The 56,617-nt window shown below is 65.2% G+C and carries 52 protein-coding genes (2 of these 52 only partly in view); 28 read left to right on the top strand and 24 right to left on the bottom strand.

The genetic code is table 11. The annotated features are described in order from the left end of the window. Positions 1-2,418 carry the 5' portion of a hybrid sensor histidine kinase/response regulator gene (locus BIWAKO_RS03585; RefSeq protein WP_069877371.1) on the bottom strand. 1,146 nt of this gene lie to the left of the window's left edge, so the window shows 2,418 of its 3,564 coding nt (coding positions 1-2,418); it begins with the start codon at positions 2,416-2,418; its stop codon lies off the left edge, out of view. Between the two features lie 328 nt (positions 2,419-2,746). Here BIWAKO_RS03585 and mscL point away from each other — a divergent pair, with 328 nt between their 5' ends. From mscL to BIWAKO_RS03570, 3 genes are all read left to right on the top strand, one after another. Next, positions 2,747-3,166 (top strand): large conductance mechanosensitive channel protein MscL, encoded by a 420-nt coding sequence (mscL, locus tag BIWAKO_RS03580; protein WP_069877370.1) that lies wholly within the window; start codon positions 2,747-2,749, stop codon positions 3,164-3,166. Between the two features lie 121 nt (positions 3,167-3,287). Next, a complete protein-coding gene (locus BIWAKO_RS03575; RefSeq protein ID WP_069877369.1) occupies positions 3,288-4,478 on the top strand; it encodes a pyridoxal phosphate-dependent aminotransferase in 1,191 nt (396 codons plus the stop codon). 119 nt (positions 4,479-4,597) lie between these two features. Then, complete coding sequence (locus tag BIWAKO_RS03570; RefSeq protein ID WP_084651139.1) at positions 4,598-5,662, top strand: AbrB family transcriptional regulator; 1,065 nt, start codon at positions 4,598-4,600, stop codon at positions 5,660-5,662. Positions 5,663-5,669: 7 nt separating this feature from the next. On the opposite strand, the gene BIWAKO_RS03565 is transcribed toward BIWAKO_RS03570, so the two are convergent. Both BIWAKO_RS03565 and BIWAKO_RS03560 read right to left on the bottom strand, forming a co-directional pair. Further along, positions 5,670-6,605, bottom strand: coding sequence for an SMP-30/gluconolactonase/LRE family protein (locus BIWAKO_RS03565; protein WP_069877368.1), 936 nt, complete (start codon positions 6,603-6,605; stop codon positions 5,670-5,672). A gap of 100 nt (positions 6,606-6,705) precedes the next feature. Then, positions 6,706-7,611: a LysR family transcriptional regulator gene (locus tag BIWAKO_RS03560; RefSeq protein ID WP_069877367.1), complete on the bottom strand. Its 906-nt coding sequence runs from the start codon at positions 7,609-7,611 to the stop codon at positions 6,706-6,708. A 136-nt stretch (positions 7,612-7,747) separates the two neighbouring features. Here BIWAKO_RS03560 and BIWAKO_RS03555 point away from each other — a divergent pair, with 136 nt between their 5' ends. From BIWAKO_RS03555 to BIWAKO_RS03520, 8 genes are all read left to right on the top strand, one after another. Continuing rightward, on the top strand, positions 7,748-9,184 hold the full coding sequence (locus BIWAKO_RS03555; RefSeq protein ID WP_069877366.1) for an FAD-linked oxidase C-terminal domain-containing protein: 1,437 nt from the start codon (positions 7,748-7,750) through the stop codon (positions 9,182-9,184). Next, on the top strand, positions 9,181-10,368 hold the full coding sequence (glcE, locus tag BIWAKO_RS03550) for a glycolate oxidase subunit GlcE (RefSeq protein WP_069877365.1): 1,188 nt from the start codon (positions 9,181-9,183) through the stop codon (positions 10,366-10,368). Before BIWAKO_RS03555 ends, glcE begins: the two co-directional genes overlap by 4 nt. Before the next feature lie 92 nt (positions 10,369-10,460). Next, positions 10,461-11,015: a DUF2585 domain-containing protein gene (locus BIWAKO_RS03545; protein WP_069882136.1), complete on the top strand. Its 555-nt coding sequence runs from the start codon at positions 10,461-10,463 to the stop codon at positions 11,013-11,015. 3 nt (positions 11,016-11,018) lie between these two features. After that, the gene (glcF, locus tag BIWAKO_RS03540) at positions 11,019-12,407 is read left to right on the top strand and encodes a glycolate oxidase subunit GlcF (protein WP_069877364.1); all 1,389 of its coding nucleotides are present in this window, start codon (positions 11,019-11,021) and stop codon (positions 12,405-12,407) included. A gap of 119 nt (positions 12,408-12,526) precedes the next feature. Further along, positions 12,527-14,050, top strand: coding sequence for a histidine--tRNA ligase (gene hisS / locus BIWAKO_RS03535; protein WP_069877363.1), 1,524 nt, complete (start codon positions 12,527-12,529; stop codon positions 14,048-14,050). Between the two features lie 240 nt (positions 14,051-14,290). Then, positions 14,291-15,403 (top strand): ATP phosphoribosyltransferase regulatory subunit, encoded by a 1,113-nt coding sequence (locus BIWAKO_RS03530; protein WP_244523347.1) that lies wholly within the window; start codon positions 14,291-14,293, stop codon positions 15,401-15,403. Further along, entirely contained in the window at positions 15,400-16,374 is a 975-nt protein-coding gene (gene hisG, locus BIWAKO_RS03525) for an ATP phosphoribosyltransferase (protein WP_069877361.1), read from the top strand. Before BIWAKO_RS03530 ends, hisG begins: the two co-directional genes overlap by 4 nt. 195 nt (positions 16,375-16,569) lie before the next feature. Then, positions 16,570-17,055 (top strand): META domain-containing protein, encoded by a 486-nt coding sequence (locus BIWAKO_RS03520; protein WP_069882135.1) that lies wholly within the window; start codon positions 16,570-16,572, stop codon positions 17,053-17,055. A 104-nt stretch (positions 17,056-17,159) separates the two neighbouring features. Here the strand turns inward: BIWAKO_RS03520 and BIWAKO_RS03515 are convergent, their stop codons facing one another. From BIWAKO_RS03515 to groES, 5 genes are all read right to left on the bottom strand, one after another. Then, a complete protein-coding gene (locus BIWAKO_RS03515; RefSeq protein WP_069882134.1) occupies positions 17,160-19,259 on the bottom strand; it encodes an ABC transporter ATP-binding protein/permease in 2,100 nt (699 codons plus the stop codon). Positions 19,260-19,389: 130 nt separating this feature from the next. Then, positions 19,390-19,776: a DoxX family protein gene (locus BIWAKO_RS03510; protein ID WP_069882133.1), complete on the bottom strand. Its 387-nt coding sequence runs from the start codon at positions 19,774-19,776 to the stop codon at positions 19,390-19,392. A gap of 183 nt (positions 19,777-19,959) precedes the next feature. Beyond that, positions 19,960-20,874, bottom strand: a complete 915-nt coding sequence (phnD, locus tag BIWAKO_RS03505; RefSeq protein ID WP_069877360.1) for a phosphate/phosphite/phosphonate ABC transporter substrate-binding protein — start codon at positions 20,872-20,874, stop codon at positions 19,960-19,962. 189 nt (positions 20,875-21,063) lie between these two features. Further along, positions 21,064-22,701: a chaperonin GroEL gene (gene groL / locus BIWAKO_RS03500; RefSeq protein WP_069877359.1), complete on the bottom strand. Its 1,638-nt coding sequence runs from the start codon at positions 22,699-22,701 to the stop codon at positions 21,064-21,066. A gap of 46 nt (positions 22,702-22,747) precedes the next feature. Next, positions 22,748-23,035 carry a co-chaperone GroES gene (gene groES / locus BIWAKO_RS03495; protein WP_055727595.1) on the bottom strand — a complete coding sequence of 96 codons (288 nt, stop codon included), beginning with the start codon at positions 23,033-23,035 and terminating at the stop codon, positions 22,748-22,750. Positions 23,036-23,341: 306 nt separating this feature from the next. Here groES and BIWAKO_RS03490 point away from each other — a divergent pair, with 306 nt between their 5' ends. From BIWAKO_RS03490 to BIWAKO_RS03480, 3 genes are all read left to right on the top strand, one after another. After that, entirely contained in the window at positions 23,342-23,728 is a 387-nt protein-coding gene (locus tag BIWAKO_RS03490; RefSeq protein WP_176733255.1) for a MarR family winged helix-turn-helix transcriptional regulator, read from the top strand. A gap of 81 nt (positions 23,729-23,809) precedes the next feature. Further along, the gene (locus BIWAKO_RS03485) at positions 23,810-24,295 is read left to right on the top strand and encodes a PaaI family thioesterase (RefSeq protein WP_069877357.1); all 486 of its coding nucleotides are present in this window, start codon (positions 23,810-23,812) and stop codon (positions 24,293-24,295) included. 62 nt (positions 24,296-24,357) lie between these two features. Continuing rightward, positions 24,358-24,771 (top strand): DUF1801 domain-containing protein, encoded by a 414-nt coding sequence (locus tag BIWAKO_RS03480; RefSeq protein ID WP_069877356.1) that lies wholly within the window; start codon positions 24,358-24,360, stop codon positions 24,769-24,771. A gap of 99 nt (positions 24,772-24,870) precedes the next feature. Here BIWAKO_RS03480 and BIWAKO_RS03475 read toward each other — a convergent pair whose 3' ends face one another. Next, entirely contained in the window at positions 24,871-25,683 is an 813-nt protein-coding gene (locus tag BIWAKO_RS03475; RefSeq protein WP_069877355.1) for a helix-turn-helix transcriptional regulator, read from the bottom strand. Between the two features lie 82 nt (positions 25,684-25,765). Here BIWAKO_RS03475 and BIWAKO_RS03470 point away from each other — a divergent pair, with 82 nt between their 5' ends. Both BIWAKO_RS03470 and BIWAKO_RS03465 read left to right on the top strand, forming a co-directional pair. After that, positions 25,766-26,266 (top strand): hypothetical protein, encoded by a 501-nt coding sequence (locus BIWAKO_RS03470; RefSeq protein ID WP_069877354.1) that lies wholly within the window; start codon positions 25,766-25,768, stop codon positions 26,264-26,266. A 23-nt stretch (positions 26,267-26,289) separates the two neighbouring features. Continuing rightward, positions 26,290-26,670 carry a VOC family protein gene (locus BIWAKO_RS03465; protein WP_069877353.1) on the top strand — a complete coding sequence of 127 codons (381 nt, stop codon included), beginning with the start codon at positions 26,290-26,292 and terminating at the stop codon, positions 26,668-26,670. 33 nt (positions 26,671-26,703) lie between these two features. Here BIWAKO_RS03465 and BIWAKO_RS36560 read toward each other — a convergent pair whose 3' ends face one another. The 3 genes from BIWAKO_RS36560 to BIWAKO_RS03450 all read right to left on the bottom strand — a co-directional run bounded on the left by BIWAKO_RS36560 (position 26,704) and on the right by BIWAKO_RS03450 (position 28,932). After that, on the bottom strand, positions 26,704-27,396 hold the full coding sequence (locus BIWAKO_RS36560; protein WP_069877352.1) for a DUF930 domain-containing protein: 693 nt from the start codon (positions 27,394-27,396) through the stop codon (positions 26,704-26,706). 193 nt (positions 27,397-27,589) lie between these two features. Further along, positions 27,590-28,432, bottom strand: a complete 843-nt coding sequence (locus BIWAKO_RS03455; RefSeq protein WP_069877351.1) for a DMT family transporter — start codon at positions 28,430-28,432, stop codon at positions 27,590-27,592. After that, positions 28,429-28,932 carry a GNAT family N-acetyltransferase gene (locus tag BIWAKO_RS03450; RefSeq protein WP_069877350.1) on the bottom strand — a complete coding sequence of 168 codons (504 nt, stop codon included), beginning with the start codon at positions 28,930-28,932 and terminating at the stop codon, positions 28,429-28,431. Before BIWAKO_RS03450 ends, BIWAKO_RS03455 begins: the two co-directional genes overlap by 4 nt. Positions 28,933-29,175: 243 nt before the next feature. Here BIWAKO_RS03450 and BIWAKO_RS03445 point away from each other — a divergent pair, with 243 nt between their 5' ends. Beyond that, on the top strand, positions 29,176-30,609 hold the full coding sequence (locus BIWAKO_RS03445; RefSeq protein WP_069877349.1) for a lipopolysaccharide biosynthesis protein: 1,434 nt from the start codon (positions 29,176-29,178) through the stop codon (positions 30,607-30,609). Between the two features lie 215 nt (positions 30,610-30,824). After that, positions 30,825-31,634 carry a L,D-transpeptidase gene (locus BIWAKO_RS03440; protein ID WP_074471499.1) on the top strand — a complete coding sequence of 270 codons (810 nt, stop codon included), beginning with the start codon at positions 30,825-30,827 and terminating at the stop codon, positions 31,632-31,634. Positions 31,635-31,658: 24 nt separating this feature from the next. On the opposite strand, the gene mbfA is transcribed toward BIWAKO_RS03440, so the two are convergent. The 5 genes from mbfA to BIWAKO_RS03415 form a co-directional block, all read right to left on the bottom strand. Further along, entirely contained in the window at positions 31,659-32,615 is a 957-nt protein-coding gene (mbfA, locus tag BIWAKO_RS03435) for an iron exporter MbfA (RefSeq protein WP_069882131.1), read from the bottom strand. 121 nt (positions 32,616-32,736) lie between these two features. Further along, positions 32,737-33,546, bottom strand: a complete 810-nt coding sequence (locus tag BIWAKO_RS03430; protein WP_069882130.1) for a DUF2076 domain-containing protein — start codon at positions 33,544-33,546, stop codon at positions 32,737-32,739. 88 nt (positions 33,547-33,634) lie between these two features. After that, positions 33,635-34,939 carry a UDP-glucose dehydrogenase family protein gene (locus BIWAKO_RS03425; protein ID WP_069877348.1) on the bottom strand — a complete coding sequence of 435 codons (1,305 nt, stop codon included), beginning with the start codon at positions 34,937-34,939 and terminating at the stop codon, positions 33,635-33,637. Between the two features lie 189 nt (positions 34,940-35,128). Beyond that, a complete protein-coding gene (locus BIWAKO_RS03420) occupies positions 35,129-35,902 on the bottom strand; it encodes a L,D-transpeptidase (RefSeq protein ID WP_069877347.1) in 774 nt (257 codons plus the stop codon). A gap of 305 nt (positions 35,903-36,207) precedes the next feature. Continuing rightward, complete coding sequence (locus BIWAKO_RS03415) at positions 36,208-37,614, bottom strand: MATE family efflux transporter (RefSeq protein ID WP_069877346.1); 1,407 nt, start codon at positions 37,612-37,614, stop codon at positions 36,208-36,210. A gap of 197 nt (positions 37,615-37,811) precedes the next feature. On the opposite strand from BIWAKO_RS03415, the gene BIWAKO_RS03410 reads away from it, so the two are divergent. The 3 genes from BIWAKO_RS03410 to BIWAKO_RS03400 all read left to right on the top strand — a co-directional run bounded on the left by BIWAKO_RS03410 (position 37,812) and on the right by BIWAKO_RS03400 (position 42,115). Continuing rightward, on the top strand, positions 37,812-39,275 hold the full coding sequence (locus BIWAKO_RS03410) for an amidase (RefSeq protein ID WP_069882129.1): 1,464 nt from the start codon (positions 37,812-37,814) through the stop codon (positions 39,273-39,275). Positions 39,276-39,402: 127 nt separating this feature from the next. Beyond that, positions 39,403-40,632: a Zn-dependent hydrolase gene (locus BIWAKO_RS03405; protein WP_069877345.1), complete on the top strand. Its 1,230-nt coding sequence runs from the start codon at positions 39,403-39,405 to the stop codon at positions 40,630-40,632. Between the two features lie 70 nt (positions 40,633-40,702). Next, positions 40,703-42,115: an amidase gene (locus BIWAKO_RS03400; protein ID WP_069882128.1), complete on the top strand. Its 1,413-nt coding sequence runs from the start codon at positions 40,703-40,705 to the stop codon at positions 42,113-42,115. Positions 42,116-42,133: 18 nt separating this feature from the next. Here the strand turns inward: BIWAKO_RS03400 and BIWAKO_RS03395 are convergent, their stop codons facing one another. Beyond that, positions 42,134-42,943, bottom strand: coding sequence for an amidohydrolase family protein (locus BIWAKO_RS03395; protein ID WP_176733254.1), 810 nt, complete (start codon positions 42,941-42,943; stop codon positions 42,134-42,136). Positions 42,944-43,491: 548 nt separating this feature from the next. Here BIWAKO_RS03395 and BIWAKO_RS03390 point away from each other — a divergent pair. The 7 genes from BIWAKO_RS03390 (at position 43,492) to BIWAKO_RS03360 (ending at position 51,024) form a co-directional block, all read left to right on the top strand. Continuing rightward, positions 43,492-45,090: an ABC transporter substrate-binding protein gene (locus BIWAKO_RS03390; RefSeq protein ID WP_069877343.1), complete on the top strand. Its 1,599-nt coding sequence runs from the start codon at positions 43,492-43,494 to the stop codon at positions 45,088-45,090. A 28-nt stretch (positions 45,091-45,118) separates the two neighbouring features. Next, positions 45,119-46,060: an ABC transporter permease gene (locus BIWAKO_RS03385; protein ID WP_069877342.1), complete on the top strand. Its 942-nt coding sequence runs from the start codon at positions 45,119-45,121 to the stop codon at positions 46,058-46,060. Then, positions 46,057-46,965: an ABC transporter permease gene (locus tag BIWAKO_RS03380; RefSeq protein WP_371331779.1), complete on the top strand. Its 909-nt coding sequence runs from the start codon at positions 46,057-46,059 to the stop codon at positions 46,963-46,965. The genes BIWAKO_RS03385 and BIWAKO_RS03380 overlap by 4 nt, the downstream gene beginning before the upstream one ends. 170 nt (positions 46,966-47,135) lie before the next feature. Then, complete coding sequence (locus tag BIWAKO_RS03375) at positions 47,136-48,071, top strand: N-carbamoyl-D-amino-acid hydrolase (protein WP_069877341.1); 936 nt, start codon at positions 47,136-47,138, stop codon at positions 48,069-48,071. A gap of 22 nt (positions 48,072-48,093) precedes the next feature. After that, positions 48,094-49,263: an amidohydrolase/deacetylase family metallohydrolase gene (locus BIWAKO_RS03370; RefSeq protein WP_069877340.1), complete on the top strand. Its 1,170-nt coding sequence runs from the start codon at positions 48,094-48,096 to the stop codon at positions 49,261-49,263. Between the two features lie 229 nt (positions 49,264-49,492). After that, the gene (locus tag BIWAKO_RS03365) at positions 49,493-49,951 is read left to right on the top strand and encodes a RidA family protein (protein ID WP_069877339.1); all 459 of its coding nucleotides are present in this window, start codon (positions 49,493-49,495) and stop codon (positions 49,949-49,951) included. Next, complete coding sequence (locus tag BIWAKO_RS03360; protein ID WP_069877338.1) at positions 49,948-51,024, top strand: D-TA family PLP-dependent enzyme; 1,077 nt, start codon at positions 49,948-49,950, stop codon at positions 51,022-51,024. Before BIWAKO_RS03365 ends, BIWAKO_RS03360 begins: the two co-directional genes overlap by 4 nt. 152 nt (positions 51,025-51,176) lie before the next feature. Here the strand turns inward: BIWAKO_RS03360 and BIWAKO_RS03355 are convergent, their stop codons facing one another. The 6 genes from BIWAKO_RS03355 to BIWAKO_RS03330 form a co-directional block, all read right to left on the bottom strand. Further along, positions 51,177-51,866 (bottom strand): OmpW/AlkL family protein, encoded by a 690-nt coding sequence (locus BIWAKO_RS03355; RefSeq protein WP_069877337.1) that lies wholly within the window; start codon positions 51,864-51,866, stop codon positions 51,177-51,179. Between the two features lie 226 nt (positions 51,867-52,092). Continuing rightward, positions 52,093-52,821, bottom strand: coding sequence for a DUF1028 domain-containing protein (locus BIWAKO_RS03350; RefSeq protein WP_069877336.1), 729 nt, complete (start codon positions 52,819-52,821; stop codon positions 52,093-52,095). Positions 52,822-52,834: 13 nt separating this feature from the next. After that, complete coding sequence (locus BIWAKO_RS03345) at positions 52,835-54,640, bottom strand: gamma-glutamyltransferase family protein (RefSeq protein WP_201788682.1); 1,806 nt, start codon at positions 54,638-54,640, stop codon at positions 52,835-52,837. 14 nt (positions 54,641-54,654) lie between these two features. Further along, positions 54,655-55,545: an ABC transporter permease gene (locus BIWAKO_RS03340; RefSeq protein ID WP_069877334.1), complete on the bottom strand. Its 891-nt coding sequence runs from the start codon at positions 55,543-55,545 to the stop codon at positions 54,655-54,657. Continuing rightward, the gene (locus tag BIWAKO_RS03335) at positions 55,542-56,489 is read right to left on the bottom strand and encodes an ABC transporter permease (RefSeq protein ID WP_069877333.1); all 948 of its coding nucleotides are present in this window, start codon (positions 56,487-56,489) and stop codon (positions 55,542-55,544) included. Before BIWAKO_RS03335 ends, BIWAKO_RS03340 begins: the two co-directional genes overlap by 4 nt. Positions 56,490-56,577: 88 nt before the next feature. Further along, positions 56,578-56,617, bottom strand: the final stretch of a protein-coding gene (locus BIWAKO_RS03330; protein ID WP_069877332.1) for an ABC transporter substrate-binding protein. The gene runs 1,466 nt beyond the window's last position; only the last 40 of its 1,506 coding nucleotides appear in the window; its start codon lies beyond the right edge, outside the window — the gene reads right to left on this strand; it ends in the stop codon at positions 56,578-56,580.

The raw sequence follows: 56,617 nt of genomic DNA, 5'->3' as shown, positions 1-56,617 counted from the left end.
GACGTGGAGAATTTCCTCGGTGCGTTCGGCGACGCGTCGCTCGAGACTCTCATTGGTCCGCTCGAGTTCTTCATGCGCGGCGACGGTCTCGGTGATGTCGGTATAGGTCGTCACCAGGCCGCCGTCGGGGAGCGGATTCGAGCGGATCTCAATGACCTTGGTCGAGGGAAAAAGCTTGAGCCGGACGGGCTCGCGGTCATTGACAAAGCTCTCGAGCCGCGCGGCCATCAACTCATCCTGCTCGCCATCGCCATAGGCGCCGCGGGCAGCGTTGAAGCGGACGATCTCGTCGAGCCCGGTGCCGAACCGCACCAGCGACTGCGGCAGATCATAGAGCTCGATGAAGGCCTGGTTCCAGGCGAGCAGCCGCAGGTCCCGGTCCAGCACGGTGATGCCCTGGCCGGCATGGTCGAGACCGTGCTGCAGAATATCGCGATTATATTGCAGGGCTGCCGAAGCATCATCGAGCAGTTTGAAGGCGGCTTCCGTCGACAGGTTCCGGCGGCGCAGCAGCAGGGAAAGCACAAGCCGCGAGGATGCCGCGCCGATGGCCGACGAGAGCAGATGCTCGCCGAAGCGCAGCATGTGGATGTCGGCCTCGCGATTGCTGCTGCTGGCAACCTCGCCACGCCCGATGGAGAAGCCCTCGAATGCGCGCTGCGTCCGCTCCTGGCCGAGATAGCGGCCGATGGTCGACTGCAGCTCGGCCTCCGTGACGCTGGACCGCCAGAGCGAGAAGGACTGGGCCATCGTTGCGCGGTCGGACGTGACGAAGGAGTTGGCCTGCAGGCGCTCCATGGCATTGGCCGGTCGCAGCAGGGAGAAGCCGACATAACAGAGAAGGTTGAGGCCGAGGCTCCACAACACGCCGTGTGGCAGGGCCGGCAGATCGAGGCCGAGCAGGGCTTCCGGCCGCAATGAGGTGATGCCCAGCGGCCCCTTGGCCACGATCTCGCTCCAGACGCTGGTGGGGTATGCGAGGCTGGGGACCAGCAGCGTGTAGGCCCAGGTCAGCGTGCCTGCCGTCAAGCCCGCGACGGCGCCGAGCGCGGTGCCGCGCCGCCAGAGCAATCCGCCGAAGAATGCCGGCGCGATCTGTGCGGTTGCCGCAAAGGACAGGAGCCCGATCGAGACCAGCGCCGCTTCACCCGCCGCTCGGTAATAGGCATAGCCCATCAGGATCACGGCGAGGATGGCGAAGCGCCGGATGATCACGACCTGCGAACCGAGGTCGCCGCCGGTCGGGCCGGAACGCAGCGATCTCGGGATGGCTCGGTCCGGGTCGGCCAGCAGGCCACGACCGCGGACCAGCAGCGGCATGACGAGATGGTTGGAGATCATGATGGCGAGCGCGACCGACGCGACGATCACCATCGCGGTCGCGGCGGAGAGCCCGCCGATGAAGACGAACAGCGCGAGCAAGCCTGCACCCCGCTCCAGCGGCAGCAGCAGCACGGTCATGTCGCGATCGATGCCGCTTCCCGGCATCAGCAACTCGCCCGCCGCCGCCAGCGGCAGCACGAAGAGATTGATCAGGACGAGATAGAGCGGAAACATCCAGGCGGCGCGGCGGACGTCGCCCGGATCCCGGTTCTCGACGATCGTCATGTGGAATTGCCGTGCCAACAGCAGCGCGGCGAAGGAGGAGAGCAACGTCAGCGTCAGGAAGGTCGGCCAGCTCGAGGTCCGCTCCCAGATCGGAGGCGCCCCGTCCGGCATCTTCGCTGCCTGGGCGAGGAGGTCCCCGAAACCATCGAACAGGCCGTAGGCGACGAAGATTCCGAGTGCGAGAAACGCCACCAGCTTGACCAGCGATTCCGCCGCAATCGCCAGGACCAGCCCGTCCTGATGCTCGGTCGCGTCGATATGGCGCGTGCCGAAGGCACAGGCGAAGCCGGCGAGCACCATGGCGACGAGGAAGGCGAGGTCGCTGAGGACCGGGACATCCGGCGTCAGCGCCTTCCCGCCGGTTGCGGTCAGGAATACCGAGAGTGAATTCGCGACGGCCTTGAGCTGCAAGGCTATGTAGGGCAGTGCGCCGATCACGGCGACGAGACAGACGAGAGCGGCAACCCGCTCGCTCTTGCCGTAGCGCGCGCCGACGAAATCCGCGATCGAGGTGATGTTCTGCGACTTGGCGATCTCGACGATACGCGTGACGAACCGATAGCCGAAGCCGATGACCAGGATCGGCCCGACATAGATGCCGAGGAAATCGAAGCCGGCGCGATTGGCGAAGCCGACGGAGCCGTAGAAGGTCCAGGAGGTGCAGTAGACGCCGAGCGCCAGCGCATAGATCGTCGTGCGCGCTGGCCCGCCCATCAGCTTGCGGCCGAACGTATCGGCAGCGTGAGCGATGGCAAACAGCACGCAGAGATAGCCGAGCGCGACCAGAACGACGGACCAGGCCGGGATCATCTTGCCTCCATGCCAGAGCGGCAGCAGCGCAGCCTAGTGCATGTGCACGCCGAGCGCGATGCGGCTTTAGGCCGAGGCTCTGTCTAAGCTGTTGATCTCGCGAGGTCTTGGACTGGCGGATATCCATTGGGCGCGGGCGAATATTGCCCGGCTGTTGCGCTGCGGCATCGTGCTGTCGCCCGTTCAACCCGGGCCAAGACTGTGCACTGACCAAGGGGCGGCGCCCTGACGGGCTTCTAACCGTTGCAACTCTCAATTAGCCTGCGACATCCGCGCACGCCGTCCGATCGGCGTGAAGCCGATCATCCCGTGGCGAAGGGGCAGGGCAATGCTGAAGGAATTCAAAGAATTTGCGATGAAGGGCAACGTCATCGACCTCGCCATCGGCGTGGTCATCGGCGCGGCCTTCGGCAGGATCGTCGACTCTCTCGTCAGCGACATCATCATGCCGATCTTCGGCGCGCTGGGCGGTCTCGATTTCTCCAATTACTTCTTCGGCCTCAATAGTGCGGTCACCAGCCCGATCCTGTCCGAGGCCAGGAAGCAGGGCGCTGTGTTCGCCTATGGCAGCTTCGTCACTGCCGCCATCAATTTCCTGATCATCGCCGTTGCCTTGTTCCTGGTCGTGAAGGGCATCAACCGGGTGAAGCGGGACCAGAAGGCAGCCCCGGCCGAGCCGGCGCCCCCGTCGCAGGACGTCGTGCTTCTCGCCGAAATCCGCGATTTGCTGAAGCAGAAGAACGCCTGACTTCGCTCACCGCTCGCGGGCAATTCATCACCGCGAGCGATCGACCCGATCTCGCGATTTCATGCTTCCCGCCCGCCGCTTCGGCTAAAGGTGAGGCATTGAACTTGCGAGGTCGAAGCCGATGACGACGAGCACGCTGCCGGGCGCCAGCCTGATTGCCGAGTTGAGGCCAGAGGCCCGTAACGCGCCCGAAAGCGGCATCGTCGAGGTGGTCAATCACGGCCGGCTGAAGCCCGGCCTGATCCCGCTCTGGGTCGGCGAGGGCGATCTCTCGACGCCCGATTTCATCGTCCGGGCCGCCAACAAGTCATTGGCCGATGGCGAGACCTTCTACACCTGGCAGCGCGGCATTCCGGAACTGCGCGAGGCGCTCGCGCGCTACCACACGGCGCTTTACGGCCAGCCGCTTTCGGCCGACCGCTTCTTCGTCACCGGATCGGGCATGCAGTCCGTTCAGATCGCCGTCCGGATGATCGCCGGACCTGGCGACGAACTCGTGATTCCGACGCCGGCCTGGCCCAATTTCGCCGCGGCCATCGGCGTGGCGGGAGCCAGGGCCGTCTGCGTGCCGATGGATCTGGAGCACGGCCGCTTCACGCTCGATCTCGACAAGCTCGCCGCGGCGATCACGCCGAAGACGCGCGCGCTCGTCATCAATTCCCCGGCGAACCCGACCGGCTGGACCGCGACCAAGGACGAGTTGGCCGCGTTGCTTTCCCTGGCTCGCAAGCACGGTATCTGGATCATCGCCGACGAGATCTATGGCCGCTTCGTCTATGGCGGGGCGCCGCGCGCAGCCTCCTTCCACGACGTGATGGAAGCTGAGGATCGCGTCCTCTTCGTCCAGACCTTCTCGAAGAACTGGGCCATGACGGGTTGGCGCATCGGCTGGATCGAGGTGCCGGCCGCCTTCGGCCAGGTGGTCGAGAACCTGATCCAGTATTCGACCTCGGGATCGCCGGTCTTCGTCCAGCGCGCCGCGATCGCCGCCCTCACCGAGGGCGAGCCTTTCGTCGCCGAGCAGATCGCGCGTGCGACCGAAGGCCGGAAGATCATCTTCGAAGGCCTGAAGGCGACGAACCGGGTTTCGCTGACCGCGCCGGACGGCGCCTTCTACCAGTTCTTCAACGTCGACGGCCGTGAAGATTCACGCGCGCTGGCGATCGAACTGGTCGACGAGGCCAATGTCGGCCTGGCGCCGGGCACCGCTTTCGGTCCCGGAGGCGAGACGGGCTTGCGGCTTTGCTTCGCGCGCAAATCGTCCGATCTCGTCGAGGCGGTGGCGCGGCTGCAAAGAGCGCTGACGTCATAGGCCCCGCTGAGCGCAGGCCAGCCTTGCGCGGCGGTAGCATCTCCTCGTTTGACCCGATTGCGCGCCGCGTTCATTGATCGGCCTTGCGTCGTGTCTCTTCGGCGCTTGCTCCGAGTGACATGACCGGTCCGGCTTACATCCCCTACAGGTTCAAGACATTGTCGCGTGAAGCGGCCGTGATCGCTTGCGCCGCACTCGGCGGGGGCCTTTTCGCGCTGTTCGACGTGCCGGCCGCCTGGCTCTCAGGTTCGATGCTGATCGTCTCGATCGTCGGCGTCGCCAAGCGCCTGCCCAATCTGCGCAAGCCCTGGTTCGATGCGACCATGCTGATGTCGGGGGTGCTGATCGGCTCCTCCGCGACGCCCGAGGCGCTTGCGGCGACGGCGCGCTATCCCGGTTCGCTCGCGGTCCTGTTCGTCGCGCTCGCTGCCATCATGCTCACCACTGGCGCCTATCTGCGTTATGTCGCGCGCTGGTCCTGGATCGATTCCCTGCTGGCCGCCGCGCCGGGGGCGCTGTCGGCGGTCATCGCCGTTGCCCATGCCAAGGGGGCCAATCTTGGCCGCATCGCGGTGATCCAGCTCTTCCGCATCCTCGTCCTGGTCGCGATCCTGCCCAGTCTGATGCGGGCCTTGAGCGATGGCAGCGCCGGTCAAATGCCGGCAGTGATCGTCGCCAGCGCACCGGATATGGCGCTGGTTCTCGGTGTGGCCCTGGTCACCGGGCTCATCTTCGAGCGCATCGGCGTCACCGCCCCCTTCATCCTTGGCGCAACAATGGCCAGTGCCGTGCTGCATGGCGCTGGCGTCGTCCATGGCACGCTCCCGCCTGCGATCGCGACGGTGGTGATGGTCATGTTGGGCGCGGCCATGGGCGGGCGCGTCTCCAACCTCAAGCGCGGCGAGATCGCCGGGCTATTCCCGCTCGCCATTGGCGCCTTCTTCGTCTCGATGGTGGTGGCCTTCGCCTTCGCCTGGCCCGCCGCATGGCTTGCGGGCGTGCCCTATGCCAGCGCAATGGCCGCCTTCGCGCCGGGAGGGCTGGAGGCGATGGCGATGCTTGCCTTCGCCATGGGGCTCGACCCGCTCTATGTCGGCGCGCACCATCTTGCGCGCTTCATGCTGCTCGGCCTTGCCATGCCGTTGCTGGTGGTCCGGATGAAGTCGGAGCCGCCGCAGAGTTGAGCGCGGTTCAGCGCTTCGGCCAGGTCGCCCCATTGGTGTGGGTCATCACTGAGTAGAGTGATGTCGTGCCGCAGATGAAAAGGCGGTTCAGCTTCGCGCCGCCCCAGCAGACATTGGCGACGATCTCGGGAATCAGCACCTTGCCGATCAAGGTGCCGTCGGGGTGATAGATATGCACGCCGTCCGCCGCGCTGGTCCAGATGCGGCCGGTGGCATCGAGCCGGAAGCCGTCGAACAGGCCGGCCGAGCAGGTTGCGAAAATCTCAGAGCGGCCCAGCGACGCGCCGTCCCCCGTCACGGCGCATTTGCGGATATGGCGCGGCCCATCCGGGTCATGGCTCGCCCCCGTATCGGCGATATAGAGCTCGCTCTCGTCCAGCGAGAAGGCGAGGCCGTTCGGCTTGAGGAAGTCGTCGGCGACGATCGAGAGCGCGCCGCTGACCGGATCGATGCGGTAGACGTTGCAGTGGCCGATCTCGCCATCCGCCTTGTCGCCCTCATAGTCGCTGCCGATGCCGTAATCCGGGTCGGTGAACCAGATCGAGCCGTCGGACTTCACCACGACGTCATTGGGGGAATTCAGCCGCTTGCCCTGCCAGTTGTCGGCAAGCACGGTGATCGAGCCGTCATGTTCCGTCCGGGTCACCTGACGCCCGCCATGCTCGCAGGTGACGAGCCGGCCCTGCGGATCAACCGTATTGCCGTTCGAGTTCCGTGCCGGCTGGCGGAAGATGCCGACCTGGCCGCTCGCCTCGTCATAGCGCAGCATGCGGTTGTTCGGGATGTCGGACCAGACCAGGCTGCGATGGGCCGGAAACCAGGCCGGCCCCTCGGACCAGCGGGCCCCCGTCCACAGCCGTTCGACCCGCGCCGAGCCCGGTACGACCCGGTGGAAGCGCTGGTCCAGAACCTCGACGCCTGTGCCTTCGATCAAGCCGAACATGAACGGGATTCTCCAGTGATGTGTCAAAGATCGAGCAAGCCACGTGTCCGGGCAATCCGGCGCCGCGCAGAGGCCCCATGACGGGCGGGCGGGCGCCACATCATAGATCGAGCCCCGCGTCCCAGTACGGCGTCGCGCCATAGAGTTCCGCGAGATAATCGACGAAGACGCGCACCTTCTGCTCCATGTGCCGACGGCTGGGATAGACCGCGTAGACAGCGACACGCTTGCCGACCGAGTAATCCGGCAGCACCCTGACGAGCTGTCCGGTCTTCAGTTCCGGCCCGACATCCCAGGTCGAGCGCAATGCGATGCCGACGCCGGCGAGCAGCGCCTCGCGCACGACCTCGCTGGAATTGGTCCGGAGCGGCCCGTTGACCCGCACGGTGACCGGCCCGGACGGTCCATCCAGCCGCCATTGGTCGGCATTATGGGCAATCAGCGTATGGTGGGAGAGTTCTTCGATGCTGGCCGGTATTCCGTGAGCGGCGACATAGTCCGGCGCGGCGCAAAGCACGCGGTGATTGGGCGCGAGCCGCTTGGCGACAAGGCTGGAATCCTGGAGGTCGGCGATCCTCACCGCGAGGTCGAAACCCTCTGCGATGATGTCGACGAAGGAATCGCTCAGGATCAGGTCGACGGTCACCATCGGATTGGCGTCGAGAAAGGGCTTCAGATGCGGCGCGATATGCAGTCTGCCGAAGGAGGTCGGGGCGGAGACGCGCAAGGTGCCGCGCGCCTGTCCGGTGCCGCTGGCGACCCAGGCCTCGGCATCCTCGATCGAGGACAGGATCGAGACCACGCGCTCATAGAAGCCCTGTCCCGCCTCGGTCAGTGACAATTGTCGGGTGGTGCGCTGCAGCAGCCGTACGCCAAGGCGCTCCTCGAGCCGGCGGATGCGCTTCGAGATCACCGCCGGCGAGAGTTTCAATTCGCGCCCCGCGGCGGACATGCTCTTGGCCGTCACCACATGCGCGAAGACATCCAGATCGCCGAACCGGTCCATGCTCGCCCACCTTTTCCATTTTGGAAATAATCATGGCTTTTGGTCGCGCTGCAAGCGGGTTCGAATTGGTCTAACCTGTTTGTATGAAACCGGGTGTGGGTGATATCGCGAGAGCTGACATCCGGAGGAGGAGACCATGAGCGCCATTGCCTTTCCCGCGCCGCGCGCGGACATCCTGGCGCGCCGCGATGCGATCATCGCCGGGCTTGCCGGACTGGTGGCGCCCGAGGCTCTGATCACCTCCGATGACGAGCGCAGGCCCTATGAGACCGATGCGCTCACCGCCTATCGCCGCATGCCGCTGGCGGTCGTGCTGCCTTCGACGACGCAGGAGGTCGCGGCGGTGCTGCGCTATTGCGGCGAGCAGGGCGTTCCCGTCGTCCCGCGGGGTGCTGGAACCTCGCTCGCCGGTGGCGCGATCCCGCAGGAGGATGCCGTCGTCATCGGTGTCTCCAAGATGAATCGCATCCTCGAGATCGACTATGACAACCGCGCCGCCAGGGTGCAGGCCGGCGTCACCAATCTCGCCGTCACCGGGGCTGTGATGTCCGAGGGCTTTTTCTATGCGCCCGACCCGTCCTCCCAGCTTGCCTGCTCGATCGGCGGCAATATCGGCATGAACTCCGGCGGCGCGCATTGCCTGAAATACGGCGTCACCACCAATAATGTGCTGGGCGTGACCCTGGTGATGCTCGATGGTTCAATCGTCGAGATCGGGGGCGCCCATCTCGATGCCCCGGGGCTCGACCTGCTCGGCTTGATCGTCGGTTCTGAAGGCCAGCTCGGCATCGTCACCGAAGCGACCGTGCGGATCCTGCGCTCGGCCGAGGGCGCACGCCCGGTGCTGTTCGGCTTCCCGAGCAGCGAGCAGGCAGGTGCCGCGGTGGCCGCCATCATCGGCGCCGGCATCATCCCCGTCGCGATGGAGTTCATGGACAAGCCGGCGATCGAGATCTGCGAAGCCTTCGCCAAAGCCGGCTACCCGATGGATGTCGAGGCGCTGTTGATCATCGAGGTCGAGGGCTCGGACGCGGAAATGGACGCTCAGCTTGCGCGCATCGTCGCGATCGCGCGCGAGCATGGCGTCAAGACGGTCAAGGAAAGCAAGTCGGCAATGGAGACCGCCGCGATCTGGAAGGGCCGCAAATCGGCCTTCGGCGCGACGGGCCGGATCGCCGATTACATCTGCATGGATGGTACGATCCCGACCGGGCAACTGCCGTTTGTGCTGCAGCGCATGGCAGAGATCGTCAAAGGCTATGGACTGCGCGTCGCCAATGTCTTCCATGCGGGAGACGGCAATCTCCACCCTCTGATCCTCTATAACTGCAACGACCCCGTCGAGGCGCGCAAAGCCGAGGATGCCGGAAACGACATCCTCAAGCTCTGCGTCGAGGTGGGCGGTTGCCTCACCGGCGAACACGGCGTCGGCATCGAGAAGCGCGATCTGATGCGCGTGCAGTTCAACGAAGCCGATCTCAACCAGCAGATGCGGGTGCGGGCGGTCTTCGACGGCGAGTGGCTGCTGAACCCGGCCAAGGTCTTTCCGCTAGATGGCAGGGTCGCCGCGTGACCATTCACACCCCCACCACGGAAGCCCAGGCCTGCGCCGTCGTTGCCTCCGTCGCTGCCACCGGCACGCCTGTCACCCTTCGCGGCGGTGGTACGCGGACCGGCCTGGGGCGCCCGACCCAGGTCGTGAGCACCATTTCCAGCGCGGGGCTGACCGGCATCACGCTGTACGAGCCCTCCGAGATGGTGATTGGCGCCAGGGCGGGAACCCCGCTCGCGGAAATCCTGCGGACACTGGCCGACCGCGGCCAGATGCTGCCCTTCGAGCCGATGGATCATCGCGCATTGCTGGGCACGGAGGGCGAGCCGACGATCGGTGCGGTCGCTGCCGGAAATATCTCCGGTCCGCGCCGGATCAACGCTGGAGCAGCCCGCGACTCGCTGATCGGGATCAGGCTGATCAACGGCCGGGGCGAGGCGATCAAGTCCGGCGGCCGGGTCATGAAGAACGTCACCGGGCTCGACCTGGTCAAGCTGGTGAGCGGTGCCCACGGCACGCTTGGCTTCCTGACCGAAGTCACCTTCCGCGTATTGCCGGCGCCGGAATGCGTGGTCACGCTGGCCTGGCCCGGACTTGCCGATGAGGCGGCGGTCGCTCTGCTTTCGGCCGCGCTGGGCTCGCCCTTCGAACCAATGGCGGCGGCGCATCTGCCGGCCGGCATCGGGGCCGACCAGGCCCGCACACTGCTCAGGCTGGAGAATTTCGCGAGCTCGATCGCCTATCGCACCGATGCGCTGGGCGAATTGCTGAGCCAGTACGGCAGGCCGGAACTGATCGAGGGGGCTGCCTCGCAGGAGCTGTGGCATTCTGTACGGGATGCGAGGTTCTTCGCCGGAAGCCATGAAGCCGTCTGGCGGCTTTCGCTTGCTCCGACGAAGGCCCCGCGCGCTACGGCTGCGATCATCCAAGCCTTGCCGCAAGCGCGCTGGTTCTATGACTGGGGCGGCGGTCTGGTCTGGCTGGCGGTGCCGGTTGACGAGGACGCTGGAGCCGCCGCGATCCGTGCTGCAATCAGGTCGCTCGGCGGTCACGCGACCCTGGTGCGCGCACCCCACGCGGTTCGCGCTGTTGTACCGGTCTTCGAACCACTGGCCGAGCCGCTGATGCGGGTCACGGCCGGAATCAAGAACAGCTTCGACCCGGCCGGAATCTTCGAGCCCGGCCGGATGTATGCGGGGATTTGATGGTGTTCGACCACATAACCGCCTCGCGCGAGAGTCGCGCTCAGGAAGAGAAACGGGAAGCATGGGCGCCGGGGCGGTTCAGGCCGGGCACGATCGCCCTCGTCGCGGCTCTGATGATTGCCGCGGCTGCCCTGATCCTGTTTGTCATGGGGCGCGAGCCGATCTGCAAATGCGGCTACGTCAAGCCATGGTACGGCGAGGTCATGTCGTCGGAGAACTCTCAGCACATTGCCGACTGGTACACCTTCTCCCACATCATCCGCGGTTTCCTCTTCTACGGGCTGTTCTGGTCGATCCGCCGGCTGACCGGACTGCCAATCTCGTTCGGGCAGGCACTTCTCCTCGCGATCCTGATCGAGAATGCCTGGGAAATCGCCGAGAATAGCCCGGCCATGCTCGATCGCTACCGGGAAATGACAATCTCGCTCGGCTATACCGGCGACAGCATCATCAATTCAGTCTCCGATATCGCGGCGATGATCGTGGGCTTTCTTCTTGCCCGTGTCCTGCCCGTCTGGCTCACCATTTCTCTCGCGCTCGGGATGGAGCTGGTGGTCGGCTACCTGATCCGCGACAACCTGACCCTGAATATCATCATGCTGATCTACCCCACCGACTGGATCAAAATCTGGCAGGGAGGGGCTTGACCGATGCAGACCAACTTCACGCCCGAACACCTCGCCTCCGATCCGCGCCTGCCGGCATCGGAGAAGATCCTGCGCACCTGCGTGCATTGCGGATTCTGCACGGCGACCTGCCCGACCTATCTCTTGCTGGGTGACGAACTCGATTCCCCGCGCGGGCGTATCTATCTGATCAAGGACATGCTGGAGAACGGCAAGCCGGCCACCGAGCAGGTGGTGAAGCATGTCGACCGCTGCCTTTCCTGCCTCTCCTGCATGACGACTTGCCCTTCAGGCGTGCATTACATGCACCTTGTCGATCATGCCCGGGCCCATATCGAGGAGACCTATCAGCGTTCCTGGCATGACGAGGCGTTGCGCCGGGTGCTCGCTGCGATCCTGCCCTATCCCGGTCGGTTCCGCACCGCGATGCTGGCGGCGATGCTGGGCAAACCCTTCGGGAGCCTTCTCGGCCTGCTGCCGCAGGTCGGCGGGCGGCTGAAGGCGATGCTGGCGCTGGCGCCTGCACGCCTGCCGGCGCGCTCGACCATGGAGGGGCCGCAGGTTTTCCCCGTCACGGCCGTGCGCCGCAAGCGCGTGGCGCTGCTTTCGGGCTGCGCCCAGCCGGTGCTCGACCCCGCCATCAACGAAGCGACGATCCGCCTGTTGACGCGCCATGGCGTCGAGGTCGTGCTGCCGAAGGGCGAGGGCTGCTGCGGCGCGCTCGTCCATCACATGGGCCGCGAACAGGACAGTCATGTCTTTGCCCGGCGCAACATCGACGCCTGGATGGCCGAGGTCGACGGCGAGGGGCTGGATGCCATCCTGATCACCGCCTCAGGCTGCGGCACCACGGTCAAGGATTACGGCTTCATGTTCCGCAACGAGCTGGCCTATGCGGAGAAGGCGGCGACGATCTCGAGCCTCGCGAAGGATGTCACCGAGTTCCTCGAGACGCTCGAGCTGCGCCATGTCCGTGAGGTCGCGCTGCCCGTGACGTATCACTCTGCCTGCTCGATGCAGCACGGGCAGCAGCTCAAGGACGGGCCGAAGCGCCTTCTGAGTGGAGCCGGCTTCAAGGTGAAGGAGGTGCCGGAGGGCCATATCTGCTGCGGCTCGGCCGGTGTCTACAATATCCTCCAGCCCGAGATCGCGGGACAGCTGCGCGAACGCAAGATCGGCCATATCGAGAAGACGAAGCCGCAGATCGTCGCCACCGGCAATATCGGCTGCATGACCCAGCTCGCGAAGGGCTTTGCCGACCGGGGCGCGACGACCCCGGTCGTGCATACTGCCGAGCTGCTCGACTGGGCCACCGGCGGGCCGCTGCCGGAGAAGCTGGCAAGGGCGGGGATCAAGGATGCCCCCCTCGGTGAGCCGCGTCAGCAGAAAGACATGCTGTTCGCGGCCGAATAGGCGCTTCCCGCTCGGGGAGGGGCAAGCGTGCTTGCCCCCGTTGCCCGGTCAAGTTACCGAACGCGGGACCTTATCCTGCGGGCCGTTCCGCATCTCGTTCAAGAAGTGAAGCCTGAACCATGTCGAAACCCGACAAGCTGAAAGCCCGCCAGCCGCGTGGTTTCATCGACCGCGGTCCTGCCGATGTGGCGGCGACCGAGCGCATGCTGTCCGTCATTCGCGAGAGCTTTTCGCTCTATGGCTTCGACCCGGTCGAGACCCCCTTCGTCGAGTACACAGACGCGCTCGGAAAATTTCTGCCGGACCAGGACCGGCCGAACGAGGGCGTCTTCTCCTTTCAGGACGACGACGAGCAGTGGCTCTCGCTGCGCTATGACCTGACGGCGCCGCTGGCGCGCTATGTCGCCGAGAATTTCGATGCGCTGCCAAAACCCTATCGCAGCTATCGCGCGGGCTACGTCTTCCGCAACGAAAAGCCCGGGCCCGGGCGCTTCCGTCAGTTCATGCAGTTCGACGCCGATATCGTCGGTTCGGGCTCGGTCGCGGCCGATGCCGAGATCTGCATGCTCGCTGCCGACACGATGGAGCGTCTCGGCATCAAGCGCGGCGACTATGTCGTCAAGGTCAACAACCGAAAGGTGCTCGATGGCGTCATGGAGGCGATCGGGCTTGGCGGCGAGGAGAATGCCGGGCGCCGGCTGACCGTGCTGCGTGCAATAGACAAGCTCGACAAGTTCGGCCCCGACGGCGTGCGGTTGCTGCTGGGTGACGGGCGCAAGGACGAGAGCGGCGATTTCACGAAGGGTGCGGGGCTGGGCGCCGAACAGGCCACGCGCGTCCTGTCCATTCTTGATGCCAGGGCCGCAGACAATGCCGCGACCGCGCAGCGTCTCGCAGATGGCTTCGCGTCGACGCCCGTTGGCCATGAAGGGGCCGAGGAATTGCGCATGATGGCTGATCTGATCGCAGCGGCTGGCTATGCCGACCGCGTCGTCATCGATCCTTCCGTCGTGCGCGGCCTCGAATATTACACCGGCCCGGTCTACGAGGTGGAGCTGACCTTCCCGGTCACCAATGACGACGGTCAGGTCGTGCGCTTCGGTTCGGTCGCCGGCGGCGGGCGTTATGACGGGCTGGTCGGCCGCTTCCGGCCGGAACCGGTGCCGGCGACGGGTTTCTCGATCGGTGTCTCGCGGCTCTATTCGGCACTGAAGGCGGTGAAGTCGCCATTGGTCGACACGAAGAACGAACTGCCGCTCGTCGTCGTCACCGCCATGGACAACAAGACACCCGAGCATATGCCGGCCTATCAGGCATTCGTGTCTCAGCTCCGCCAGGTCCGGGATGGGGATGGCAAGCCCTTGCTGCGTGCCGATCTCTATCTCGGCGGGTCCGGCTTCAACGCCCAGATGAAATATGCCGACAAGCGCGGCGCGGTCTGTGCGGTGATCCAGGGCTCCTCCGAGCGCGAGGCAGGCACGATCGTGATCAAGGACCTGATCCTCGGCGCGGAACTCGCTGCCGCCAGCCGCGACGTCAAGGATTCGGCAGAGCACAAGGCCAGGCAGGCCGAGGCTCAGTTCGCCGTGCCGGTGAGCGAGCTGGTCGAGGGGGTGAAGCGGGTGCTGAAGCGACACGGCTGAGCCCGACGACGCTCAGCTCCGGGCAGGGCGGAGGGCCGGCCGGGCACAGGTAAGAGGCTGGCACTCCGAGCCTTCCTTGCCCGACATACCGCTTTGCCTCCTCCAGATCTGCGGAAGGGCAAAGCGTTCGCGTTCCACCCGGGACGGACGCCCGCGCAAATCCCGCTAACCCAATTCCCTAAAAACCATCGAAAATCCATGGCGCGGCTGCTAGGACAGCCGCGCAACAGGAAGCTGCCCTTGTCCGCCACACGCGCCAGCATCGACACCGTGATCGCGCTCCTCGCCGCTGAGGGCTATCAGCGCGCCGAGCCGGCGATTCTGCAGCCGGCCGATGTCTTTCTCGATCTCTCGGGCGAAGATATCCGCCGGCGCATCTTCATGACGCAGGATGCCGACGGCCGCGATTGGTGCCTTCGCCCGGAATATACGATTCCGGTGGCGCTGGATCACATCGCGGCGGGCGTGAGTGCGCCAATGGCCTATGCCTATGCCGGACCGGTCTTCCGCATGCGCTCGCGTGAGCCAGGTGAATTCGCACAGGCCGGGCTCGAGTCCTTTGGCCGCGAGGATTTTGCCGCAGCCGATGCCGAGATCATGGCACTGACGATCGAGGCGGCGGCGGCGCTTGGCTTGACGCAGCCGCGTGTTCTGATGGGCGACGTCGCACTGCTCGGCGCATTGCTCGATGGTCTGGCCGTGCCGCAGGGTGCACGCCGCCGGCTGATGCGCGCGGTCGTGCAGGGCAAGGCGGCCGAGGCGGTCGAGGCGCTCGATCCGCCGGCCGCCGCTGGCGAAACGGCTCATGCAGGACTGCTCAAGGCACTGGAGGGGCAGGATCCCAAGGCGGCCAAGGCCTTTGTCGAGGATGTGTTGTCGATCGCCGGGATCTCGACGGTCGGCGGCCGCTCCGCCGGCGATATCGCCGAACGCTTCCTGGCCCGTGCCGCCGAGCGCGAGAACCCGGTCAATGAGGATGTGAAGGCCGTGCTCGGCCAGGCCCTTGCCATCACGGGTGATCCCGATGCCGCGTCGGCCGCATTGCGGGCACTTTCCGACCAGGCTTCGCTCGATCTCGGCCAGCAACTCGACGCCTTCGACGAGCGCACCGGCTTCCTTGCGGCGCGTGGTGTCGATGTCGGCCAGATCTCCTTCTCGACGGGCTTCGCCCGCAATCTCGACTATTACACCGGCTTCATCTTCGAGCTGCATGATCTGAGCCGCAGCGACGGCAGGCCCGTTGCCGGCGGTGGCCGCTACGACAACGTGCTCGGTCGCCTCGGTGCGCCTCAGCCGGCCCCGGCAGTCGGCGCCTCGCTCTGGCTCGACCGGCTGACGGGACAATCATCATGAGCGACGCTCCGCTGGTTCTCGCGGTCCCCTCGAAGGGGCGGCTCCAGGAAAACGCCACTGCCTTTTTCGGCCGTGCCGGGCTGAAATTCGTGCAGTCGCGTGGCTCGCGCGACTATCGCGGCACGATCGCGGGATTGGACGGCGCGGAAGTCGCGTTCCTCTCGGCCTCGGAGATCGTCTCGCAACTGGCTTCCGGCGCGTCCCATCTCGGGATCACGGGCGAGGACCTCGTGCGCGAACAGGTGGCCGATGCCGATGCCGCTGTCGAGATGCTGACGCCGCTCGGCTTCGGCCACGCCAATGTCGTGGTCGCCGTGCCGCAGGCCTGGATCGATGTCCGCTGCATGGCCGATCTCGACGATGTCGCGAGCCATATGCGCGCACGCCATGGCCGTAAACTGCGCGTCGCCACCAAATATGTGAACCTGACACGCCGCTTCTTCGCCGAGCACGGGCTTGGCGATTACCGCATCGTCGAGAGCCTGGGCGCGACGGAGGGGGCGCCGGCCGCCGGCTCCGCGGAAATCATCGTCGACATCACCACGACCGGCGCGACGCTGGCCGCCAACGCCCTGAAGATTCTGGACGATGGCGTCATGCTGGCCTCCGAGGCCAACCTCGTCGCCTCGGTGCGGGCCCCGTGGAGTCCGCGCGCGCGCGCCGCCGCCAATGCCATTCTCTCGCGCATCGCGGCCGAGGAGGAGGGGCGTTCGGTCCGGGAGATCCGCGCGCGGCTCATCGACGCGAAGCCAGTTGCCATCGAGGAGATGGCGGCGCGACATGGCGCGCGGCTGCCCTTCGGTGCGAATGCCGAGAGCGGTATCCTGGCCATCCACTGCCCGGAGAAGGCGGTCTTCGCACTGGTCGACGACCTGGCCGGCTCCGGCGCTGATGAGATCACCGTCAACGCCCCGGCCTATGTCTTCCGCAAGGCCAACCCCCTGCTGGAGCGCCTGCTGGCGCGCATCTGAGCGAGATTTGGCGTTACCTTGGGCTGAAGCCGGCCCCATTTCCGACGCGATGCCGCGTGACGTTGCTGGCGCTGCCACTCGGCAAAGCAACGTTGTCGCAATGATCGCAGTTGATCCCAACGCGATACGGTTCTAGGCGTTTCCATGAGAGCGGGGCGTGGGCTATCGTCCCGACCCCGCATAGGTAGAGAAATGATGAATCGACGCCTTGGCTACGCCGCTGTCTTCGCCCTGAGCCTCGCGCCACTGCTGATCGTCTCGCCGGCTTCCGCTCAGCGGAAGGCGCTGACGCCGCGTGATGCGCAGCAGAACCAGCAGGGGCAGGCACCTGCGTCGGCGCAGCAGGAAAAGACCTTCCCCCTGGGCGCTTCCTGGACGGCGGTTTCGATGAACGGCAAGTCCATCGCCGAGCGCAAGGCGACGCTGCAGATCGACTCGAACCTGCGTGGCACGGGTTACAGCGGCTGCAATACGTTTTCCGCTGCGGCATACCCGCTGCGCCAGCAGGGGATCGCGGTTGGCCCCATGGCCATCACCAAGCGCTCCTGCGACAAGGGTGCTGCCGAATTCGAGCGGGCCTATCTGGTCGCTCTGCGCGGAGCCCGCAACTGGGACCTCGTCGAGGGCAGGCTGGTGATCAAGAGCTCATCGGGCGAGCTGCGCTTCGATCGCGGCATCTGACGACGGTCAGCCACCGGCTCCGGTTCTCCTGACGATCTGCCTTTCCCGACACGAGGCGTGGCGCGGGAAAGTCAGACAAGCGCCCGGCTACGGGCGCTCGTTACTCACGACTGAACAGCTGGCTCACGGACCATCGCGCGGGGGCTGTGCGTTCCATCCGCGTTCGGCTGCATGACGACGATTTCGTCGTGCATCTCCCGCAATGTCGAGCGATGCCCGATCGAGACAATCTTCGTCTGCGGCAGCGTCCGGTCGATGAGGTCGTAGATTTCCCCTTCCAGCTTCTCGTCGAGCGAGGCGGTGGCCTCGTCAAGGAAGAGCCAGTCGGGCTTTGCCAGCAAGGCGCGCGCAACGGCAAGGCGCTGCTGCTCGCCGCCTGACAAGCGCTGTGCCCAGAGATCGACATCGTCGAGCCGGTCGATCAGGTGGGCCAGCTTGACCTGGGTCATCGCGGTCGCAATGTCGGCATCGGAATAGGTGTCGTCGACCGCTGGATAGGACATGGCGGCGCGCAAGGTCCCCTGCGGCAGATAGGGGCGCTGCGGCAGCAGCATGATCCGCGCGCTGGCGGGAACCCCGACCTTGCCTTCACCGAAGGGCCAGATGCCGGCTATGGCGCGGAACAGCGTCGATTTTCCCGATCCTGACGGTCCGATCACCAGCGTCGAACGCGCGGCCCCGAGTTCGAGCCCATCGACCCGCACGATCGGCGTGCCATTCGGTAGCGTCAGTGTCGTGCCGTCGATATGGACCGCGTTTCCGGGCAGTGCCGCCTGGTGAATGCCCTTCTCGCCGGCCGTGGCTGCCTGCGCCTGCGCGATCGCGCCTTCGAAGGTGGTCAGGCGGTTGATCGAGGCCAGATAGGAGGCGATGGCCTGATAGCTGTTGATGAAGAACGACATCGCCGTCTGGACGCGATCGAAGGCCGAGGCGACCTGCGTCATGATGCCGAGCGTGATGATGCCCGTGAAGTAGTGCGGCGCGAGCAGCACATAGGGCACGACCACATTCGCCTGATTATAGGACAGGGTGAAGCTGGTCAGCTTCACCCTGCTCCAGACCAGTCGATAGAAGTTCGTGACGATGTCGCCGAAGCGCTGGCTCAGGTGCCGCTGCTCGGAAGCTTCGCCGCGCATCAGCGCGATCTGCTCGGAATATTCACGCAGTCGAGCCAGCGAGAAGCGGAAATTAGCCTCCCGGCGTTCCTGCTCGAATTCGAGCCCGATCAGCGGCTTGCCGATGAGATGCGTAATCCAGGTCGCCGCGATCGAGTAGATCAGCGCCATCCACAGCAGGAAGCCCGGGATGATGATCTCGGTGCCCGGGATGGTGATCGGGACCGGGATCGACCAGAGGATGATCGAGAACGAGACGAGTGTCGAAATCTGCGACAGCAGCGGCAGGGCGAAGTTGTAGGTCTGGTTGACGAAGGCGCGGGTATCTTCCGCGATACGCTGGTCAGGGTTGTCGGCAGTGCCCGCCAGCGAGATCCGGTAATGCGTGGCATTGCCGAGCCAGCTCTTGCTGTATTTTTCGGCCATCCAGCGCCGCCAGCGGATCAGCAGCGTGTAGTTGGCGAACATCTCGATCAGGTTCGAGACCACCGATATGGCGGCCCAGACGCTGAAGACGAAGATCAACTGATACCAGAATGACGGCGCGTCCTTATTCTGTATCGCGTCGTAGAAATCGCGATTGAAGAAGCTCAGGCGCAGCGAGATGCCAACCTGCGCCTGGTTCAGGACCACCAGGAAGATCAGCAGGATGACGCCGAGACGCCCGAGCTGGATCTGAAAGGTGCCGAAGGGCCAAAGCTGCGCCGTCGTGGTCGCGGTCGAGGAAAAATAGGGCGACGCCAGGCGTGAGATGCGCTGGATCACGGGGATGAACGAGATCGCATAGATCAGGATGCCGAAGACGGCGACCGTCGTGGCGAGGCTGGCAGGAGGAGCGAGCGCCGCCAAGTTGGCCGGCCAATAGCCTAGCTGTGCCAGCACCGAGCCGGCCCCGAAGACGACGTACTCCACGCCGAAAATCCCGGAGAAGATCTTCAGGAAGAAGCTGACTTCGGTCGAGCGAAAGGTCGCGAGGGCAAGCAGCACACCCACGGCGCCCATGCCGAGCATGCCGCCGCTGCCGCTCTGCTGCCACGCCACAAGCGCGATGGCGGCGAGCGCAGCGACAAAGAAACTCAAAAGACGCATCAGGTCTTCCTTACCGGGGAATTCGCGCCAGCGCCGGCGCATGTGAACTATATCTTCTAGCCGACCGCACCAGACAAAAAAGCCCGGCTCAAGGCCGGGCGTGTCGATTTCAGCGATTTGTGATGCAGCGTCAGCCGCGATCGAGCGACAGCCGGCCCGGCCCCGCGGCGAACAGCACGAGGAAGCCGCCGACGACGGAGAGGTTCTTCATGAAGAGGAGCTGCTGCATGGGCTGTGCCCAGTTCATGTGAAACAGCAGCGTCGCAGCCAGAGTGAAACCGGCAAGGGCAAACGCAGCAAGACGCGTCTTCCAGCCGAGAACGACCATCAGGCCGCCCAGAAGCTCGACCGCGATCACGAGAGGCAGCAGAATGGCGGGTACGCCAGCCGAGGCCATGTATTGTTGTGTACCAGCATAGCCGCTGATCTTGGAGTAGCCAGCGAGCACGAACATCAGGGCAAGCAGGATGCGGCCGACGAGCTTGGTGCCGTCGGCAAGGGCGGGCGAGTTCAGCATGGAGCAGACCTTCGCGAGTGAGTGCCACAGAGCGCGGCGGAATGCCGCAGCTTGCGGGAATAGGGCCTGCAACCAAAGTCGGTGCAAGAGCCGGTGCGGCCTGCGGAACCAATTCCCGACTTCGATCGGCGACTTCATTGTTGAAAACGCCTGTCGTGCTGCATTGCGGCGGCAGATCGCCGCTCAGCCTGCGGGCTTCTGCTTGCGTCGGGCTTCAAGCTCCTCCGTCACCGCGATGACGTCGAGATAGTCCTCGTGCTTCGCCGGGGCGTAGGCGGAAACCTGACCGTCGGTATAGACCTTCCAGACCTCGGGTGCCTCCGCCTTCATCGCCATCATCGCAGCGACGAAGGCATCCTTCAGTCCCTGGGGCAGGTTGGCCCGTGTCGAGAACGGGCTGGAGGGGATCAGAGGCGAGGTCCAGATCACACGTGTCGCGCCGGCCGGAATCATGTTGCGCGCGGTGAGACGCTGGACGACGCCGGAGGTCTCGTTGACCTGATAGGTCGCAACCCCGTCGAACTGTCCGCGCACCAGCGCCAGCACGGAGTTGTCGTGGCCGCCGGAGAAGACGGTGCCGCCGAAATGATTCTGCGGATCAAAGCCTTGTTTGCGCAGGAAATAGGACGGGAAGGCGAAGCCCGATGTCGAGTTCGGATCGGCGAAAGCGAAGTTCTTGCCCTTCAGGTCCGCAACCGACTTGTAGGGGCTGTCGGCACGAACGACGATGACCGAGTAATAGCCTTCCTGGCCGTTGTTATCGATGTCGCGGAACAGAGGCTGCAGCTTGTCGCCGAGGACGCGGCGGCCGAGCGAGTAGACCGCGGGCCCGAAGCGGGCGAATTCGAGCTGGTCGGCCCGCAGTGCCTCGACGAGGCCGGCATAGTCGCTGACCCGATAGAGCTTCACGGGAACGCCGAGCTTGCCAGTGAGATAGTCGATCACCGGCTGGTTGCGGGCGATCGCGCCCGCTTCATGTTCTGCCGACGAGACGCCGAAGCGGATTTCCTTGATGCTCTGGCGCCAGTCGCTCTGGGCCAGGGCGGGAAGGCCGGTGAGGGCGCCAAGGCCGGCAATCATGGTGCGACGTGTGAGCATATCTGGCCCCTGAAACAGTGAGCGTCATTTGCTCAGCGGGACGCGACGGCGCGATTACGGCGGGATGGCGGTTGCGTGACGCGTCGGGCCACTGTCGCGCGGCAAGGCAGAGCCAGGGGCTGGCAGATAAGAAAAAGGCCCGGCTTGCGCCGGGCCTCCGTCGTATTCGCGAGAAGCGATGGACTTCGATCAGAAGTCCATGCCGCCCATGCCGCCGCCGCCCGGCATGGCCGGCATGGCGTCCTTCTTCGGCAGCTCGGCGATCATCGCCTCGGTGGTGATCAGCAGGCCGGCGACCGAAGCCGCGTCCTGGATCGCCGTGCGCACGACCTTGGTCGGGTCGATGATGCCGGCCTTGACCAGATCGCCGTACTCGCCGGTCTGGGCATTGTAGCCGTAGGCGTAGTCCTTCGACTCGAGCAGCTTGCCGACCACGACAGCGCCGTCATCGCCAGCGTTGTCGACGATCTGGCGGGCCGGAGCGGTGATCGCCTTGCGGACGATCTCGACGCCGGTCTTCTGGTCGTCGTTCTGGGTCTTGATCGACTTGACGGTCTGGAGCGCGCGCAGGAGCGCCACGCCACCACCCGGCAGGATACCTTCTTCGACCGCAGCGCGGGTCGCGTTCAGGGCATCGTCGACACGGTCCTTCTTCTCCTTGACTTCGACTTCGGTCGCGCCGCCGACGCGGATCACCGCGACGCCGCCAGCGAGCTTGGCCAGACGCTCCTGGAGCTTCTCGCGATCGTAGTCAGACGAGGTCTCCTCGATCTGCGCCTTGATCTGCGCAACGCGGCCCTCGATGTCCTTCTTCTTGCCGGCGCCGTCGATGATCGTGGTGTTCTCCTTCTCGATACGCACCTTCTTGGCGCGGCCGAGCATGTTGAGCGTCACGGTCTCGAGCTTGATGCCGAGGTCTTCCGAGATCAGCTGACCGGCGGTCAGGATCGAGATGTCCTCGAGCATGGCCTTGCGGCGATCGCCGAAGCCCGGAGCCTTGACGGCCGCGACCTTCAGGCCGCCACGGAGCTTGTTGACGACGAGGGTGGCGAGAGCCTCACCTTCCACGTCCTCGGCGATGATCAGCAGCGGCTTGCCGGTCTGAACGACGGCCTCGAGGATCGGCAGCATCGCCTGGAGCGACGACAGCTTCTTCTCGAAAACGAGGATGTAGGGGTCCTCGAGCTCGGCAACCATCTTCTCGGCATTGGTGATGAAGTAGGGCGAGAGATAGCCACGATCGAACTGCATGCCTTCGACGACATCGAGCTCGGTCTCGGCGGTCTTGGCCTCCTCGACGGTGATGACACCCTCGTTGCCGACCTTCTGCATCGCGGTGGCGATCATCTTGCCGACCGACTCGTCGCCGTTGGCCGAGATGGTGCCGACCTGCGCGACTTCCGCGTTCGAGGTGACCTTCTTCGAGTTCTTCTTCAGGTCCGTGACGATGGCTTCGACCGCGAGGTCGATGCCGCGCTTCAGGTCCATCGGGTTCATGCCGGCGGCAACCGACTTCAGGCCTTCGCGCATGATCGCGGCGGCGAGCACGGTGGCCGTCGTGGTGCCGTCACCGGCGGCGTCGTTCTGCTTCGAGGCGACTTCGCGCACCAGCTGGGCGCCCATGTTCTCGAACTTGTCGGCGAGCTCGATCTCCTTGGCGACGGTGACGCCGTCCTTGGTGATGCGGGGAGCGCCGAACGACTTGTCGATCACGACGTTGCGGCCCTTGGGACCAAGCGTGACCTTGACGGCGTTGTTGAGGATTTCGACGCCGCGCAGCATCCGGTCGCGCGCGTCGGTGGAGAACTTGACGTCTTTAGCAGCCATGCGAGCTACTCCTTAATGAAAACGGGGAATGGAGGTCGCGCGGCGTTCAGCCGACGACGCCCATGATGTCGGATTCCTTCATGATCAGGAGATCCTGGCCATCGATCTTGACCTCGGTGCCCGACCACTTGCCGAAGAGGACGCGATCGCCCTTCTTCACGTCCAGGGCAACGAGCTTGCCGGCTTCGTCGCGGGCGCCAGGGCCGACGGCGACGACTTCACCCTCTTGGGGCTTTTCCTTGGCGGTTTCGGGGATGATGATGCCACCCTTGGTCTTCTCTTCGCCATCAAGGCGACGGACCACGACGCGGTCATGCAGCGGACGGAACTTCATGGTTCTGTCTTCCTCTAAGAAGGTAGAAACGGAACGCGCGGCCTGCGTGGGAACACGGCCGGCATCTGTTAGCAGTCTCGGGTGCCGAGTGCTAACGGATGCGGCGGAGATAGGCTCGCCCCCGGGATGAGTCAAGGAAGCTTCTCGGCGGAAAGTGAATCGAAATTGCGGCGTCGCAAGACAGGGCGTGGCAAGAGGGATGCTGCGCAACCCCAAGCGACGCGCTATCCTGTTGGAATGACCGAGCCCGTGCCCGATCCCCGGCTTGACGACATCGCCCGCTCCTGCGTCGCCTTGCACGTTCGAATGACTGCACGCGCCGTCACGCGCGCCTATGACGAGGCGATGCGGCCGAGCGGGCTGAAGATCACCCAGTTCGTCCTGCTCTCGGCGCTCAGCACCGGCGCCTTCCGATCCGTGACCGAACTGGCCGAGCGTTTTGCGCTGGAACGCACCTCGCTCACCCGCAACCTGCAATTGCTCGCCGCGGAGGCGCTGATCGAACCGCTGGAGTGCAAGGGCAGGGCCCTGGTCTATGCCGTGACCGACAAGGGCCGCGCGGCGATCGAGGCCGCGATCCCTTACTGGCAGGCGGCGCAGGAGCGGATCGAGGGCGGGCTCGGCCGGGAAAGATGGAACGAGACCCGCGATGGCCTGCGGGCTTTGCGGCGGGTTGCCCGCGGCGCGACCTGAACGCTGTCTCGGGTGGAAGCAGACCTTGACGATCCGCGGCGTCTCAGTAACGTGTATCTGCACGTTAATTGAGGGCTGTCCATGTCGCGAAAGATCGGCGTCGTCTCGCGCGAGGTCTTGCTGGCCGAGGACGGTGTGTCCTTCCTGCGTGGCATGATGGAGGGGCGACATCCCGGCGCGCCCTTCGCCGATGCCATGGATTTCGATCTCGCGGAGGTGGAGGAGGGGCGGGTGGTATTCGTCGGCAAGCCGTCGGCGCGCTACTTCAATCCACTTGGCACGATCCATGGCGGCTGGACCGCGACGATCCTCGATTCAGCCATGGCCTGCGCCGCTCACGCGACGCTGAAGGCAGGCGAGGGCTACACGACGCTCGAGATGAAGATCAACTATGTCCGTCCGGTGATGCCGGGAAGCGGTATCGTACGGTGCGAAGGCAAGTTGATCCATCGCGGGGGTACGGTCGCGACGACCGAAGGCAGGCTCACAGACGAGCGCGGCAAGCTGCTCGCGCATGGCACCGAAACCTGCATGATCTTTCCGGTCGGCGTTGCGGCAGGCCGCTGAAGTGGCGTCGTCAAGCGGTTCGTGACTAGGATACGCGCCGATGCCCCGGGGCTGAGTTGTCCATGCAATTCGCGGCGTTTCAGGATCTCGCGGTCGACGCAGCTTTTCAGTCATTCGCTGAGCCGCTGAGGGCGCCGCTGCTCCGGCTGCGACAGCTTATCCTCGACACAGGCGCCCGGGCGACCGGGCTCGGCGGACTCGTCGAAACCCTGAAATGGGGCGAGCCTGCCTATCTCCCTGTGAAACAGCGTGTGGGGACGACCGTAAGGGTCGCTGCGCTGAAGGGATTGAGCAGTCACTACGCGATGTATGTCCATTGCCAGACGACACTGGTCGAGACCTTCGCGCGCCACTACCCCGACACCTTTCGCTTCGAAGGCAGCCGCGCCCTCGTCTTCCACCAGGATGAAGACATCCCTGTCGGGCCGCTTGAACACTGCATCGGGCTCGCGCTGACCTATTACCGCTGGCGCTAGGGCATCGGACCGAAAAGTGGAATCCGGTTTTCGAAAAAATCCGATGATCAAACAAAGAGATAGATCGCCGGTCCTGCGTCCGAACGGACGCACGGCGATCTAGGGCCGGGCACGGTACGCGCTGGGACACGATCCCATCACCTGGAGGAAGCGGCGGTTGAAGGTCGAGAGATCGCCGAAGCCTGCATCGAAGGCGATGTTCGCGATTGTCAGGTTGGACCGGCTAAGCATCGTCGCGGCGCGGTGCATCCGTGTCCGCAACAGGAACTGATGCGGCGTCATGCCGATGAGCGTCCGGAAGGTTCGCAGAAAATGATAGCGGCTCATCGCCGCCTCGCGGGCGAGACCGGCGAGCGTCAACGGCTGCTCGCTTTGAGCTTCTATCAGCCGCAATGCTCTGGTGACCCGGCGCGCGTCCTGGGCGCTGGGGGCGACTGCCGCCGGGGGCTCGCCATTCTGCAGGGCTGCGACAGCCCCAGCAAGCCGAACCGCGATCTCCTCGAGCTGGTTTGCATCGCAGCGCGCAGCCTCCGCTACTGCCGCGAGCCGGGACGATGCCAGCGACGGTGGCAGGCAGGCCCGCGCAAATTCGAACCGCTTGGCTGCCGGCACGCCGGCTACGATGTCTTCCAGGTGTTCGGGCTCGAACTGGAAGGCGAGGCAGCGATCGCCAATCGCGTGTTCATGACCGCATTCGAAGCACGTGCCTCGGTTGCCGAGCAGGATTGCGCCCGGCGCGAGCAGGGCGGTTCCGAGCGAAGAGCGATACTGAAAGCTGCCCGCCGTGACGACGGCGATGCAGCAATGCTCATGCCGTTCCTCGAAGGCAGGATCGGACGGGCCCGCCGTGCAGACGATGTCACGCACACGCCAGCCCGGGCCGGATGCCAGAAGTTGCGACGTCGCTGTCATCTCGATTCAGCAATTTTTCCCAAGCGCCAGGCAGTGAGAGCGACTTAACTCGCGGCATTCTGCACAGCACTGGAGCCTGAACATGGCAGTGGCCATCACCACTTTGAAGGAGGTCCTCCATGCCGACGGGCCCGCGCCCGATCGGGTCGAGCAGATGGGTCTCTACAGCTGGCTCATCGGGGCATGGGCGATGGATGCCGTGATGCATGCCGATGATGGCACTCGGCATGAAGGCAAGGGTGAGATCTGTTTCGGCTGGGTTCTGGGAGGACGTGCGATCCAGGATGTCTGGGTCCTGCCCGGCTTCTTCCACGGCACGACGCTGAGGGTCTACGACCCCGCGCTCGACTCCTGGCATATCCTCTGGAGCGACCCGCTCAAGCAGTATTACACGCGTCAGCTCGGTCGGGCAGAGGGGCCAGATATCGTCCAGCACGGCAAACTGGAGGACGGCACCGCGATCCGCTGGCGCTTTACCGAGATCACACCGAACGCGTTCCGCTGGCTCGGAGACCTTTCATCCGATGATGGAAAGACCTGGCGCCTCCAGGCCGATTTCCGCGCCCGGCGCCTCACTGCCTGAAACCACCCCATAGGAGGACCTCCATGTTCGACCATGTTTCGATTGGCGTTCGCGAGATCGCCCGCACCAAGCGCTTCTACGATGCATCGCTTGGAGCGCTCGGCTATCGCTGCCTGAGCCAGGACGACAGCTCGCTAGGCTATGGCGGAGATGCGGTCGCCTTCTGGATCGGAGCAGCCAAGGCCCCGGTCCCGCCGGATCCGGGTTCGAACCTCCACTTCTGCTTCGCGGCCCCCAGCCGGGCGAGCGTCGACGCCTTTCATGCCGCTGCGATCAGCGCGGGCGGCACGGACAATGGCGCGCCGGGGCTGCGGGCGGATTACGGGCCGAACTACTACACGGCCTTTGCGGTCGACCCGGACGGATACCGGATCGAGGCTTATTGCGGCCGCCCGGAAGGCTGAAGGACCACGGCAAACGCAACGGCGGCGCCTGCTTCAGTGCATCGTGGGGAGATTGTGCGCAGCCCATTCGCTGCGGGGAACCGCATCGCCAACCAGGAACTCGAAACCGGCGACCTTGGTGCGATCGGGCGTGGTCTCGCATCTGAATTTGAGCCTGTACCATCGCTGCTTGCTGCGGAAGGCGGCGCCGTCGGCCTGCAGCATTCCTGCCGAGAATCTGATGTCCGCCATGGCGTAGGCGACAACCCTGTCTGGCTGGAACTCGGCTTTCCATGCCTGGATCTGGCTCATTGCTTCGAGGTTGCATAATTGCTCGATGCGCTCTGAGGGCTCCAACTGGGTCAGGGCTTCCCGCGCCTGCCGGCTGCGCGGTTCGGCCAGAACCTTGCCGGAAAGCGTTCGTCTTGCCCGGATCATGACGGGCGCCGCGGCGACAGGAGCGGGATTGGGGCGGGGCTGCGGAGGAGATTGCGGCGCTGCGGCAGTGATCTCTGCCGGTGCAGGCTTCGGAGCCTCGGGAACGGGCTCCTTCTGCCTTGGTTCGGCCACGGCTTCGACCTGTTGCGGCGTGACCAACTCGACCTCGATGCTGTCTTCCGGCACCGGTTTCAACGGCTCGATACTGGGTAGCCAGATCAAAGCCCCCAAAAGACCGACATGCAGACCGAGCGAGCCGATGGCGCCACGGGCTTGCGATCCGTGACGCGGATGTCGGGAGGATCTCATGGATCACAGCGCTGCCGCGATGAAGAACGCACTCACCGGTGGGCCCCTCCGCGTGCTGTTCGGACGGCAGCAGAAGTCGCAATCAATCGGGCGCTTTTGCGGCAGCCGCTCGATCGTCCGACCGGATGTCGTATCGGATCCGGCCCGACACTGGCCTTCCCGAAAGCCGAAATCCGGCCTTCGGGCCGAGACTTCAGCGTCTGCTGACCGCCACGGCGCCGGCGACGATCAAGACGGCGCCCGCATAGGTGGTCCAGAGCGGAACTTCGCCGAAGAAGGCAAACCCGAGCAGGCTCGCCCAGACAAGCGCCGTGTATTCGATTGGCGCGAGCCGCGACGCTGCTGCGCGGGCAAAGGCGGAGGTCAGCATGAGATGGCCGGCGACGCCGAGCAGGCCGGCGCTGAGATAGGCCAGCAGGTCTCTGCCGGTCATGGGTACGAAGGCGAGCCAGGCGGGAATGGCGAGGCAAAGCGCCGGCCCGCAATTCTGGAAGGCGACGATGACGGCCGGATGTTCCTTCACGGCGATCCGTCGCAGCAGGATCAGATTGAAGGCATAGGACACTGCCGAGAACAGGGCTGCGGCGACGCCGAGCTCCGCTCCGGTGACGCCGCCGTGCAGCCTGGGCCAGACCATGACGAGCATGCCGAGCAGGCCGAAGCCGAGGGCCTGGAGAATGCGCCCGTCGAGCCGTTCCTTGAGCAGAAATCCGCCGAGCAGGGCGACGAAGACCGGTGCAAGGAAGGACAGGGTGAGCGCCTCTGCCAGAGGGAGCACCGAGATGGAATAGAAAAAGCTGCCGGCGGTGAGCACCACGAGCGGCACGCGCACGATGTTGCCGATCAGGCTGCTGCGGGTCGGGAACGCCGGGCGCACCACCGCAAGCACGACGAGTGCGCAAAGGCCGCCTGCGGCAAAGCGCATGAACAGGGCGACGATGAAGGGATGGTGCTGCATCTGCGCCTTGATCACCGCGTCCATTGCGGTGAGCAGGGCGATGCCGAAGACGGCTCGGAGCGCTGTGCCGGCGGTCATGCCGGTTGGCCGGTGAGACGCTTGCGGAAATGATACTCCCAGCTGAAGGAGATATCGCCGAGATAGCGCTGCCCCGGCCAGCGGACGAAGCCGAGCTTCTCGTAGAAGCGATGGCCGCGCGCAAAGCGCGCGTCGGACCACAGGATCATCTCTGCATGGTCGCCGGCTTCCGCGAAGCGCAGCGCCTCTGCAAAGAGGACCTGCGCAAGGCCGGCCCCGCGCCAGGCGGGAGAAACGTAGACCTTCGCAAGCTCGGCGGCATTCTGTTCGGGAACTGGAAAGATGCCGAGCGACCCGGCGATCCCGCCAGCAGGCGCATCTGCGATCCAGAGTCGGCCACCCTTGGCCGCGAAATAGCTCGCCGGCCTCCGCAACTCTGGAAACTCCGACCAGTCGAAATGGCAGTCGGGATATTCGGCGAAGCTCGCGGCGATCAGGGCGGCGAGCGGTTCTGAATCATCGTCGCGCGCGGCGCGAAGCGGCGGAAGGCTTGCGATCATGCCGCAGCGATGCAGGCCAATCCGGATTGGCGCAAGGGGGAGGCGCCATCGCTGTGCGCATGCCCTTCAGCTCAGCAATGCAAATGCCGCATCGGCGGCCCACCCGAAACGTGAATGAACCGAGATTCGGCGCGCTTCCGCTTGGAAATGCACGAGCGGGCGGTTAGGGCAGATGTGGATCGATGATGTGGTCGCCGCGTGAGTCGCGCGACACTTTCGTGCTGGCGCCATGACCGGGATCATATGACTGTTCTCGTGCCCTTCATCATCAATGCCGGGCTGAATTTCGTTCTCGGTCTGCTCATTGCCTATTTTCTGGGGCCTGCGGCCTTCGGGCTCTACGCCATTGGCGCGGCCATCGTGGTGCTGGTCAACACTGCGCTGCTGGATTGGCTCAGGGTCTCGGCGATTCGCTTCTACTCCTTGGCGGCGCGCGAGAAGCAGCCGGAAGTTCGCGCGACGCTGGATATCCTGGCGGCCGGCATCAGCATTGCCCTGTCCGGCCTGCTGATCGCGGCGATCGTGGCGGGCATAGATTTCCGGCTGCCGGCGATGCTGCTTGCGGCTGCCGTGCTCGGCGGCATCGGCGCCGGCCTGTTCGACTATCACGGCGCAGTCGCACGCGCCCGCTTTCTGGATGCCGCCTACGCCAAGCTGATCATCGTCAAGAATGTTCTGGCGCTGATCCTGATGGTCGGCGGGGCCTGGATCACACGCGATCCCGCCATTGTTCTGCTCGGCGGCCTGATCAGCGTGGTGGTGGCGCTGCTTCTTGTCCGGCGGGCACTGGCCGATGCGCCGCTCTCGTTCTCGGCCGCCGACAAGGCCGTCGCCTGGAGCTTCTTCATCTATTCCCTGCCGCTGATCGGCAGCAACGCGATCTATTCGCTGATCCCGCTCATCAACCGCTCCCTGCTGGCTGGCGCCCATGGCTTTGCCGAGGCCGGCTATTTCTCGCTGGCCTCGGATATGGGACTGAAGCTCTTCGGCACGCTCGCCTCGATGCTGGAGATCGTGCTTCTGCGGGAAGTCATTCGCCTGGACGAGACGCGCGGGCGGCGGGCAGCGCTAAGGCGCATCGCAGACAACGTCGTCGTGGTCTTGATGGTGGCGCTCCCCGTCGCCGCCGGGTTCTGGATCGTCCTGCCCGCTTTTGAACGACTTGTGGTTCCGCTGAGCTTTCACGGCCATTTCTCAGCCTACATGTCGATCCTGATCCCAGGCTTTCTGGCTTTGATGATCTCGCAGGCGGCTTTCATCCCGGTCTTTCTCCTCGACAAGCGCACCCGCATCGCACCCATGGCAACGGGGCTCGGCCTGGCCTGCAATCTGCTGCTGGCGCTTGGGCCATGGGGCAGCGCAGGACCGCTGCGTTACGCCTATGCACAGGCGAGTGCCTTCATCGTCGCGCTCGGCCTGACAGCGGCAGCGGCACTCCGTTCGCTGCCGGTCTGGCCACCACTGCGAGACTGTGCCTGCGTGCTGGTCGCTGTCCTGTCGATGGTTGCTGCAACCTGGCCGCTATCGGGCCGTTTCGCAGCCCCGATCGAACTCGCGCTCCAGGTCGGCGTAGGCGCGCTTGTCTACGCGGCAGTCATCCTGGCCTGCGACGTGATGCGGAGCCGCACCAGGCTTTCATTGTGGTGGCTCATGCGCCGAAGCCGTGCGCCCCGGTGACATGGCAAGGTTTGCCCGATAGCTCGGGACCGGCCGAGAGGCTCTGCGAGGTCAGCCGAAACGCTTCGTTCACTCTCTCTCTAGGCGGGTTGCTAAGGTTAATTCGCTGAATCCAGGCGATTGCTGGCGGAAACGCTGACGAAGCGGCAGCGATTCACCATTCCTTTGAGGGCGGCTCCCCAGGCTCTTCGCAGCTTGCTGAAGAGAGTTGCGTCATGCGTCCCGTCCTGTTCGTTCCGCTCGCGATCCTGTCCGGGATATGCGCCACCAACGGCCCCGTCTCCGCGCAGAGCTACGGGCGCCCTGCCGATCCCCTGGTGACCGGCTCTGCCGCGCGTGGCAACTACGGTGGCGGCTTCATCGAGATGCTGATGACCGGTCGGGACCCAACGCCCCAGGGCCGGGGCGGGGCGGTCTATAATCGGCCGGGCGGCTACTCCGCCTATGGCCAGCGCGTCGTACGCGCGCAGGGCTACGGCGCCGATCCGTTCGAGCAGGCATCCGAGCCGCGGGCACCCGGGCGCCGCATGGCCGCGCTGGGTGAGCCCATGCAGATGGAGCGGCCGATCGAGCGCGTGCTCGATCCGCGTTTCCAGAAGCAGGAAGTCGCCTATGACGGCCCTCACAAGCCGGGCACCATCGTCATCGACACGCCGCGGAAGTTTCTCTTTCTCGTCCAGCCTGGTGGCCGCGCCTTGCGCTATGGCATCGGCGTTGGGCGACCAGGTTTCGAATGGGCCGGCATGAAGGCTGTGACGCGCAAGGCGGAATGGCCGAGCTGGACGCCGCCGGCCGAGATGCTGAAACGTCGCCCGGATCTGCCGCGCTTCATGGCCGGTGGGCCCGAGAATCCGATGGGCGCGCGCGCGCTCTATCTCGGGTCGTCGCTCTATCGCATCCACGGCACGAACGAGCCGCACACGATTGGTCAAGCCGTCTCCTCAGGCTGCATCCGCATGACCAATGACGATGTGACGGACCTGTATGGCCGGGTGCGGGTCGGCGCAAAGGTGCTGGTGATCTGAGGCAGCGCACCACCTGCGCAGCCGTCACGAACTGCCGATGAAGATGCCGGTTGCAAGCACCAGCAGGCCACCGAGCACGATCTGGACGATCGCCGATGTGAACGGCGTCTCCATATAGCGCCAGCGCACCCAGGCGATCACGATCAGCTCGATCGCCACGACGATGCCGGCAATGGCGGTCGCGGTCCAGAAATCGGGGATGAGGTAGGGCAGGGTATGGCCGAGCCCGCCGACCGTGGTCGCGACGCCGCAGGCAGCACCACGGACCCAGGGATGCCCCCGCCCCGTGATGGCGCCGTCATCCGACAAAGCTTCGGTGAGGCCCATGCTGATCCCCGCACCGACCGATGCGGCGAGGCCGACCTGGAAGGCATTCCAGGAATCATGGGTCGCGAAGGCGGCCGCGAATATCGGCGCGAGCGTCGAAACCGAACCGTCGATCAATCCGGCAAGTCCTGGCTGAACGATCTGCAGCACGAACAGGCGATGACGGGTCTGGTCCTCCTCGGCGGTCACGTCTGAGGTCAGGATGGTTTCGCCGAGGCGCTGCGCCAGGCTCTGATGCGATTTCTCGGCTTCGGAAAGGTCGGCCAGGAGCCTGCGCGTCTCGACGTCATGCGCCCGTTGCGCGGCACGCGCGTAGAAGCCCGAGGCTTCCTCTTCCATCAGAGCCGCTTGCGTCCGGGCGGTGTCGAGTCGCAGCCCGTCCATCAGCCAGACCGGGTTGCGCTTCAGGAACCCCTTCACATCCTGGCGCGTGATGTAAGGCAGTTCCTTGCCGAAGCGCCGCTCATAGAGCGAAAGCAGGCTGTGGCGATGACTTTGCTCTTCCGCCGCCATCTCCTCGAAGACCTCGGCGGAATGCGGGTAGATCGGCCGAAGGCGATTGGCGAGGGAAAGGTAGATCCGGGAATCCTCTTCCTCATTGGCGATCGCGAGCGCGAGGATCTCGGCCTCGTCCAGATCGTCGATGCGTTTCATGATCACCTCTTAGATTAGAATTATTCTAATCTAAGAGGTGATCATCGGGTTGGGAAGGCCCTAAACGAAAACGGCTCGCCGGAGGGCGAGCCGTTGTTGGTACGGGGGGATGCAGCCGGAATCAGGCCCAGTCGCCGCCATCATCGATGGGGTCGTCGTCCTGGCCGGGTTCATAGGGCTCGTCGTAGCTGGCCTGATCATAGGTTGCCTGGTCGGAAGCACCCTGATCATAGGCCGCCTGCTGGTTATCGGTGGTGCCGGCATCCTTTTCAGCCGTATCGGCCGGTTTGCTGGCGTCGGCCGCCTTGCCGGCATCTGCCGTCTCCGCGGCCTTTGCCTCGCCGCCCTTGCCGCCGCCAAAGGCGTTGGTCAGGACATTGCCGAGCATCATGCCGCCAGCGACGCCGGCTGCCGTCGTCAGCGCGGAGGCCATGAAGCCACCGCCACGTCCGGGCGCCTGGGCCTGCTGGTTCGCCCAGGGGCCGGCCTGCTGCTGGCCTTGCGGGCCGCCGAAAGCCTGACCGGGGGCTCGCTGCTGCTGCGGCTGCTGGCCGGTCCAGGCGGCCGACGGGGCTTGCCCTGCCGGGCGCGCCGGGAAGGCCGGCACGGAGCCGCTGCGTGCCGGAGCGTCCGCTGGCCGAGATGCGCCGCCGAAGATGCCCGACAGGAAGCCGCCAGCCTGTGCCGGAGCCTCGGTCGGTCTGCTCTGCAGGTCACGAACCTGCGCCTGCAGTTCCTCGACCTGCGCCTGAAGGTTGGTCAGCGCCTGTTCCTGAACGTAGACGGCCTGCGCCATGGCATAGGGCGCATAGGGCTGCTCGCGCAGGCGCTCCGCGATGTAGCGTTCAGCCTCGGGGTCGCGGGGCTGGTTGGCCGCCTGTCTCAGGCGATCGAAAATCCCGGCGATCACGTCGCGTTCTTGCGGCGTCATCGTCATCTCCTCTCATTTGGGCGGCGCGGGTGCGCCGTCGGGTCAAGAGGTGGGGGCTGCCTGTGACGCTATCAAGGCAGTGCGTCGATCAGGCATTGCCGACATTGCTGTACTGGAAGCCACGGCGGCGCATGTCGTCCGAGCGGTAGATATTGCGCAGGTCGACAACGACGGGCTCGCGCAGGGCGGCCTTGACCGCGGCGAGATCGAGCGCGCGAAAAGCGTCCCATTCCGTCACGATCACCAGCGCATCTGCGCCCCTGATGCAGGAATAGGCGTCGTTCGCATAAGAGATTCCGGGCAGCAGGGGCTTGGCCGCATCCATGCTCTCGGGATCATAGGCAATGATCTCGGCCCCGGCATCCTGGAGCGCGGTGATGATCGCGATCGAGGGCGCTTCGCGCATGTCGTCGGTGTTCGGCTTGAAGGCGAGGCCAAGGATGGCGATCCGCTTGCCGCGCACCGAACCACCGCAGGCGGCGAGCACCTTGCGGGCCATGGCGCGCTTGCGCTGGTCATTGACGGCGACGACGGTCTCGACGATCCGCAGCGGAGCAGCGAGGTCCTGCGCCGTCTTCATCAAGGCCAGCGTATCTTTCGGAAAACAGGAGCCGCCATAGCCGGGGCCGGCATGCAGAAACTTTGCGCCGATGCGATTGTCGAGGCCGATGCCGCGCGCGACCTCCTGGACATTCGCGCCGACCGCCTCGCAGAGATCGGCCATTTCGTTGATGAAGGTGATCTTGGTCGCGAGATAGGCGTTGGCGGCGTATTTGATCAGCTCGGAGGTTCGGCGCGAGGTGAAGAGCAGGGGCGCGGCATTGAGATAAAGGGGCCGGTAGATGTCTTCCATCACGGCGCGCGCGCGCGCGTCGTCGGTGCCGATCACGATCCGGTCCGGACGCTTGAAGTCGCTGATCGCGGCGCCCTCGCGCAGGAATTCCGGGTTCGAGACCACTGCGAAATCGGCCTCCGGCCGGCTCTCCCGCATGATCCGCTCGACCTCGTCGCCGGTGCCGACCGGAACGGTCGACTTGGTGACGACGACCGTGAAGCCTTCAAGCTCGGCCACGACGTCGCGAGCGGCCTGATAGACATAGGAGAGGTCGGCATGGCCGTCGCCACGCCTGGCAGGCGTACCGACCGCGATGAAGACCGCGTCGGCGCCGCGGACGGCATCGGCCAACTCGGTCGTGAAGGAGAGGCGGCCCTCACGCACATTCTTGGCGACGAGGTCGTCCAGGCCGGGTTCGAAGATCGGGATCTCGCCGCGGTTGAGCGCCCCGATCTTGCCGGCATCGGTGTCGACGCAGGTCACGACATGGCCGAAATCGGCGAAGCAGGCACCGGAGACCAGGCCAACATAGCCCGAACCGATCATCGTCACGCGCATGAGGTGTCGTCCTCTCTCGCAGGCCGGAGCGGGATTGATCCGGGCCTCGCATGCGGCAGCTGGAGCACGCTCCCCGCCGCAGCACCGCCTATATCAATTTATAGCGCTGGGAAATGAAGAGGCGCGCAACACCGAACCATGTGGGTTGGTGATGCGCGCCAATCTCTGGGCAATGACGGAGGGCGGCGATCAGCCTTCGAACGGCTCGGCCGGCTCGACACCTTCGGAGACGAACTCGTCGAAATTCTCGCCAGGCTCCGGCTTCAGCAGCGGGGTGCGGTTGAGGACCACGACGGTGGTGCCGGTGGGCACGCGGCTGTGCAGGTCGATAATGTCCTGGTTGAACATGCGGATGCAGCCGCTCGAAACCGCCTTGCCGATGGTCCAGGGCTCGGAGGTGCCGTGGATGCGATAGAGCGTGTCGCGGTCACCCTGGTAGAGATACAGCGCACGCGCACCGAGCGGGTTCTCGAGGCCTGCCGCCATGCCGCCGGCCCAGGGACCGTTCTTGGCCGGATCACGCGCGATCATCGCGGGGGTCGGGGTCCAACGCGGCCAGGCTGCCTTGCGGGCAACGGTCGCGCGACCGCGCCAGGACATGCCCTGCTTGCCGACGCCGATGCCATAGCGGATCGCGCGGCCGTTCTCGCGGACCAGATAGAGATAGCGCTTGTTGGTGTCGACGACGATCGTGCCGGGCCGCTCGCTGGTCGGATAGGCGACCTCCTGCCTCAGGAAGCGCGGATCGACTTCGGCAATGTCGGTCTCCGGGAGAGGGAATTTCTCGTCGGGCATTTCGCCATACATGGCCAGTGCAGCCGCGCTCGGTCCGGCAGGTCTTGCAGCCTCGAGAGCTTGTTGGCGCGCGCCAACACAGGCTGCCAGCGATAGCGGCAGCAACAGCACCATCATGCGCTTGAAGAGGCGATGGCGGAGTGCGCCGGCGATCGAGTCGAAGGACATGAGTTTGGCTCGCGTATTCTTGGTCTTGCGGGACTAGCAACGGACGAGCGATCGCGCAGTTCCACGTCTTCGCCCAGAGGGTTTCAAGGCGGAGGGCGTGGCCGTGGGGTGAACACAATGCGGCGGAATTGTGTCTCCGCCGGGCTGTGCTGAATCCGCAACAGCTCGAAAACGCCCGGAAATCGGCTGTGTTATCGGTCGATCAGGCGGATGTGCGGCAATAAATGCAGCGAATCGCGCCAACCCGTCGAAACGGGGGATAGCGCTGGCGGCTTGCTGTGTCCGCCGTGCAATGGCGGTGCAATCTAGCTTGGCGTTGACGCGGGCGCGACCAGCCCGAGCCTTTCGCGCTGCGACCAACGCCACAGCATCAGCACCGCCACCACGGCAAGGCCAGTTGCCAGTCCGATCCAGATTCCACTGCCGGCCAGCGGCGTCCAGAAGCCGAGAGCGGCCGAAAGCGGCAGGCCGATGCCCCAGTAGCCGAGGCCGGCCAGGATCATCGGCACGCGCGTATCGCGCAGGCCCCTGAGGATGCAGGAACCGACCACCTGCGCGCCGTCGGCAATCTGGAAGATCGCTGCGAACAGGAGGAAGCGCATCGCGAGTTCGGCAACGGCCTGCGAACCCGGTTTGCTGGCATCGAGAAAGGGCGCGACCAGCAGGTGCGGAGCCAGCAGCATCACGAGGGCGGTCAGCGTCATGAAGGAGATTGCGAGCACGATCGCAGTGGTGCCTGCACGCGTGATGCCGTCGCGGTCTCCGGCACCATAGGCAAGACCGACACGCACGGTGCCCGCCTGACCGATGCCCATCGGCACCATGAAGGTCAGGGACGCGATCTGAATGGCGATCGCATGCGCGGCGAGCGAGGTCGAGCCGATCAATCCCATCAGGAAGGCGGCGCCGTTGAAGATCACGACCTCGAAGGCGAGCGTCAGGCCAATCGGGAAGCCGAGCCGCCAGAAGGCACGATATCGCGGCCAATCCGGCACCCAGAAGCGCCCGAACAGATGAAACCGCCGGAAACGTCTGTCGACCGAAACGACAATCGCAAGCCCAAGGAACATCAGGGTCGAGGAGAACGCGGTGGCGATCCCTGAACCCGGCAGACCGAGTGCCGGGAAACCAAGCCGCCCGAACATCAGGCACCAGTTGGCGAAGGCATTGAACGCGACGGCGAACAGCACCACCACGAAGGCCCAGAACGGCCGCTGCAAGGCGGCGACGAAGCCCCGCAGGACGAGGTAGCAGAAGAACGGCAGCAGGCTCCATTGCAGCGTGTGGACATAGCTCGCGGCCGCGGCGGCAAGCGCCGGATCCTGGCCCATGGCGCGCAAGATCGCTTCGGCCTGCCAGAGGAACAGCCACATCGGTCCGACCAGTGTCGCTGCGACCCAGAGGCCCTGGCGCACTGTGCGCCGCACGTCGCGCACCGCATGGCGGTTGCGTCCGAGCTCGATCGAGATCATCGGCGCGACCGCAGCCATGACGCCGATGCCGAAGATCAGGACCGCCGTGTAGAGATTGGCGCCGAGCGCTCCGGCCGCGAGCGAGTTGGGGCCAAGATGCCCCATCATCACCACATCGGTTGCCGTCATCGCCGTCTGCGCCACATTGGTGAGCACCATGGGCCAGCTCAGGGCAAGCATGGCCCTGACTTCCGCGAGCCAGGGATGAGAGCGTGCAGTGGGGAGGGCCAGATCGGTCATGGGCTGTCGCTTTTAGCGCCCATTTTCTGTGCAGGACAGCGTCAGCCACGCTGGGGCTGCCCGCGCTCGGCGCGTGAGCATGTCGGACCGGCCCGCTACGCGTTTTCGCGATCCGGCCCCTGCGCAAACGTCGCTACCGGCATTCGGCCATGGCAGCCATCATCACCGGCAAGAAGAAGACAGAGGAACCGTCAGGGATGTCAGATTTGAGAAACGCCGCCACGGCCGGCGACATCGTCGGCCTGGACGCTGTTGCGCTGTCGCACGCGATCCACGCGCGCAAGCTGTCCTGCGCCGAGGTGATGGGTGCCTATCTCGATCAGATCGAGCGGCATAACCCGACGGTCAACGCGCTGGTGGCCCTGCGCGACCGTTCCGATCTGCTGGGGGAAGCCGAAGGGCTGGATCGCGAACTCGCGGCAGGTCGGTCGCGTGGTTGGATGCACGGCTTCCCACAGGCCATCAAGGATCTTGCCGCTGCCAAGGGGTTTGCGACGACGCAAGGCTCGCCGCTCTTCAAGGACGAGATCGCGCAGAGCGATGCCATTTTCGTCGAGCGCATGAAGGCGGCCGGCGCCATCATCATCGGCAAGAGCAACACGCCGGAATTCGGGCTGGGCTCGCAAACCTTCAATCCGGTCTTCGGGGCAACGCGCAACGCCTATGACCAGTCGAAGACCTCGGGGGGCTCGAGCGGTGGCGCTGCCGTTGCGCTGGCGATGCGCATGCTGCCGGTGGCCGACGGCAGCGACCATGCCGGCTCGCTGCGCAATCCGGCTGCCTTCAACAACGTGCTCGGCATGCGGCCGGGCTATGGCCGCGTCCCGTCGAGTGGAGACGAGGTCTTCATTCCGCAGATGGGCGTAGCTGGTCCCATGGCGCGCACGACGCGCGATCTTGCTGCGTTGCTCGCCGTGCAATCCGGCTACGATCCGCGCGTTCCGCTCTCGATCCGCGAGGAGCCGGCCGCCTTCCTGGGCAATCTCAAACGCGACATAGCCGGGCTCCGCATCGGCTGGCTTGGCGATCTCGGTGGGCATCTGCCGATGGAGGATGGCGTCTTGTCGCTTTGCCGCGAAGCCTTGAAGGCCTTCGAGGACATGGGCGCGCGGGTCGAGGAGGCGAGCCTCGGTTTCGACCCCGAAGCCGTCTGGCAGGCCTGGACCAGACTCCGGGCCTGGCAGGTCGGTGCGAGCCTCGCTCCCATCCACGCCGACCCGGCACGACGCGACTTTCTCAAGCCCGAAGCGCGCCACGAGGTCGAGCAGGGCCTCAAGCTCTCGGCCTTCGACGTGATGAAGGCCTCCAATCTGCGCTCGTCCTGGTATCAGCATGTGCGCGGCCTGTTCGGACGCTACGACCTGCTTGTCCTGCCCAGTGCCCAGGTCTTTCCCTTTGCCGTCGAAACCCATTGGCCGCGCGAGATCGCAGGCCGCGCGATGGACACCTATCATCGCTGGATGGAGGTGGTGATCCCTGTGACGATGTCGGGCTGTCCGGCGATCAGTGTCCCGGTCGGCTTCAACGAGGCGGGCTTGCCCATGGGCATGCAGCTCTGGGGCCCCAACCACGCGGAGCGTCTGCTGCTCGAGGCCGCGCAGGCCTATGAGGACGGGACCGGTTGGGTCGAGAAGCGCAAGCCGGCCTTGCTCGCCGGCTGAGCGGGCGGCATCGTTCATGCTTTATGCGTTGGAGCATGCTGCGAGAAAGTGGCGACGGTTTTTCGCGCCACGCATGCTCTGAACCATGATCTAGCGGCCTGGGCCGGCCTTTTGGGAGAGTTGGCGAATGAGCGCGAACCTGCGGATCGACGGGCCACGATTGGTCTCGAGGCTCGAAGCCTTGTCGAAGATCGGCGCGACGCCGGAAGGCGGTTGCCGGCGGCTCGCTCTCTCCGACGAGGACAGGCAGGGGCGCGACTGGCTCGTCGGGCAGATGCAGGCGCTCGGGCTTGACGTGAAGATCGATGCGATCGGCAACGTCGTTGGTATCCTGAAGGGGCGGGAGGAGGGGCCTGCCGTCATCCTCGGCTCCCATATCGACACAGTCGGCACCGGCGGGCGCTTCGATGGCGCACTCGGCGTGATTGCCGGGCTCGAGGTGCTGGCGGCGCTGCGCGATGCAGGATTGCAGCCGAAGCGCGACATGGCGGTGATCGCCTTCACCAATGAAGAGGGCGCCCGATTCCATCCCGACATGCTCGGCTCCTATGTCTGGGCCGGCGGCATGAGCGTGGAAGCGGCCCATGCCGAGAAGGATGCCGAAGGGGCGGTGCTCGGCACCGAATTGAAGCGGATCGGCTATCACGGCCCGGAACGGCCCGGCTTCCTCAAGGCGCATTCCTATCTCGAACTCCATATCGAGCAGGGGCCGGTGCTCGAAGGCGAGGGCGGCGGGCTCGGCGCTGTCACCGGCATCCAGGCCATCACCTGGCTTGAGCTGACGCTGAAGGGCCGGCCGAGCCATGCCGGTACGACGCCGATGGCCTATCGCAGGGATCCTGGGCTTGCGGCTGCGCGCATCAACCTCTTCGCCAATGAGCTGACGGGCAAGATTCCGGGCCAGCTTGCCAATTCCGGCGTCATCCGCGTCGAGCCCGGCAACGTCAACGTGGTGCCGGAAAGCGTGATCATGTCGCTCGACCTGCGCAATCCCAAGGACGCGCTCCTGGCCGAAGCGGAGGCCGCCGTCCGGGCGTTCTGCGCGGAGCTTTCCGAGCGGGACGGCATCCAGATCAGCTTCCGCGATCTTGCCCGCTTTCCGGCTGTCGAGTTCGCCTCGGAGCTGATCTACGGCGTGGAGATGAGCGCAGCCGAACTCGGCCTGCCGATCCGCCGGATGATCTCGGGCGCGGGACACGACGCCCAGATGATGTCGCGCATCTGCCCGACGGCGATGATCTTCATCCCCTCGATTGGCGGCCTCTCGCATAACCCGGCGGAGTTCAGCACCGACGAGGACATGGTCGCCGGCGCCAATGTCCTGCTCAGTGCCGCCTGGCGCGTGGCGAATAACTGATCAAGCGCGGCGCGCGCCGCGAAAGACATCTGCTCCCAGCCTTGATCCTTCCTCCTCACGAGAGATGCCGATGACCGCAATCGCTTCCCTGTCTGCTGTCGCCTTAAGCAAGCTCTATGCTGAGCGCAGCCTCTCGCCGGTCGAGGTCGCCAAGGACGCGCTCGACCGCATCGAGCGTTTCGAGCCTGACATCAACGCCTTCGTCGTACGCGATGCCGAGGTCTCGCTCGCCATGGCCGAGGCCTCGCAGGCACGCTGGCTCAAGGGCGCTCCGCTCGGTCCGCTCGACGGCGTGCCGGTCACGATCAAGGACAATATCGGCGTGAGAGGCTGGCCGATGCGCCGCGGCTCCGCGCTGGCCTCCGGCACGCCCTGGCCTGAAGATGCTCCGGCTGCGGCGCGGTTGCGTGAGGCCGGGACCGTCTTCCTCGGCAAGACGACGATGCCGGAATATGGCTGGAAGGGGGTCGGCGACTCACCGTTCTCTGGCATCACGCGCAATCCCTGGGATGTCCGAACCGGGCCGGGCGGCTCCTCCTCCGGCGCGGCCTCATGCGCAGCGCTCAATCTCGGCTGCATCCATATCGGAACCGACGGTGCCGGATCAGTCCGAATCCCGGCCGCCTTCACCGGTGTCGTCGGCTTGAAGCCGACCTATGGCCGCGTGCCGGCCTATCCCGTTTCGACCATGGGTTTCCTCGCCCATCTCGGCCCGCTGACCCGCACCGTCGCAGACACGGCGCTCGCCATGAACGCGATCGGTCGGCCTGATGGCCGGGACATGACCGCGATGATCGAGCCCCCGCCGGACTACGTTGCGGGCCTTGCCGGTGGCGTAAAGGGCCTGCGCATCGCGTGGTCGCCGCGCCTTGGCGGCAACCATCTCGTCGACCCCGAGATCGCAGCGCTTGTCGCGGCGGCCGCGCTTGCGTTCCGTGAACTGGGTGCGAGCGTCGAGGAGGTCGATCCCGGTTTCGACGATCCGCTTGAGACCTTGATGACATTGTGGTCGGCGGGGGCTGCCCTGGCCCTGCGCGGAGCGGGGCCAGAGAAGCGCGCGCAGATGGACCCGGGTCTCGTGGCCGTGGCGGAGGCTGGCGAGCAGATAGCGGGCTCGGCCTATGTCGACGCCCTGCTCAACCAGCGCAATGCGCTTGCGTATCATATGACGCAGTTCCACGAGCGCTTCGATCTGCTGCTGACGCCGACTTTGCCGCTGCCGGCCTTCGAGGTGGGACGGAATGCCCCCGGCCATGGCCGATATGGCGATGACTGGACGCGCTGGACGCCGTTCACCTACCCGTTCAACATCACACAGGCGCCGGCCATTTCCGTGCCCTGCGGTCTGACATCGGCCGGATTGCCGGCCGGACTGCAGATCGTCGGGCCGTTCGGGCGGGATGCATTGGTTCTGCGCGCGGCCGCAGCGTTTGAAGCGTTGCAGCCCTTCGCGCGTGTCGACGCGCCCGTCACGGTAGCCTGAAGAGCGAAGCCGGGCTTGTCAGGGCCTGGGTTCGGTCAGGCCCAGCAGATTGGCTTGCGCCACCCGTTCCCGGGTTGCCGGGCTGAGCTGGCGGAGGAAGGCCTGGACGCTCTCGAATTTCATCCGCTCGCTTTCCAGCGAGCGGTGGCTTGCGTCTGTCCCGATGATGAAGCGACCCGGCATCGTCTCGATGAGTTCGAGCCATTCCGGCCAGATGCTCCTGCCGTCCTGCAGGATCGTGTAGTCGGGAGAGCGCGGGTGCCTCGGCCAGGTTCGTGCGCTCAGCTCGTAGTAGAGGTTGGGGTGCCGTTCGAGCATCCTGCGGGCCAGGAACAGCGGCGTGTAGCCGCCATGGGCCCAGATCAGGTTCACATCGGGAAAGGCCACGAGCAGCGATGTCAGTTCGCGCATCCGTGTCGACTCGACATGGACCAGGACAGGCACGCGGTATTTGCGCGCCAGGGCCATGATCCCGCTCATCATCGGGCCCGCCGGATCGTAGTCGGCCTCGGGAAACCCGGGCGACGGAAAATGCACTGCCGATATCTCGCCGATACCCTTGAACTGGCCGGTGGCCAGGAGACCGTCGAGCTCCTCGAGCAGCGCCGGGTCCTGATCCTCCCATGCCTTTCGATGAGTCCTGCGCTCCGGAGAAATCGAGGCAAAGCCGATGAAGAGGTCGGGACGGCGCCTGACGGCATCGGCAACCGACCCGTTGTCGCCGTTGCGCCCCCAGAACACGACGGCACGCTTCGCCCCGTAGTGCCGCATCAGTTCGATCTGCATGGCCTCGTCGTTGAGATGGACATGCGCATCGACGAACGGCACCGTTTCGAGTCTTGGTGCCGTGCTTTCCGGCGCGGCCGAGTTCTTTACCCTATTCAGAACGCGGGGCTGATCCTGACCCGATACGCTGGCGCCGAACGAGAGCGCCAATGCGCAGCCCAGAACCAATATCCCCATTGCCAAGCGCATGGACCTGCCCAAAAAACCCGCGTCAACGCCCGAATGCCTAGCAGAAATCTGCCGGCCGACAGAAGTGGGGCGCGTCTGATGCGCGGGGCGTGACCAGCCTGAGCGGGTGCTTCGTCTTTGCCTGCCGGAGTGGACTTTTCGCGAGGTTGGGGAACGGTGCGATCGAGCCGTCCGCGCTCCGATCAAATCGATTTAGCTGACGTTGCGCAATTTTCTGCGGATTTATGCTCGATTGACGCCGGCGCATGGCGTTGGGGGCCAACCGGTACCGTTTGGCACGGACTCTGCAAGCTTTCCAGCCGCGGATTTCGACCGCTGCGGCGTGTTGTCAGGGTGATCTTTCTCGCCCACACTTGCCTCAAGGTCGCCCGTCAGAGGTAGCCGTTTCAGGGGAGAGAGTAATGGATCGCAGGACATTCTTGAAATCTGCCACTGGTGCCGGCGCGCTGGCTGCCACCGGGGGACTTTCCATGCCGGCCTTGTCGCAAGGAGCGGCGGCCAAGACCCTGCGCTTCGTGCCGCAGGCCAATCTCGCGAATTTCGACCCCATCTGGGGTACGCAATATGTCGTCCGCAATGCCGCTGCGCTGGTCTGGGATACGCTCTACGGCATCGACGACAAGTTCCAGCCCCAGCGCCAGATGGTCGAAAGCGAGGAGGTCTCCTCCGATGGTCTGACCTGGACCTTCAAGCTCCGCCCCGGCCTCAAGTTCCATGACGGCGAGCCGGTGCTTGCCAAGGACGTGGTGCAGAGCCTCGTGCGCTGGTCGGCACGCGACCCGATGGGCCTGATGCTCCGCGCCATCCAGAACGAACTGGTTGCCGTCGACGACCGGAGCTGGAAATGGTCGCTGAAGCAGCCCTTCCCGAAGATGCTGCTGGCGCTGGCGAAGAACAACGCACCCTGCTCCTTCATCATGCCGGAGCGCATCGCCAAGACCGATCCGTTCCAGCAGATCACCGAATATGTCGGCTCTGGGCCGATGAAGTTCCTGCGCAATGAGTGGGTGCCGGGCGCCAAGGCGGTTTTCGAGAAGTTCGCCGATTACGTGCCGCGTTCGGAGCAGGCGAACTGGCTCGCCGGCGGCAAGAAGATGCTGGTCGATCGCATCGAGTGGGTGATCATGCCTGACCCGGCGACGGCTGCCGCTGCTCTGCAGAATGGCGAGATCGACTGGTGGGAGACGCCGCTTGCCGATCTCGTGCCGGTGCTCAAGGCCAACAAGAACATCAATGTCGATATCGGCGACCCGCTCGGCAATATCGGCGCCTTCCGGATGAACCACCTGCACCCGCCCTTCAACAATCTGAAGGTGCGCCAGGCCGTGCTGACCGCGCTGAACCAGGAAGACTACATGCGCGCGCTTGTCGGCGAGGACGACAAGCTCTGGAAGCCGCTTCCCGGGTTCTTCACGCCGGGCACCCCGCTCTACACCGAGCAGGGCGGCGACATGCTGAAGATGCGCAACATCGAGGCCGCCAAGAAGCTGCTGGCGGAAGCCGGCTACAAGGGCGAGCCGGTGGTCTGCGTCGTGGCGCAGGACATGTCCGCCACCAAGGCGATGGGCGACGTCACGGCCGATCTGCTCAAGCGCATCGGCATGAATGTCGACTTCGTCGCGACAGACTGGGGCACAGTCGGGTCCCGGCGCGCCCAGAAGACCGGGCCGGGCCAAGGCGGCTGGAGCATGTTCCACACCTGGCATGCTGGCGCCGACTGCATCAATCCGGCCTCGTATACGGCGATCCGCGCGAATGGCGACAAGGCCTGGTTCGGCTGGCCGGACGTGCCTGGCGTCGAGGCCGAGGTGACGAACTGGTTCAATGCCAAGGATATCGCCGAGGAGAAGGCGGCCATGGGCCGGCTCAACCAGGCCGCGGTCCAGAACGTCGTCTACGCGCCGACCGGTTTCTATCTCGGCTACCAGGCCTGGCGGAAGAACGTCTCGGGCGTCGTCAGCGGACCGTTGCCGTTCTTCTGGGGCGTCTCGAAAGCCTGATTTGCAACAATAGGGATACAGCGCCGCGATGTTGGCTTTCATCGTCAGACGCATCATCACGACCATCCCGGTGATGGCTTTCGTGGCGCTGTTCGTCTTTTCTCTCCTCTACATAGCGCCGGGGGACCCGGCGGCGGTCATCGCGGGCGATCAGGCGACGCCCGCGGATGTCGAGAAGATCAGGCTGAGCCTGGGGCTCGACCGCCCTTACCTGATACGGTTCGGCGAGTGGCTGTTCAGGGTGCTGCAGGGTGATCTCGGGACATCGATCTTCACCTCGCTGCCGGTGACGCAGCTCATCTCCCAGCGCATCGAACCGACCGTCTCGCTGATGGTGCTGACGCTGATCTTTGCGGTCGTCATCGCGGTGCCGATGGGGGTGATCGCGGCCTGGAAGGCAGGCACCTGGGTCGACAAATCAGCGATGGCCTTTGCCGTTCTCGGCTTTTCCATCCCGGTCTTCGTCGTTGGCTATCTCCTGGCCTATGTCTTTGCGCTGAAACTCGACTGGCTCCCGGTGCAGGGCTACACGCCGCTCTCGGAAGGGCTGTGGCCCTGGCTCCGGAACCTCATCCTGCCCTCTGTCACGCTCGGCCTCGTCTATATCGCGCTGATCGCCCGCATCACGCGCGCGACGATGCTCGAGGTGCTGCAGCAGGACTACATCCGCACGGCGCGTTCCAAGGGGCTCGGCCAGCGCAGCGTCCTGTTCCTGCATGCGCTGAAGAATGCCGCGATCCCGATCGTGACGATCATCGGCATCGGCATCGCCCTGCTGATCGGCGGTGCCGTGGTGACCGAGAGCGTCTTCGCCATTCCCGGACTGGGCCGGCTGACGGTCGATGCCATCCTGCGGCGCGACTATCCCGTGATTCAGGGCGTCGTCCTGATGTTCAGCTTCGTCTACGTGCTGGTGAACCTCATCATCGATCTGGTCTACACGCTTCTCGATCCGAGGATACGCTATTGACGACGCGCTCCGAGAGCCCTGCCGCGGTCGCGGCTCCCGCTCTGGCCGGGATCGCGCCAGAAAGATCACCCCTGAGAAACCTGCTGCGCTTCATGCGCCGGCACCCCTCGGTCGCGATCGGCGGCGGCCTGTTGCTGCTCATGATCCTCATCGGCATCCTTGCGCCGCTGCTCTGGACTGTCGATCCGACCGCGATCGCGCCGGCCAGGCGCACCAGGATGCCCTCGGAGCAGTACTGGTTCGGCACCGACATGCTCGGGCGCGACATCTATTCCCGCGTCATCTACGGCGCGCGGGTTTCGCTGATCGTCGGCTTCACCGTCGCCATCCTGTCGTCCCTGGTCGGGTTGGCGATCGGCCTTTTCGCAGGCTTCGTGCGCCGGGCTGACGGCATCGTCATGCGCGGCATCGACGGCATGATGTCGATCCCGCCGATCCTGCTGGCGATCGCGCTGATGGCGTTGACGCGCGGCTCGGTCCAGAACGTCATCATCGCCATCACCATTGCCGAAATCCCGCGCGTCGCCCGCCTGGTGCGCGGCGTGGTGCTCAGCCTGCGCGAGCAGCCCTATGTCGAGGCGGCGGTGGCCGCCGGTGCACGCGCACCGCGCATCATCATGCGCCACATCCTGCCGAACACCATCGCGCCGATGACCGTGCAGGCGACCTATATCTGCGCCAGTGCGATGATCGTCGAGGCGATCCTCTCCTTCATCGGCGCCGGCATTCCGCCGGCAACGCCGTCCTGGGGCAATATCATGGCCGAGGGCAGGGCGCTCTGGCAGGTCCGGCCGCATATCGTGCTGTTCCCGGCGGTCTTCCTGTCGATCACGGTGCTTGCCGTGAACCTGCTCGGTGACGGCCTGCGCGACTCGCTCGATCCCCGCCTGGCGAAGAGCCTCTGAGGGGAAGCGCAACCACCATGCCGACTGGCTCTGTCGCAGCGTCCGCAGGCCTCTCACCCCGGATTCGGGGGGGCGGTCTGCGGAAATCCGATAGCGTCCATGCGGGCTGACCGGCTTTCGCCTGCCCTGGATGACCGCGATGCTGGCGGGCGCGCTGAGGAGGAAACAAGGTGAGTCGAATTCTGACGGTGGCCGCAGCCCAGCTCGGCCCCATCCATCGCGATGAAAGCCGCGCTTCGGCCGTCGCCCGCATGATCGCCTTGATGCGCCAGGCCAAGGGGCATGGCTGCGATTTCGTCGTCTATCCAGAGGCCGCCCTGACAGCCTTCTTTCCGCATTGGTGGATGGATGACGAGGACGAGATCGATTCCTATTTCGAGAGCGCCATGCCCTCGAACGAGACGGCACCGCTCTTCGAGGAGGCCGCCCGTCTCGGCATCGGTTTCCATCTCGGCTATCCCGAGCTCGCCTTCGAGGACGGGAGCAAGCGCCGCTTCAACACGGCGGTCCTGGTCGACAAGAGCGGCTCGATCGTCGGCAAGTACCGCAAGATCCATCTGCCCGGACATCCCGAGCACCGGCCGGGCGCTCCCTTCCAGAATCTCGAGAAGCGCTATTTCGAGACCGGCAATCTCGGCTGGCCCGTCTGGCGGACGATGGATGCCAATATCGGCATGATGATCTGCAATGATCGGCGCTGGCCCGAGAGCTATCGCAGCATGGGGCTGCAGGATGTCGAGTTGATCGTGCTCGGCTACAACACGCCCAAGCATAACCCCCCGGCGCCCGACCACGACCGCCTCGGCAATTTCCACAATCAGCTCGTCATGCAGGCTGGTGCCTACCAGAACGCCACCTGGGTTGTCGGCGTGGCCAAGGCGGGGCTCGAGGCGGGCGTCGACCAGATCGGCGGATCCTGCATCATTGCGCCGACCGGCGAGGTCGTGGCCCAGGCCGTCACCGAGGGGGACGAACTCGTCGTCGCCCGCTGTGATCTCGATCTCGGCAAGAGCTACAAGGCATCCACATTCAATTTCGCCCGCCACCGCGAGCCGGAGCATTACCGGATGATCGTGGAGCGCAAGGGCGCTATCTCACCGCTCTGAGTTTGCCGTCAAAGGACCAGTCATGAACCACGATCTCATCCTGAAAGGCGGGCGGGTCATCGATCCCTCGCAGAAGCATGACGGCATTCTCGATGTCGCCTTCACCGACGGCAAGGTCTCGGGCTTCGGCAAGGACCTGAAGGGCGGCGCCGATACTGAAGTTCGCGATGTCTCGGGCTATATCGTTTCGCCCGGCCTGATCGACCTCCACACCCATGTCTATTGGGGCGGCACCTCGCTCGGCATCGATGCCGACGAGTTCTGCCGCGTGTCCGGCGTCACCACCTCGGTCGACACCGGCAGCGCGGGACCGGGCAACTGGGCCGGCTTCCGCAAGCATGTGATCGAGCAGAGCCAGGCCCGGATTCTGGCCTATCTCCATGTCTCGCATGCCGGCATCTACGGCTTCGATCATCGCGTCATGGTCGGCGAGAGCGGCGACCTGCGCATGATGAATCCGATCGATTGCGTCGAAGTCGCCGACGCCAATCGCGACTATATCGTCGGCATCAAGGTTCGCGTCGGTCTGCATGCGTCGGGCACGTCCGGGACGGTGCCTCTGAACATCGCGCTGCAGGTGGCCAACGAGGTCGGCATGCCGCTGATGTGCCATATCGACCATCCGCCGCCATCCTATGAGGAAGTCATCGGCATGCTGCGGCCGGGCGACGTACTGACCCATGCCTTCCGGCCCTTCCCGAACGCGCCCGCGACCGCGCAGGGCACGGTGAAGCCGGAGGTGCTCGCTGCCCGCAAACGTGGTGTCATCTTCGATATCGGCCATGGCAAGGGCTCGTTCTCGTTCAAGACGACGCGCGCCATGCTTGCCAATGGCTTCGAACCGGATGTGATCTCGTCGGACGTTCACAAGCTCTGCATCGACGGCCCGGCCTATGACCAGGTCACCACCATGTCGAAGTTCCTCTGCATGGGCATGAGCCTGAACAACGTCATCGCGGCCTCGACCGTGAATGCCGCCATGGCGCTGAAGCGTCCTGAGTATGGCTCGCTGAGGGTCGGTTCGCTGGGCGACGCCACCATCCTCACCGTCAAGGAAGGCAAATTCGACTATGTCGACGTCGTCGGGGAGCACCTGATCGGCGACAAGAAGTTCGTCTCGGAGGGTGTGGTGCTGAAGGGCAAGTGGTGGCACCCGAAGCGCACGAACAAGTTCAAGAAGGTGGCGGCCTGAGGCATCGGCTCGAAAAGAGGTTGCGGTTTTCGGCCAAGCCGATGCAATCACGGAAACGCCGATGCAAACACGCAAAGGTCAGATCATCGGACGGGATCCGATGATCCAGGCCCCGACGCCCTGCCGTCATGCCCGGGCTTGACCCGGGCATCTCGCGCCGGATTTGCGCGGGGTCGCGCTACGTGCCGTCCGGGTAATGACGCGTCTCAATAACGATAGAGGAAACACCATGTCTGCCGAAGCCAGGCTCAAGGAACTCGGGCTGACACTGCCCAACGTCGCGACGCCGGTCGCCAACTATGTCCGCTTCAAGCGGGCTGGCGATATCGTCTATCTCTCCGGCCAGGGGCCGCGCCGGGCCGATGGCAGCTATCCGACCGGCAAGGTCGGCGCCAACGTCACGGTCGAAGAGGCGTATGAGCACGCCAAGCAGACCGGACTTGGTCTGCTCGCGGCTATGCAGGAGGCCGCCGGTTCGCTCGACAAGGTCGAGGTCATCAAGCTGCTCGGCATGGTCAATGCGGTGCCGGATTTCGCTGAACAGCCCAAGGTGATTAACGGCTGCTCGGACCTGTTCGTCGCCGTTCTCGGCGAGAACGGCCGTCACGCCCGCTCGGCCGTGGGCCTGGGCTCGCTGCCCAACAACATGACCGTCGAGATCGAAGTCATCATCCGGGTGCTGCCATGACCGCGCTTGCCGAGGAAATTGCCCGCGTCTACGGCACGCCAGCCGTCGTCATCGATCTCGACAAGGTCGAGGCCAATATCGCGCGTCTCCAGGCCGCCTGCGACGCCGCCGGCGTCGCCAATCGTCCGCATATCAAGACGCATAAATCGCCCGAGCTCGCGCGCCTGCAGCGTGAGGCCGGCGCCCGCGGCATCACCTGCCAGAAGCTCGGCGAGGCCGAAGTCATGGCCGATGGCGGCCTCGACGACATCATGATCAGCTACAACATCCTCGGCGAGGAGAAGCTTGGGCGCCTCGGCGCGCTTCAACGCCGGGTGCGGATGATCGTCGCGGCCGACAATCCCGTCACCATCGCCGGCCTGCCGACGGCTGCCGAGATCGCCGGGCGTGACCTCGAGGTCGTGGTCGAATGCGACACCGGGCGCCAGCGCGCCGGCGTCGAGACACCCGGTGAGGCGGTCGAGCTTGCGAAGATGATCGCCGGTTCCAAGGGCCTGCGCTTTGCGGGCTTCCTGATGTATCCGCCGGAGGATGGCTGGGACCGGACGCAAGCGTTCCTCGACACGGCCAATGCGGGCCTGCGCGATGCGGGGCTCGAGGCCGGCATCGTCTCGACCGGTGGCTCGCCCAATATTCCGAATATCGGCAAGCTGAAGGGCGCGACCGAGCACCGTGCCGGTACCTCGATCTTCAACGACCGCATGCAGGTCGCGGCGGGCGTCGCCAGCCTCGATGACTGCGCGCTCACGGTCTATGCGACGGTGGTGAGCCGCGCCGGCCCGGAGCGCGGCATCCTCGATTCAGGGTCCAAGACGCTGACGAGCGATACAGGCGGCCTCGAAGGGCACGGCTATATTCTGGAGTATCCCTCAGCCAAGATCGCCAAATTCGCCGAGGAGCATGGCTTCCTCGACCTTGCCGCCTCGAATGAGCGGCCGAAGGTCGGCGAGATCGTCCGGATCGTGCCGAACCATGTCTGCGTCGTCGTCAACATGGTCGACAGGCTGATCACGGTGCGCGGCGACAAGCTGATCGGCGAACTGCCGGTCGCGGCGCGCGGCAGGCTGACCTGATACGCCAGGATCATCGGACCCGACCGCGTCGCCGGTCCGATGATCCTGCCTTCTGTGTCTGCATCGGCTTTCCCAAGCCGCAATCCACTTTCGGAACCGATTCTCAAGGCTCCCTCGCCGCGTCCGGCGGGGGAGCCTGAACATTATTCAGCTCAGAATTTGTAGGTGACGCCTGTCCCGATCAGCCAGGGATCGATCTTGACCTTGCCGCTGACCAGGCCGTTGTTCACCTTGACCTTCGGCTCGAGGAAGATCTTCTTCACGTCGAAGTTGATGCCCCAGTGTTCGTCGATCATGTAGTCGAAGCCGGCCTGCAGGGCGAGGCCGAAGCTGTCCTTCAGATCGAAATCGGTGAAGCCGCCCTTGGCCTTCTCGTTGAAGAAGACCGTGTAGTTCACGCCGGCGCCGACATAGGGCTTGATGCGCCCAAGATCGGTGAAGTGATATTGTAGCATCAGCGTCGGCGGCAGCAGCCAGGCTGAGCCGATACGAGCGCCAGCAAGAGCGCCAGCGCCTTTGACGCGATGCGGGGTGACGCCGAGGATCAGTTCAGCGGCGGTGTTCTTCGTGAAGAAGTAGCTGATGTCGAGTTCGGGCACGACCGAGGTCGAGATGCTGACATCGGCGCCGGGAACAGTGACGCCGCCGATCCGGAGCGAGGCATCCTCCTGCGGTACCACGACGAGTGCGCGCCCGCGGATCATCCAGGGGCTCCATTGCGCCAGAATCGGCGCGACGGGTTGCACCTTGTAGGAGGGCAGGTCGGCGGCCTGTGCGCCTGTCGGGGCGGTGCCCGCGAGCAGGACGGCGCTCAGAACGGTCGGGAGAAGGCGTGTCGTCATGGTGGTCCCCAGCTGCTGCCGGTGGGCGACTCGATCCATCACAACGCGCCCGGCCGGTCGGACCGTTCTTCGCCAGCGCTCGGGGAAAGTGTTTGATCTGCGTCAAGATGGAGACAGGGCTGCCGACGAACACGACGCCCTGTTGCAGCATTGACGCAGAGATTGTGCTCGGGTCCATCAGAAGCCGGAGCGAGGCACTGTGCTACGCCCCGGACCGCCGGAGGGCTCAGCTCTCGGGATGCCTCGCGTTCCACGCGGCAGCATAGTCGCTGCACAGCCGATCGAGCTCGGTACGGTCCGTGATCCCCGCCGGTCGGGCACGAGACGGCGAGGCGGCCTGGTAGGGCACGGAGCGCTGGTGCGCGATGCGCCAGAGCCGCCGCAGTTCGGCGAGCGGGTCTGCGTGATCGTCGACGCGGATGTCGAAGCTCGGAAAGGCATCGGTCGACCAGATCCGGATCGCACAGGACTGGCGACCCCGCTTGTCGCCGCCGGCCCGCTCTCCGGCCTCGAGCGCTACCAGCAAGCGCTCGTCGAAATCGAGCGCCGAGGCCGCGATATAGGCCTTCAGCGTTTCCTCGATCACCTGCGGCCCGGCGAGCATGTTGCCAGCCACGGAGACCTGCGGTCCTTCGACCGAGCCGCACCAATCGACGCAGGCAGAACCGGTATGAGCGGCAATCTTGCCATCCCGGTCGATGATGTGCAGCTGGCGATGATTGCGTCCCTCATCGGCTGCGGTGAGGTTGGCGACGATCTCGGCCGCCGGGCGGCCTTCGAGCAGAAGCCGCAGGCCATCGACGCCATAGAGCGGGTTGAGGAAGGCCTGTGTGGCAAGCGCGCCCGTGCGAGCCGCGCCGTGCGGCACGCGCGAGCCGACGGCGAAGGCACAGGTGGAGACCGCGACGCCATAAGCGCCTGTCGCCGCGTCACGGGCGACAATGGACCATGTCATGGAGCAATCCCTCTCAGCGGCCGGCGGCGTAGGCCTGCATCAGACGTGGCGTCGCTGCGGCACGCAAGAGGCCATTGCTGCTCTTCTCCGCGGCGGTCAGGCGCCCGACGGTCCAGGCCGGAGCCTTCTCGAGATCATGGCCGCGCTGGACGAGATCGGCGATCGCTGCGGCACCGATGCTCTCCTCGACCGTGAGATGCCCAGGCCGCGCTTCGCGCGGATAGAAGGTCGAGGGGAAGTGCTGCGTGTGGAACAGCGGCAGGTCGATCGCCTCCTGCAGGTTCAGGCCGTGATGCACCCGGCGCAGGAACATGCCGAGCTGCCATTGCTCCTGCTGGTCGCCGCCCGGCGTGCCGAAAGCCAGGCGCGGTTCGCCATTCTCGAAGGCGAGCGTCGGCGTCAGCGTGGTGCGTGGGCGCTTCAGAGGCGCGAGCGAGGCCGGCAGGCCCTCTTCCAGCCAGAATGCCTGCGCGCGCGAGTTCAGGGGGAAGCCGAGCTCGGGGATGACCGGCGAGGATTGCAGCCAGCCGCCAGACGGCGTGGCGGCGATCATGTTGCCCCATTTGTCGATCACGTCGATATGAACGGTATCGCCGCGCTTCGACGATGCAACCATCGAGGCGAGCGTCGGCTCGCCGACGGTTGCGCCGCCGGCGCCGCTCTGCCCGGCGATGCGGATATTCGCCAGCATCTTGCCGACCTGCTCCTCGAAGCCGGGGATCATGCCGGGGCGCAGTTCATGCGACGCCTTGTCGGTGATGAGATTGCGCCGGCCACGGGCGTAATCCTCCGAAAGCAGCGTCGCCATCGGCACCTTCACGAAATCCGGATCGCCGTAATAGGCCTCACGATCGGCGAAGGCGAGTTTCATCGCCTCGGTGACGTGATGGATGAATTCCGGGCTGGCAGGCCCCATCGCGCCGAGATCGATGCCTTCCAGGATCTTCAGCGTCTGCAGGAAGACGGGGCCCTGGCCCCAGGGACCGATCTTGAAGACCTCCCATCCGTGATAGTTGACGCTCGCGGGCGTCTCGTAGGTCGGCTTCCAGCGCGCCATGTCGTCGGCGGTGAGCAGGCCTTTGTGGCGACGGCCCGAGGAATCGATCGCCTCGGTCGTGCGGCAGAATCTGTCCATCGCCTCCGCGACGAAGCCCTTGTACCAGGTGTCGTAGGCAGCCTCGAGCTGCTTCTCGCGCGAGCCGCCGGCCGCTTCCGCCTCCGCCAGAATGCGCTTGTAGGTTTCGGCAGCCGCCACGTTGCGGAAGAGTTCCTTGCCCTTCGGCACGTTGCCGCCCGGCAGATAGACGGCCCCCGAGGTCGGCCACTCCTCGGTGAAGAGATCGGTCAAGGTCCCGATCGTGTCGGAAACACGCGGCAGCATCGGATGGCCGTTCTCGAAATAGCCGATCGCCGGCTCGAGCACTTCACGCAGCGACAGGCGGCCATGGTCGCGCAGCAGCGTCATCCAGCCACCAAAGGCGCCGGGCACGACCGTCGAGAGCAGTCCCGAGCCGGGGATCAGGTCGAGGCCGAGTTCCTTGAAGGCCTCGATGGTGGCTGCCTGGGGAGCCGGGCCCTGCGCGCAGATGACTTCGACTTTCTTCGTCTCGGCCGAATAGAATACGGCCGGCATGTCGCCCGCCGGACCGACCAGATGCGGTTCGACGACCTGAAGCACGAAGGCTGCGGCGGCGCAGGCATCGAAGGCGTTGCCGCCCTTTTCCAGCATGGCCATGCCGGATGCTGTCGCCAGCCAATGCGTCGAGGTGACGACACCGAAGGTGCCGAGGATTTCAGGGCGGGTCGTGAACATGGTGATATCCCTAGACTTGCTTAGTGTTCTTTGGGGTCGAGCGCGTCCCGCAGGCCGTCGCCGAGCAGGTTGAAGCCGAGAACGGCGAAGAAGATGGCGATGCCGGGCGCCACCGACATCCACGGCGCCTGCTCCATGAAGTTCTTGGCGACGTTGAGCATCTGCCCCCAGGACGGTGCAGGAGGTTGCTGGCCGAGGCCGAGGAAGGAGAGGGACGCTTCCAGGATGATGGCCTGGGCCATGAACAGGGTGGATTGCACGACGATCGGCGAAAGCGTGTTCGGCAGGACGTGGAGGAACAGGATCCGCATGTCGCGGGCGCCGATCGCGCGCGTTCCCTCGATAAAGTCCTCGGCCTTGATGCTGAGCACCTGGCCCCTGATCAGCCGGATGAAGATCGGTACGGCCGAAAGGCCGATCGCGATCATGGCGTTGGTCAAGGAGGGGCCGAGGATCGCCGCAAACGCAATCGCGACGATCAGGAAGGGGCAGGCCAGCATCGCTTCGGTGACGCGCGAAATGGCGATGTCGATCCAGCCGCCATACCAGCCCGCCAGCAGTCCGAACGGTACGCCGACCGCCAACGCGATCGAGACCGAGAAGATGCCGGCCAGCAGCGAGGTTTGCGCGCCATAGAACAGGCGGGACAACTGGTCGCGGCCGAGTTCGTCGGTGCCGAACCAGTGCAGTGCCGAAGGCGGCTTCCGAATGGCGAGGAAGTTCGACTTCAACGGGTCTGCGAGCGGCAACAATGGCGCCAGGATGGCCATCAGCACGAAGATCAGCACGAGCGCCCCGCCGATCTGGGCGGAGCGGTTGTGCAGCAGTTTCGTCCAGGCACGCGGGCTTCGCGTGGGCAATGGGTCCGATGCGCCGGTCGGGGACGGGCGGTCCAATGCGATATTCGTCATTGGCCGTCCCTCAGGCGCGGGTTGACGAGGATATAGAGCAGATCGGCGAGCAGGTTCATCAGGATGAAGCCGATGGCGGTGCACAGGACGACGCCTTGCACCACGCCATAGTCGCGATTGAACACGGCGTCGATAATCAGCTTGCCGAAGCCGGGAATCGTGAAGACCTGTTCGGTCAGCACAGCTCCGGCCAACAGCTCACCGAAGAGCAGCGTCGACAGGGTGATGATCGGGATCAGCGCATTGCGCAGGGCATGGCGGTTGACGACCGCGTCCTCGTCGAGCCCCTTGGCGCGCGCGGTGCGGACATAGTCTGACTGCAGGACCTCCAGCATCGCAGCACGCGTATGGCGCATCAGGAAGGCAGCGAGCCCGCCGCCGAGCACAAAGGCGGGCATGATCAGCCGCTCGATCGCGCCGATCGGGTTGGTGAAAATCGGCTCATATCCTGACGCCGGCAGCAGCTTGAGCTCCACCGAGACGAGCAGGATCAGCATGATGCCGAGCCAGAAATTCGGGATCGAGAGCCCCGACAACGCGAGCGCACTGGCGGAATAGTCGAGGGCAGTCCCCTTGTTGCGGGCGGCGATGATGCCTGCCGGGACGCCGATCGCGACGGCGACGAGGATCGAGGCCGTGGCGAGCTGGATGGTGACAGGCAGCTTTTGCAGGATCAGCCCGAGCACCGGCTCGCCGGTTCGCAGCGAGCGACCGAAATCGCCCTGCACGACCTGGCCGAGCCAGGCGAAGAACTGGACGACGATCGGATCGTCCATCCGGTAGATTTCGCGCAGCCGGGCGATCACCTCCGGATCACGTTCCTCGCCGGCGATGACGAGGAACGGATCGCCGGGCAAGGCTCGCTGCAGGGCGAAGACGAACAGGGACACCAGAAAGAGTGTCGGGATCGCGATCAGGACGCGGCGGCCGATCAGGGTCAGCATGGGGGCGCCCCAAGCCCGGCCGCCATTCCGGTCGACATCACGGTCGACCGGGGCTGACGAAGGTGTCGTGTTCGAGAAGAGGCGTTCATCACTTCTTCTTCAACCCGGCGAGGCGGATCATGCCGTCG

The organism is Bosea sp. BIWAKO-01, from assembly GCF_001748145.1.
GTDB lineage: Bacteria > Pseudomonadota > Alphaproteobacteria > Rhizobiales > Beijerinckiaceae > Allobosea.
The sequence above is the reverse complement of the archived record's forward strand: the minus strand, read 5'-3'. Positions and strand labels throughout refer to the sequence as shown.

Excerpts from the sequence above, each read along its gene's own strand:
- BIWAKO_RS03485 (WP_069877357.1), top strand. The coding sequence starts at position 23,810 with ATGTCGCGAAAGATCGGCGTCGTCTCGCGCGAGGTCTTGCTGGCCGAG.
- BIWAKO_RS03360 (WP_069877338.1), top strand. The coding sequence starts at position 49,948 with ATGACCGCGCTTGCCGAGGAAATTGCCCGCGTCTACGGCACGCCAGCC.
- BIWAKO_RS03370 (WP_069877340.1), top strand. The coding sequence starts at position 48,094 with ATGAACCACGATCTCATCCTGAAAGGCGGGCGGGTCATCGATCCCTCG.
- BIWAKO_RS03570 (WP_084651139.1), top strand. The coding sequence starts at position 4,598 with ATGACCGGTCCGGCTTACATCCCCTACAGGTTCAAGACATTGTCGCGT.
- BIWAKO_RS03475 (WP_069877355.1), bottom strand. The coding sequence starts at position 25,683 with ATGACAGCGACGTCGCAACTTCTGGCATCCGGCCCGGGCTGGCGTGTG.
- groL (WP_069877359.1), bottom strand. The coding sequence starts at position 22,701 with ATGGCTGCTAAAGACGTCAAGTTCTCCACCGACGCGCGCGACCGGATG.
- BIWAKO_RS03365 (WP_069877339.1), top strand. The coding sequence starts at position 49,493 with ATGTCTGCCGAAGCCAGGCTCAAGGAACTCGGGCTGACACTGCCCAAC.
- BIWAKO_RS03450 (WP_069877350.1), bottom strand. The coding sequence starts at position 28,932 with ATGATCGCAAGCCTTCCGCCGCTTCGCGCCGCGCGCGACGATGATTCA.
- BIWAKO_RS03440 (WP_074471499.1), top strand. The coding sequence starts at position 30,825 with ATGCGTCCCGTCCTGTTCGTTCCGCTCGCGATCCTGTCCGGGATATGC.
- BIWAKO_RS03575 (WP_069877369.1), top strand. The coding sequence starts at position 3,288 with ATGACGACGAGCACGCTGCCGGGCGCCAGCCTGATTGCCGAGTTGAGG.
- BIWAKO_RS03400 (WP_069882128.1), top strand. The coding sequence starts at position 40,703 with ATGACCGCAATCGCTTCCCTGTCTGCTGTCGCCTTAAGCAAGCTCTAT.
- mscL (WP_069877370.1), top strand. The coding sequence starts at position 2,747 with ATGCTGAAGGAATTCAAAGAATTTGCGATGAAGGGCAACGTCATCGAC.
- phnD (WP_069877360.1), bottom strand. The coding sequence starts at position 20,874 with ATGCTCACACGTCGCACCATGATTGCCGGCCTTGGCGCCCTCACCGGC.
- BIWAKO_RS03470 (WP_069877354.1), top strand. The coding sequence starts at position 25,766 with ATGGCAGTGGCCATCACCACTTTGAAGGAGGTCCTCCATGCCGACGGG.
- hisG (WP_069877361.1), top strand. The coding sequence starts at position 15,400 with ATGAGCGACGCTCCGCTGGTTCTCGCGGTCCCCTCGAAGGGGCGGCTC.
- BIWAKO_RS03465 (WP_069877353.1), top strand. The coding sequence starts at position 26,290 with ATGTTCGACCATGTTTCGATTGGCGTTCGCGAGATCGCCCGCACCAAG.
- BIWAKO_RS03420 (WP_069877347.1), bottom strand. The coding sequence starts at position 35,902 with ATGTCCTTCGACTCGATCGCCGGCGCACTCCGCCATCGCCTCTTCAAG.
- BIWAKO_RS03335 (WP_069877333.1), bottom strand. The coding sequence starts at position 56,489 with ATGCTGACCCTGATCGGCCGCCGCGTCCTGATCGCGATCCCGACACTC.
- BIWAKO_RS36560 (WP_069877352.1), bottom strand. The coding sequence starts at position 27,396 with ATGAGATCCTCCCGACATCCGCGTCACGGATCGCAAGCCCGTGGCGCC.
- BIWAKO_RS03555 (WP_069877366.1), top strand. The coding sequence starts at position 7,748 with ATGAGCGCCATTGCCTTTCCCGCGCCGCGCGCGGACATCCTGGCGCGC.
- BIWAKO_RS03565 (WP_069877368.1), bottom strand. The coding sequence starts at position 6,605 with ATGTTCGGCTTGATCGAAGGCACAGGCGTCGAGGTTCTGGACCAGCGC.
- BIWAKO_RS03410 (WP_069882129.1), top strand. The coding sequence starts at position 37,812 with ATGTCAGATTTGAGAAACGCCGCCACGGCCGGCGACATCGTCGGCCTG.
- BIWAKO_RS03520 (WP_069882135.1), top strand. The coding sequence starts at position 16,570 with ATGAATCGACGCCTTGGCTACGCCGCTGTCTTCGCCCTGAGCCTCGCG.
- BIWAKO_RS03510 (WP_069882133.1), bottom strand. The coding sequence starts at position 19,776 with ATGCTGAACTCGCCCGCCCTTGCCGACGGCACCAAGCTCGTCGGCCGC.
- BIWAKO_RS03430 (WP_069882130.1), bottom strand. The coding sequence starts at position 33,546 with ATGACGCCGCAAGAACGCGACGTGATCGCCGGGATTTTCGATCGCCTG.
- BIWAKO_RS03480 (WP_069877356.1), top strand. The coding sequence starts at position 24,358 with ATGCAATTCGCGGCGTTTCAGGATCTCGCGGTCGACGCAGCTTTTCAG.
- BIWAKO_RS03390 (WP_069877343.1), top strand. The coding sequence starts at position 43,492 with ATGGATCGCAGGACATTCTTGAAATCTGCCACTGGTGCCGGCGCGCTG.
- glcF (WP_069877364.1), top strand. The coding sequence starts at position 11,019 with ATGCAGACCAACTTCACGCCCGAACACCTCGCCTCCGATCCGCGCCTG.
- BIWAKO_RS03560 (WP_069877367.1), bottom strand. The coding sequence starts at position 7,611 with ATGGACCGGTTCGGCGATCTGGATGTCTTCGCGCATGTGGTGACGGCC.
- mbfA (WP_069882131.1), bottom strand. The coding sequence starts at position 32,615 with ATGAAACGCATCGACGATCTGGACGAGGCCGAGATCCTCGCGCTCGCG.
- BIWAKO_RS03515 (WP_069882134.1), bottom strand. The coding sequence starts at position 19,259 with ATGCGTCTTTTGAGTTTCTTTGTCGCTGCGCTCGCCGCCATCGCGCTT.
- BIWAKO_RS03340 (WP_069877334.1), bottom strand. The coding sequence starts at position 55,545 with ATGACGAATATCGCATTGGACCGCCCGTCCCCGACCGGCGCATCGGAC.
- BIWAKO_RS03455 (WP_069877351.1), bottom strand. The coding sequence starts at position 28,432 with ATGACCGCCGGCACAGCGCTCCGAGCCGTCTTCGGCATCGCCCTGCTC.
- BIWAKO_RS03490 (WP_176733255.1), top strand. The coding sequence starts at position 23,342 with ATGACTGCACGCGCCGTCACGCGCGCCTATGACGAGGCGATGCGGCCG.
- BIWAKO_RS03385 (WP_069877342.1), top strand. The coding sequence starts at position 45,119 with ATGTTGGCTTTCATCGTCAGACGCATCATCACGACCATCCCGGTGATG.
- BIWAKO_RS03415 (WP_069877346.1), bottom strand. The coding sequence starts at position 37,614 with ATGACCGATCTGGCCCTCCCCACTGCACGCTCTCATCCCTGGCTCGCG.
- BIWAKO_RS03425 (WP_069877348.1), bottom strand. The coding sequence starts at position 34,939 with ATGCGCGTGACGATGATCGGTTCGGGCTATGTTGGCCTGGTCTCCGGT.
- BIWAKO_RS03350 (WP_069877336.1), bottom strand. The coding sequence starts at position 52,821 with ATGACATGGTCCATTGTCGCCCGTGACGCGGCGACAGGCGCTTATGGC.
- BIWAKO_RS03445 (WP_069877349.1), top strand. The coding sequence starts at position 29,176 with ATGACTGTTCTCGTGCCCTTCATCATCAATGCCGGGCTGAATTTCGTT.
- BIWAKO_RS03405 (WP_069877345.1), top strand. The coding sequence starts at position 39,403 with ATGAGCGCGAACCTGCGGATCGACGGGCCACGATTGGTCTCGAGGCTC.
- groES (WP_055727595.1), bottom strand. The coding sequence starts at position 23,035 with ATGAAGTTCCGTCCGCTGCATGACCGCGTCGTGGTCCGTCGCCTTGAT.
- BIWAKO_RS03355 (WP_069877337.1), bottom strand. The coding sequence starts at position 51,866 with ATGACGACACGCCTTCTCCCGACCGTTCTGAGCGCCGTCCTGCTCGCG.
- hisS (WP_069877363.1), top strand. The coding sequence starts at position 12,527 with ATGTCGAAACCCGACAAGCTGAAAGCCCGCCAGCCGCGTGGTTTCATC.